This is a genomic window from Streptomyces sp. NPDC006487 (genome assembly GCF_042870555.1).
Lineage (GTDB): Bacteria > Actinomycetota > Actinomycetes > Streptomycetales > Streptomycetaceae > Streptomyces.
Window position 1 is genome coordinate 1 of record NZ_JBIAHN010000001.1, and the last position, 55,064, is coordinate 55,064.

The 55,064-nt window shown below is 71.7% G+C and carries 55 protein-coding genes, 1 rRNA gene and 1 riboswitch; of the genes, 39 read left to right on the plus strand and 17 right to left on the minus strand.

Going from position 1 to position 55,064, the window contains the following annotated elements; translation table 11 throughout:
• Positions 1-137: 137 nt before the first annotated feature.
• From rrf to ACFYM0_RS00055, 11 genes are all read left to right on the plus strand, one after another.
• A 5S ribosomal RNA gene (gene rrf / locus ACFYM0_RS00005) occupies positions 138-255 on the plus strand.
• A gap of 130 nt (positions 256-385) precedes the next feature.
• Positions 386-976: a CDP-alcohol phosphatidyltransferase family protein gene (locus ACFYM0_RS00010; protein WP_388495147.1), complete on the plus strand. Its 591-nt coding sequence runs from the start codon at positions 386-388 to the stop codon at positions 974-976.
• 99 nt (positions 977-1,075) lie between these two features.
• Entirely contained in the window at positions 1,076-3,571 is a 2,496-nt protein-coding gene (locus tag ACFYM0_RS00015) for a sugar phosphate nucleotidyltransferase (protein ID WP_388495148.1), read from the plus strand.
• A gap of 133 nt (positions 3,572-3,704) precedes the next feature.
• Positions 3,705-4,607: a DUF881 domain-containing protein gene (locus ACFYM0_RS00020; RefSeq protein WP_388495149.1), complete on the plus strand. Its 903-nt coding sequence runs from the start codon at positions 3,705-3,707 to the stop codon at positions 4,605-4,607.
• Positions 4,604-4,936: a small basic family protein gene (locus ACFYM0_RS00025; RefSeq protein WP_112452698.1), complete on the plus strand. Its 333-nt coding sequence runs from the start codon at positions 4,604-4,606 to the stop codon at positions 4,934-4,936. Before ACFYM0_RS00020 ends, ACFYM0_RS00025 begins: the two co-directional genes overlap by 4 nt.
• Positions 4,937-4,941: 5 nt before the next feature.
• Positions 4,942-5,850 (plus strand): DUF881 domain-containing protein, encoded by a 909-nt coding sequence (locus ACFYM0_RS00030; RefSeq protein ID WP_388495150.1) that lies wholly within the window; start codon positions 4,942-4,944, stop codon positions 5,848-5,850.
• A 483-nt stretch (positions 5,851-6,333) separates the two neighbouring features.
• Positions 6,334-6,873: an FHA domain-containing protein gene (locus ACFYM0_RS00035; RefSeq protein ID WP_274547808.1), complete on the plus strand. Its 540-nt coding sequence runs from the start codon at positions 6,334-6,336 to the stop codon at positions 6,871-6,873.
• A gap of 19 nt (positions 6,874-6,892) precedes the next feature.
• Positions 6,893-7,666: a MerR family transcriptional regulator gene (locus ACFYM0_RS00040; protein WP_388495151.1), complete on the plus strand. Its 774-nt coding sequence runs from the start codon at positions 6,893-6,895 to the stop codon at positions 7,664-7,666.
• A gap of 107 nt (positions 7,667-7,773) precedes the next feature.
• The gene (locus tag ACFYM0_RS00045; RefSeq protein WP_030009777.1) at positions 7,774-8,247 is read left to right on the plus strand and encodes a bifunctional nuclease family protein; all 474 of its coding nucleotides are present in this window, start codon (positions 7,774-7,776) and stop codon (positions 8,245-8,247) included.
• A 180-nt stretch (positions 8,248-8,427) separates the two neighbouring features.
• The gene (locus tag ACFYM0_RS00050; RefSeq protein ID WP_388495152.1) at positions 8,428-9,084 is read left to right on the plus strand and encodes a MerR family transcriptional regulator; all 657 of its coding nucleotides are present in this window, start codon (positions 8,428-8,430) and stop codon (positions 9,082-9,084) included.
• Between the two features lie 134 nt (positions 9,085-9,218).
• Positions 9,219-11,126 (plus strand): DNA polymerase IV, encoded by a 1,908-nt coding sequence (locus ACFYM0_RS00055; RefSeq protein ID WP_388495153.1) that lies wholly within the window; start codon positions 9,219-9,221, stop codon positions 11,124-11,126.
• Between the two features lie 384 nt (positions 11,127-11,510).
• Here ACFYM0_RS00055 and ACFYM0_RS00060 read toward each other — a convergent pair whose 3' ends face one another.
• Positions 11,511-11,876, minus strand: a complete 366-nt coding sequence (locus tag ACFYM0_RS00060) for a PRC-barrel domain-containing protein (protein ID WP_382979936.1) — start codon at positions 11,874-11,876, stop codon at positions 11,511-11,513.
• A gap of 120 nt (positions 11,877-11,996) precedes the next feature.
• Positions 11,997-12,095, plus strand: a riboswitch (glycine riboswitch).
• A 198-nt stretch (positions 12,096-12,293) separates the two neighbouring features.
• On the opposite strand from ACFYM0_RS00060, the gene gcvP reads away from it, so the two are divergent.
• Positions 12,294-15,179, plus strand: coding sequence for an aminomethyl-transferring glycine dehydrogenase (gene gcvP / locus ACFYM0_RS00065; protein ID WP_388495154.1), 2,886 nt, complete (start codon positions 12,294-12,296; stop codon positions 15,177-15,179).
• Positions 15,180-15,275: 96 nt separating this feature from the next.
• On the opposite strand, the gene ACFYM0_RS00070 is transcribed toward gcvP, so the two are convergent.
• Both ACFYM0_RS00070 and ACFYM0_RS00075 read right to left on the minus strand, forming a co-directional pair.
• Positions 15,276-15,482: a DUF5999 family protein gene (locus ACFYM0_RS00070; protein ID WP_327251645.1), complete on the minus strand. Its 207-nt coding sequence runs from the start codon at positions 15,480-15,482 to the stop codon at positions 15,276-15,278.
• 270 nt (positions 15,483-15,752) lie between these two features.
• Positions 15,753-16,373 (minus strand): hypothetical protein, encoded by a 621-nt coding sequence (locus ACFYM0_RS00075; RefSeq protein WP_388495155.1) that lies wholly within the window; start codon positions 16,371-16,373, stop codon positions 15,753-15,755.
• Between the two features lie 512 nt (positions 16,374-16,885).
• Here ACFYM0_RS00075 and ACFYM0_RS00080 point away from each other — a divergent pair.
• Entirely contained in the window at positions 16,886-18,421 is a 1,536-nt protein-coding gene (locus ACFYM0_RS00080) for a glutamate-cysteine ligase family protein (protein WP_388495156.1), read from the plus strand.
• A gap of 229 nt (positions 18,422-18,650) precedes the next feature.
• Positions 18,651-19,394 carry a CPBP family intramembrane glutamic endopeptidase gene (locus ACFYM0_RS00085; protein ID WP_266913286.1) on the plus strand — a complete coding sequence of 248 codons (744 nt, stop codon included), beginning with the start codon at positions 18,651-18,653 and terminating at the stop codon, positions 19,392-19,394.
• Here ACFYM0_RS00085 and ACFYM0_RS00090 read toward each other — a convergent pair.
• The gene (locus tag ACFYM0_RS00090; RefSeq protein WP_388495157.1) at positions 19,391-20,230 is read right to left on the minus strand and encodes a PhzF family phenazine biosynthesis protein; all 840 of its coding nucleotides are present in this window, start codon (positions 20,228-20,230) and stop codon (positions 19,391-19,393) included. The genes ACFYM0_RS00085 and ACFYM0_RS00090 overlap by 4 nt on opposite strands.
• Before the next feature lie 209 nt (positions 20,231-20,439).
• Between ACFYM0_RS00090 and ACFYM0_RS00095 the strand changes: the two genes are divergently transcribed.
• Positions 20,440-21,060, plus strand: a complete 621-nt coding sequence (locus tag ACFYM0_RS00095) for a PadR family transcriptional regulator (protein WP_388495158.1) — start codon at positions 20,440-20,442, stop codon at positions 21,058-21,060.
• Between the two features lie 122 nt (positions 21,061-21,182).
• Here the strand turns inward: ACFYM0_RS00095 and ACFYM0_RS00100 are convergent, their stop codons facing one another.
• Positions 21,183-21,611, minus strand: a complete 429-nt coding sequence (locus ACFYM0_RS00100; RefSeq protein ID WP_266910679.1) for an SRPBCC family protein — start codon at positions 21,609-21,611, stop codon at positions 21,183-21,185.
• 192 nt (positions 21,612-21,803) lie between these two features.
• Here ACFYM0_RS00100 and ACFYM0_RS00105 point away from each other — a divergent pair, with 192 nt between their 5' ends.
• Complete coding sequence (locus ACFYM0_RS00105; protein ID WP_388495159.1) at positions 21,804-22,763, plus strand: DMT family transporter; 960 nt, start codon at positions 21,804-21,806, stop codon at positions 22,761-22,763.
• Between the two features lie 165 nt (positions 22,764-22,928).
• Positions 22,929-23,951, plus strand: coding sequence for a DMT family transporter (locus ACFYM0_RS00110; protein ID WP_388495160.1), 1,023 nt, complete (start codon positions 22,929-22,931; stop codon positions 23,949-23,951).
• Here the strand turns inward: ACFYM0_RS00110 and ACFYM0_RS00115 are convergent.
• Positions 23,938-24,675 carry a pyridoxamine 5'-phosphate oxidase family protein gene (locus ACFYM0_RS00115; RefSeq protein ID WP_388495161.1) on the minus strand — a complete coding sequence of 246 codons (738 nt, stop codon included), beginning with the start codon at positions 24,673-24,675 and terminating at the stop codon, positions 23,938-23,940. The genes ACFYM0_RS00110 and ACFYM0_RS00115 overlap by 14 nt on opposite strands.
• Positions 24,676-24,712: 37 nt before the next feature.
• Between ACFYM0_RS00115 and ACFYM0_RS00120 the strand changes: the two genes are divergently transcribed.
• Positions 24,713-26,044 (plus strand): aminotransferase class I/II-fold pyridoxal phosphate-dependent enzyme, encoded by a 1,332-nt coding sequence (locus ACFYM0_RS00120; protein ID WP_388495162.1) that lies wholly within the window; start codon positions 24,713-24,715, stop codon positions 26,042-26,044.
• A 45-nt stretch (positions 26,045-26,089) separates the two neighbouring features.
• On the opposite strand, the gene ACFYM0_RS00125 is transcribed toward ACFYM0_RS00120, so the two are convergent.
• Entirely contained in the window at positions 26,090-27,070 is a 981-nt protein-coding gene (locus ACFYM0_RS00125) for a DMT family transporter (protein ID WP_388495163.1), read from the minus strand.
• A gap of 74 nt (positions 27,071-27,144) precedes the next feature.
• Here ACFYM0_RS00125 and ACFYM0_RS00130 point away from each other — a divergent pair, with 74 nt between their 5' ends.
• The gene (locus ACFYM0_RS00130) at positions 27,145-28,098 is read left to right on the plus strand and encodes a LysR substrate-binding domain-containing protein (protein ID WP_388495164.1); all 954 of its coding nucleotides are present in this window, start codon (positions 27,145-27,147) and stop codon (positions 28,096-28,098) included.
• On the opposite strand, the gene ACFYM0_RS00135 is transcribed toward ACFYM0_RS00130, so the two are convergent.
• On the minus strand, positions 28,095-28,520 hold the full coding sequence (locus ACFYM0_RS00135; protein ID WP_388495801.1) for a pyridoxamine 5'-phosphate oxidase family protein: 426 nt from the start codon (positions 28,518-28,520) through the stop codon (positions 28,095-28,097). The two genes, ACFYM0_RS00130 and ACFYM0_RS00135, sit on opposite strands and share 4 nt — an antisense overlap.
• Positions 28,521-28,689: 169 nt before the next feature.
• Here ACFYM0_RS00135 and ACFYM0_RS00140 point away from each other — a divergent pair, with 169 nt between their 5' ends.
• From ACFYM0_RS00140 to ACFYM0_RS00200, 13 genes are all read left to right on the plus strand, one after another.
• Positions 28,690-29,304, plus strand: coding sequence for a cysteine hydrolase (locus ACFYM0_RS00140; RefSeq protein ID WP_388495165.1), 615 nt, complete (start codon positions 28,690-28,692; stop codon positions 29,302-29,304).
• Between the two features lie 213 nt (positions 29,305-29,517).
• Positions 29,518-30,933 (plus strand): cation:proton antiporter, encoded by a 1,416-nt coding sequence (locus ACFYM0_RS00145; RefSeq protein WP_388495166.1) that lies wholly within the window; start codon positions 29,518-29,520, stop codon positions 30,931-30,933.
• Positions 30,934-30,942: 9 nt separating this feature from the next.
• Positions 30,943-31,266, plus strand: coding sequence for a PadR family transcriptional regulator (locus tag ACFYM0_RS00150; RefSeq protein WP_388495167.1), 324 nt, complete (start codon positions 30,943-30,945; stop codon positions 31,264-31,266).
• Positions 31,263-31,943, plus strand: coding sequence for a hypothetical protein (locus tag ACFYM0_RS00155; protein ID WP_388495168.1), 681 nt, complete (start codon positions 31,263-31,265; stop codon positions 31,941-31,943). Before ACFYM0_RS00150 ends, ACFYM0_RS00155 begins: the two co-directional genes overlap by 4 nt.
• A 243-nt stretch (positions 31,944-32,186) precedes the next feature.
• On the plus strand, positions 32,187-34,334 hold the full coding sequence (locus tag ACFYM0_RS00160; protein ID WP_388495803.1) for an MMPL family transporter: 2,148 nt from the start codon (positions 32,187-32,189) through the stop codon (positions 34,332-34,334).
• Positions 34,335-34,496: 162 nt separating this feature from the next.
• On the plus strand, positions 34,497-34,874 hold the full coding sequence (locus ACFYM0_RS00165) for a hypothetical protein (RefSeq protein ID WP_388495169.1): 378 nt from the start codon (positions 34,497-34,499) through the stop codon (positions 34,872-34,874).
• A gap of 27 nt (positions 34,875-34,901) precedes the next feature.
• The gene (locus ACFYM0_RS00170; RefSeq protein ID WP_388495170.1) at positions 34,902-35,741 is read left to right on the plus strand and encodes a HipA family kinase; all 840 of its coding nucleotides are present in this window, start codon (positions 34,902-34,904) and stop codon (positions 35,739-35,741) included.
• Positions 35,738-36,121, plus strand: coding sequence for a DUF3037 domain-containing protein (locus ACFYM0_RS00175; RefSeq protein WP_388495171.1), 384 nt, complete (start codon positions 35,738-35,740; stop codon positions 36,119-36,121). The genes ACFYM0_RS00170 and ACFYM0_RS00175 overlap by 4 nt, the downstream gene beginning before the upstream one ends.
• 142 nt (positions 36,122-36,263) lie before the next feature.
• Complete coding sequence (fabG, locus tag ACFYM0_RS00180) at positions 36,264-37,025, plus strand: 3-oxoacyl-ACP reductase FabG (RefSeq protein WP_243339669.1); 762 nt, start codon at positions 36,264-36,266, stop codon at positions 37,023-37,025.
• Positions 37,026-37,045: 20 nt separating this feature from the next.
• Positions 37,046-37,807 carry an SDR family oxidoreductase gene (locus ACFYM0_RS00185; RefSeq protein WP_267761286.1) on the plus strand — a complete coding sequence of 254 codons (762 nt, stop codon included), beginning with the start codon at positions 37,046-37,048 and terminating at the stop codon, positions 37,805-37,807.
• Positions 37,808-37,959: 152 nt separating this feature from the next.
• Positions 37,960-39,543, plus strand: coding sequence for an ABC transporter substrate-binding protein (locus tag ACFYM0_RS00190; RefSeq protein ID WP_388495172.1), 1,584 nt, complete (start codon positions 37,960-37,962; stop codon positions 39,541-39,543).
• 182 nt (positions 39,544-39,725) lie between these two features.
• Complete coding sequence (locus tag ACFYM0_RS00195) at positions 39,726-40,394, plus strand: uracil-DNA glycosylase (RefSeq protein ID WP_327257387.1); 669 nt, start codon at positions 39,726-39,728, stop codon at positions 40,392-40,394.
• Between the two features lie 96 nt (positions 40,395-40,490).
• Positions 40,491-40,991 (plus strand): hypothetical protein, encoded by a 501-nt coding sequence (locus ACFYM0_RS00200; RefSeq protein WP_388495173.1) that lies wholly within the window; start codon positions 40,491-40,493, stop codon positions 40,989-40,991.
• A 102-nt stretch (positions 40,992-41,093) separates the two neighbouring features.
• Here the strand turns inward: ACFYM0_RS00200 and ACFYM0_RS00205 are convergent, their stop codons facing one another.
• Together ACFYM0_RS00205 and ACFYM0_RS00210 are read right to left on the minus strand one after the other, a co-directional pair.
• Positions 41,094-41,678: a hypothetical protein gene (locus ACFYM0_RS00205; RefSeq protein WP_388495174.1), complete on the minus strand. Its 585-nt coding sequence runs from the start codon at positions 41,676-41,678 to the stop codon at positions 41,094-41,096.
• A gap of 72 nt (positions 41,679-41,750) precedes the next feature.
• Positions 41,751-42,275, minus strand: coding sequence for a DinB family protein (locus ACFYM0_RS00210; protein ID WP_388495175.1), 525 nt, complete (start codon positions 42,273-42,275; stop codon positions 41,751-41,753).
• A gap of 81 nt (positions 42,276-42,356) precedes the next feature.
• On the opposite strand from ACFYM0_RS00210, the gene ACFYM0_RS00215 reads away from it, so the two are divergent.
• Positions 42,357-43,262, plus strand: coding sequence for a Gfo/Idh/MocA family protein (locus ACFYM0_RS00215; protein WP_388495176.1), 906 nt, complete (start codon positions 42,357-42,359; stop codon positions 43,260-43,262).
• On the opposite strand, the gene lnt is transcribed toward ACFYM0_RS00215, so the two are convergent.
• The 5 genes from lnt to ACFYM0_RS00240 all read right to left on the minus strand — a co-directional run bounded on the left by lnt (position 43,186) and on the right by ACFYM0_RS00240 (position 47,458).
• A complete protein-coding gene (gene lnt / locus ACFYM0_RS00220) occupies positions 43,186-44,856 on the minus strand; it encodes an apolipoprotein N-acyltransferase (protein WP_388495177.1) in 1,671 nt (556 codons plus the stop codon). The genes ACFYM0_RS00215 and lnt overlap by 77 nt on opposite strands.
• A 97-nt stretch (positions 44,857-44,953) precedes the next feature.
• On the minus strand, positions 44,954-45,433 hold the full coding sequence (locus ACFYM0_RS00225) for a nuclear transport factor 2 family protein (RefSeq protein ID WP_388495178.1): 480 nt from the start codon (positions 45,431-45,433) through the stop codon (positions 44,954-44,956).
• A 69-nt stretch (positions 45,434-45,502) separates the two neighbouring features.
• A complete protein-coding gene (locus tag ACFYM0_RS00230; RefSeq protein ID WP_243339660.1) occupies positions 45,503-45,679 on the minus strand; it encodes a hypothetical protein in 177 nt (58 codons plus the stop codon).
• 114 nt (positions 45,680-45,793) lie between these two features.
• On the minus strand, positions 45,794-46,672 hold the full coding sequence (locus ACFYM0_RS00235) for an undecaprenyl-diphosphate phosphatase (RefSeq protein WP_388495179.1): 879 nt from the start codon (positions 46,670-46,672) through the stop codon (positions 45,794-45,796).
• Positions 46,673-46,720: 48 nt separating this feature from the next.
• Entirely contained in the window at positions 46,721-47,458 is a 738-nt protein-coding gene (locus ACFYM0_RS00240) for a TVP38/TMEM64 family protein (RefSeq protein WP_388495180.1), read from the minus strand.
• A 49-nt stretch (positions 47,459-47,507) separates the two neighbouring features.
• Between ACFYM0_RS00240 and ACFYM0_RS00245 the strand changes: the two genes are divergently transcribed.
• The 4 genes from ACFYM0_RS00245 (at position 47,508) to ACFYM0_RS00260 (ending at position 51,606) form a co-directional block, all read left to right on the plus strand.
• Entirely contained in the window at positions 47,508-48,242 is a 735-nt protein-coding gene (locus ACFYM0_RS00245; RefSeq protein ID WP_388495181.1) for a DNA alkylation repair protein, read from the plus strand.
• Positions 48,243-48,573: 331 nt separating this feature from the next.
• Complete coding sequence (tuf, locus tag ACFYM0_RS00250) at positions 48,574-49,752, plus strand: elongation factor Tu (protein ID WP_388495182.1); 1,179 nt, start codon at positions 48,574-48,576, stop codon at positions 49,750-49,752.
• Positions 49,753-49,847: 95 nt separating this feature from the next.
• The gene (locus ACFYM0_RS00255) at positions 49,848-50,747 is read left to right on the plus strand and encodes a patatin-like phospholipase family protein (protein ID WP_388495183.1); all 900 of its coding nucleotides are present in this window, start codon (positions 49,848-49,850) and stop codon (positions 50,745-50,747) included.
• Between the two features lie 67 nt (positions 50,748-50,814).
• Positions 50,815-51,606 carry a spermidine synthase gene (locus ACFYM0_RS00260; protein ID WP_388495805.1) on the plus strand — a complete coding sequence of 264 codons (792 nt, stop codon included), beginning with the start codon at positions 50,815-50,817 and terminating at the stop codon, positions 51,604-51,606.
• Between the two features lie 101 nt (positions 51,607-51,707).
• Here ACFYM0_RS00260 and ACFYM0_RS00265 read toward each other — a convergent pair whose 3' ends face one another.
• Together ACFYM0_RS00265 and ACFYM0_RS00270 are read right to left on the minus strand one after the other, a co-directional pair.
• Positions 51,708-53,078, minus strand: a complete 1,371-nt coding sequence (locus ACFYM0_RS00265) for an MFS transporter (RefSeq protein WP_388495184.1) — start codon at positions 53,076-53,078, stop codon at positions 51,708-51,710.
• 70 nt (positions 53,079-53,148) lie between these two features.
• On the minus strand, positions 53,149-54,213 hold the full coding sequence (locus tag ACFYM0_RS00270) for a hypothetical protein (RefSeq protein WP_388495185.1): 1,065 nt from the start codon (positions 54,211-54,213) through the stop codon (positions 53,149-53,151).
• Between the two features lie 110 nt (positions 54,214-54,323).
• Between ACFYM0_RS00270 and ACFYM0_RS00275 the strand changes: the two genes are divergently transcribed.
• Complete coding sequence (locus ACFYM0_RS00275; RefSeq protein WP_388495807.1) at positions 54,324-54,761, plus strand: DUF4442 domain-containing protein; 438 nt, start codon at positions 54,324-54,326, stop codon at positions 54,759-54,761.
• A 148-nt stretch (positions 54,762-54,909) separates the two neighbouring features.
• The gene (locus ACFYM0_RS00280; RefSeq protein ID WP_388495809.1) at positions 54,910-55,062 is read left to right on the plus strand and encodes a DUF2191 domain-containing protein; all 153 of its coding nucleotides are present in this window, start codon (positions 54,910-54,912) and stop codon (positions 55,060-55,062) included.
• Positions 55,063-55,064: the final 2 nt, after the last annotated feature.

Genomic DNA, 55,064 nt, shown 5'->3' on the forward strand with positions numbered 1-55,064 from the left:
CAGATGTGGAAGCCCGGTAACGGGTGGAGCTGACTGGTACTAATAGGCCGAGGGCTTGTCCTCAGTTGCTCGCGTCCACTGTGTTAGTTCTGAAGTAACGAACTGTGTCATATCCGGTTTGGTTAACTTCATAGTGTTTCGGTGGTCATAGCGTTAGGGAAACGCCCGGTTTACATTCCGAACCCGGAAGCTAAGCCTTTCAGCGCCGATGGTACTGCAGGGGGGACCCTGTGGGAGAGTAGGACGCCGCCGAACAATTTTTGAGAAAAGCCCCGTACCGGGTAACCGGTACGGGGCTTTTCTGCGTTTACAGGCCGGTGCACCGGCTCCTGTAGGGTCAGAGGGCATCGTTCGACATTTCTACAGTCACAGTGGAGGCCCCCGGGTGGAGGTCCAGGAGACTCGGGTTCAGACTGACCGAATTTTCACCATTCCGAACATCCTGAGCATGGCTCGCCTCGCAGGCGTACCCTTGTTCCTGTGGCTGATCCTGGCCGAGCACGATGGCTGGGCTCTTGCCGTCCTCATGCTCAGCGGGATCAGCGACTACCTCGACGGGAAGCTGGCCCGGCGCTGGAATCAGATCAGCAGCCTCGGCCGGCTGCTGGATCCCGCCGCGGACCGGCTGTACATCCTGTCCACCCTGTTCGGTCTCACGTACCGCGAAATCCTGCCGCTGTGGCTCACCGGGGCACTGCTCGCGCGCGAGCTGATGCTGCTGGTCATGGTCTGGATCCTGCGCCGGCACGGCTATCCGCCGCCCCAGGTCAACTTCCTCGGCAAGGCCGCGACCTTCAACCTGATGTACGCGTTCCCCTTCCTGCTGGTGAGCACCTGGTCGGGTTGGTTGGCCTGGATGGGGTCAGTTTTCGGATGGGCGTTCGCTGGATGGGGTACAACCCTCTATTGGTGGGCAGGAGTCCTTTACGTGGTACAAGTCCGCCGGATCGTCAAGGCGGACACCACGGCCGATTGAGCTCGCTCGGCGCCTGACTGACGCGGGGGAGTGGTCCAGTCACCGTCCGGGACGGGTGAGGTCGGCGATACGCCGTCTCTCAAGGAGGACTCTTCCGACATGAAGGCCGTCGTGATGGCTGGTGGCGAAGGCACTCGGCTTCGCCCCATGACCTCAAGCATGCCCAAGCCGCTCCTGCCGGTGGCGAACCGGCCGATCATGGAGCACGTGCTCAGGCTGCTCAAGCGGCATGGGCTCAACGAAACCGTGGTCACCGTGCAGTTCCTGGCGTCGCTCGTCAGGAACTACTTCGGTGACGGCGAGGAGCTCGGGATGGAGCTCACCTATGCCAACGAGGAGAAGCCACTCGGGACCGCCGGCAGCGTGAAGAACGCCGAGGAGGCTCTGAAGGACGACACCTTCCTCGTCATTTCCGGCGACGCGCTCACCGACTTCGACCTGACCGACCTGATCCGTTTCCACAAGGAGAAGGGCGGGCTCGTCACGGTGTGCCTGACCCGGGTTCCGAATCCGCTGGAATTCGGCATCACCATCGTGGACGAGGAAGGCAAGGTCGAGCGCTTCCTGGAGAAGCCGACCTGGGGCCAGGTGTTCTCGGACACCATCAACACCGGCATCTACGTCATGGAGCCGGAGATCTTCGACTACGTGGACGCGGACGTCTCCGTGGACTGGTCCGGTGACGTCTTCCCGCAGCTGATGAAGGAAGGCCGGCCCATCTACGGCTACGTCGCCGAGGGCTACTGGGAGGACGTCGGCACCCACGAGAGCTACGTCAAGGCCCAGGCCGACGTGCTCGAGGGCAAGGTCCAGGTCGACATGGACGGCTTCGAGATCTCCCCCGGCGTGTGGATCGCCGAAGGGGCCGAGGTGAGCCCGGACGCGGTGCTGCGCGGCCCGCTGTACATCGGGGACTACGCCAAGGTCGAGGCCGGCGTCGAGATCCGCGAGCACACCGTCATCGGATCGAACGTCGTCGTCAAGAGCGGTGCGTTCCTGCACAAGGCCGTCGTGCACGACAACGTGTACATCGGGCCGCACAGCAACCTCCGCGGCTGTGTCATCGGCAAGAACACCGACATCATGCGCGCGGCCCGGATCGAGGACGGGGCCGTCATCGGCGACGAGTGCCTCGTCGGGGAAGAATCGATCATCCAGGGGAACGTCCGGGTCTACCCCTTCAAGACGATCGAGGCGGGCGCCTTCGTCAACACCTCGGTCATCTGGGAGTCGCGGGGGCAGGCACATCTGTTCGGCGCGCGCGGGGTCACCGGCATCCTGAACGTGGAGATCACCCCCGAGCTCGTGGTCCGGCTGGCCGGTGCCTATGCGACGACCCTGAAGAAGGGGGCGACGGTCACCACGGCCCGCGACCACTCCCGTGGCGCGAGAGCGCTCAAGCGGGCCGTGATCTCGGCGCTCCAGGCGAGCGCCATCAACGTCAGGGACCTGGAGAACGTACCGCTGCCCGTGGCGCGGCAGCAGACCGCGCGCGGCAGTGCCGGCGGGATCGTGCTGCGGACCTCGCCGGGAGTGCCCGACTCGGTCGACATCATGTTCCTCGACGAGCGGGGGGCGGACCTCTCCCTCCAGCAGCAGCGCAAGCTCGACCGGGTCTACGCACGCCAGGAGTACCGGCGGGCGTTCCCCGGCGAGATCGGCGACCTGCAGTTCCCGGGAAGCGTCTTCGACGCCTACACCGGCTCGCTGCTGCGGCGGGTGGACACCACCGGGGTCGCGGACTCCGGGCTCAAGGTGGTCGTGGACGCGTCCAACGGCAGCGCCGGCCTGGTGCTGCCCAGCCTGCTGGGCCGGCTCGGGGTGGACGCCCTCACGGTCAATCCGGGGCTCGACGAGTCCCGGCCCACGGAGACGGCCGAATCCCGCCGGGCGGGACTGGTGCGGCTCGGGGAGATCGTGGCGTCCTCGCGGGCAGCCTTCGGAGTGCGATTCGACCCGGTGGGCGAGCGGATCTCCCTCGTGGACGAGCGCGGCCGGATCATCGAGGACGACCGGGCACTGCTGGTGCTGCTCGACCTGGTGGCCGCCGAGAAGCGCAGCGGCAAGGTGGCGCTGCCGGTGACCACGACCCGGATCGCCGAGCAGGTGGCGGCGTACCACGGGACCCAGGTGGAGTGGACGACGACCTCGCCCGACGATCTGACCCGGGTGGGCCGGGCGGAGAACACCATCTTCGGCGGTGACGGGCGGGGCGGGTTCATCGTCCCCGAGTTCAGCAGTGTCTTCGACGGGTCGGCCGCCTTCGTGCAGTTGATCGGGCTGGTGGCGCGGACGCAGCTCACACTCAGCCAGATCGATGCCCGGATCCCCAGGGCGCACGTGCTGAAGCGGGACGTGCCGACCCCGTGGGCGGTGAAGGGGCTCGTCATGCGGCGGGTCGTGGAGGCGGCCGGGGACCGGCAGGTGGACACCACCGACGGGGTGCGGGTCGTGGAGGCCGACGGGCGGTGGGCCCTGGTGCTGCCGGATCCGGCGGAGGCGGTCACCCACCTGTGGGCCGAGGGACCCGACGACGCGTCCGCGCAGGCCCTGCTGGACGGCTGGGCAGCGGTGGTGGACGGCGCCGGGCACTGAGCACCCCGCCCGGGACGGCGTGGGCCGGAACGCAGCGGCGTAGGGCCGCAAGTCCGGTGGAGCGGGCGGGGCGAAGGTCCCGTCCGGTCCACCGGGCGTCCGCATTCGGTGGGAGCGGCGCCGACATGCGACGATGTGCGGCATGTCGCAGCCGCCCCACAACCGCAGTTCGGCACCTCCGGCGCGGCCGGACGCCTCCATGTCGCTGCTGACGCACGTGATGGACCACTCCCTCGACGAGGGCTACGCGGAGGCTTCGGCCCGGCGCGAGGCCGAGGGCACGTCCGGCCTGCCGCGGACCCTCAAGGCCAAACTGGGTCTCGCCGCCGGGCTCGTGCTCGCCGCGATGGTCGTCACCCTGGGCGCCGCGCAGGCGCGGGCGACCGCGCCGGTGCTGGCCAAGGAGCGTCAGGAACTCATCGACCGGGTCGAGCGGGCCGACGCGCACGCGGACGGTCTGGAGCGGGACATCGAAGGGCTGCGGGACAGCGTCGCCGCCCGGCAGCGCGAGGCGCTCAAGCAGCACGGCGGCGAACAGGGTCAGCTCGTGGCGCTGCTGTCCGGGGCCACCGAGGTGCACGGGCCCGGGATCAAGCTGACGGTGGACGACGCGAAGGGCTCGACGACCGGAAACGGCACCAAGCCGCGCGAGAGCGCCGGATTCTCGGACACCGGACGGCTCCGCGACCGCGATATGCAGAAGATCGTCAACGGGCTGTGGCAGTCGGGGGCCGAAGCGATCTCCATCAACGGGCAGCGGCTGACGTCCCTCTCGGCGATCCGGGCCGCAGGTGACGCGATACTGGTCGACAACAGGCCGCTGGTGCCGCCGTACGAAGTGCTGGCGATCGGCGACAAGAAGCGCCTCGGGACCGAGTTCCAGGACTCCGCGGACGGCCAGTACCTGCACGTGCTGCAGGAGAACTACGGGATCCGCTACTCCTTGTCGTCCGAGGCCGAGATGCGCCTCCCGGCCGCGTCGAGCCTGACCGTACGTACGGCTACAGCAGCAGAGCAGCAGAAGGGTGCATCGTGATCGCGGTACTGGGCCTCGTGGTCGGAGTGGTGGTCGGACTTCTCGTCCGCCCCGAAGTACCGGCCGTGGTGGAGCCTTATCTGCCGATCGCCGTGGTCGCGGCGCTGGACGCGGTGTTCGGAGGCTTGCGCGCGATGCTGGACGGCATCTTCGTGGACAAGGTCTTCGTGGTGTCGTTCCTGTCGAACGTGGTCGTGGCGGCGCTGATCGTCTTCCTCGGAGACAAACTGGGCGTCGGCTCGCAGCTGTCCACGGGTGTGGTCGTCGTCCTCGGCATCCGCATCTTCTCCAACGCCGCGGCCATCCGCCGGCACGTGTTCCGGGCGTGAGGCCGATGAGTACGAACGACACCCCGCCCGAGGAGCCCGGGGCCTCGGCCTCGGCACAGGGGCCGAAGGCACAGCCTCCGCAGGCACAGCCTCCGCAGGAGCCGCCGGCCGGGCCGGTGGGCGACGGGCCCGAGTCCGCGGGTGACGTGCCCGGGCCCGAGCAGGTCCGGCCCGAGCAGACCGGGCCCGAGGAGACCGGCCGGCAGCGGCTGGCGGCCGGGCTGTGGCCGCCGCGGGTGAGCCGTGCCCAACTGATCGTCGCGGTGCTGCTGTTCGTCCTGGGGCTCGGGCTGGCCATCCAGGTGCGGTCGAACAGTGACTCCAGTGCGTTGCGCGGAGCCCGTCAGGAGGACCTCGTACGGATCCTCGACGAGCTGGACGGGCGGACCAAGCGGCTGGAGGACGAGAAGCAGACGCTCGATGACCAGCGCCGGGAGCTCGAGAGCAGTTCCAACCAGGCCGAGGAGGCCCGGAAACAGACCGTGGAGAAGGAGCGCCAACTCGGGATCCTGGCCGGTACGGTGGCCGCGCAGGGGCCGGGGATCGTGCTGAAGATCACGGACCCCAAGGGCCAGGTGCTGTCGGACAAGCTGCTGGACACCCTTCAGGAGCTGCGGGCCGCCGGGGCCGAGGCCATCCAGATCAACGGGGTGCGGATCGTGGCGGACTCGTACTTCTCGGACGAGGAGGACGGGGTCGCGATCGACGGTAAGAAGATCACACAACCCTATGAGTTCAAGGTGATCGGCAAGCCTCAGGACCTGGAGCCGGCGCTCAACATTCCCGGTGGCGTCGTCCAGTCGCTGGAGAAGGAGCAGGCGGTCGTCGGCATCACACGTCCGGCGAAGATCGTTGTGGATGCCTTGCGGGCTGCGAAGCAGCCTGACTACGCTCGGTCGTCGTCGTCGTCGTGATGCGGGAGGTGCGGGAGACCGGCTCAGGCGGGCGAATGCCTGCGGGGGGTCGAGGCACCGAAGTCGCGGTGCGTGGTGGAAACTGTCTGATGGTTACGGACGTTGTAAGTATGTCCGGGTCGGCAGGTGTTGCATTCGGAGTTCGTCCTGCCCCACGGGCGGGTCTGTTTCGGTCAAGGGGAATCGCCCGTGAAGTTGTTTGAGAAGTTGTTCGGCAAGAAGAACCGCGAGGAAAGCGGTGCGGCCAGGCACCGCGCGGGGCACGGAGACGTGGAAGGGCAGGGCGACCGGCCGCTCTTCCGCGACGAGGTCGCCGGAGCGGGTGACATTTCGGGCGCGCACGGCGCGTCGGCTGTTGACCCTGCCGGTACCGGACGCATAGGTTTCGGTGAACCATCAACCTCGAGTACGGGTGGAGGGTTTGCCCCCGACCCGTATGCCACCAATGCCTCCGCGGGGCAGCCGCGGCGCGAGGAGCCGTCCATGTCGGCCGAGCAGATTTGCAGCAGGTGCGGGCACCGCAGCGATGCGGCGAGCCGGTTCTGCTCCAACTGCGGGGCGCCGCTGCGGGCGGGTCTGACGCCGGAGCGTGCCTCGGAGACCACGTCCACCATCTCGATCTCGGGCCTGGAGGCCTACGAGGCCGAGGTGTCGGGACAGACGCACGTGTCGTCCTCGCTGTCCCCCGAGGCCCAGGCCGCGGTGGAAGCGCTGCCCCCGGGTTCCGCCCTGCTGATCGTGCGGCGCGGCCCGAACTCCGGCAGCCGGTTCCTCCTGGACGGTGAGCTGACGACGGCCGGCCGGCACCCGCAGAGCGACATCTTCCTGGACGACGTCACCGTCTCCCGGCGCCATGTCGAGTTCCGCAGGAGCCACGACGGTTTCACCGTCTCCGACGTCGGCAGCCTCAACGGCACGTACGTGAACCGTGAACCGATCGACTCCGTCGCCCTGCACAACGGCGACGAGGTGCAGATCGGCAAGTACCGGCTGGTCTTCTACGCGAGCCTGCGGGGGCACTGACCCTTCAAGGGAAGGTCCCATGCTGCGTATCCCGGCAGGCGGTGCCGCCAAGGGCGGCACCGCCACCGCCGCCTCCTCGGGCGTGCGGCTGGTGAGCATCGGAACAGTGCTCACGATGCTGCGTGACGAGTTCCCCGAAGTCACGATCTCGAAGATCCGTTTCCTGGAGGCGGAGGGGCTCGTCGAGCCCAGGCGCACACCTTCCGGATATCGCAAGTTCAGCACGGACGACGTGGAGCGTCTCGCCCACATCCTGCGGCTCCAGCGCGACCACTACCTTCCGTTGAAGGTCATCCGCGAGCATCTCGACGCGCTCGCGCGGGGCGAGCAGATCCGTATCCCGGCGCCCACGGCGCACGGCGAGTCCGTCGACCCCGCGAGCCCCGTCGCCCTCTACGGCGAGGTGGGCCGGGAGCGGCCGACCGTGGCCCGGGTGGGCCGGGCCGAGCTGATCGCCGCCGCGGAGGTGGACGAGGTCCAGCTCGTGGAGTGGGAGTCCTACGGGCTCATCGCGGAGGCGCCCGGCGGCGGTTTCGACGCCGAGGCCGTCACCGTCGCCCGTCTGGTGGCCGATCTCGGCCGATTCGGTCTGGAGCCGCGCCACCTGCGGGCGATGAAGGCCGCCGCCGACCGGGAGGCCGGTCTGGTGGAACAGGTCGTCTCGCCGCTGCGCCGGCACCGCAATCCGCAGACCAGGGCCCATGCCGAGGCCACCATGAAGGAGCTCGCCGGGCTCTCCGTACGGTTGCACGAGGCCCTCGTACAAACTGCTCTCGGGGTGCGGCTGCACTGATCCTGAGGGGTTTTCGGGCCGACTTCTGGTGACTTGGCAGGGGCTTGGGGGCAGGCTTGGGGGAGCCCGACTACCCAAACCTGCCGAGCAGGTCCTAGGGTTGCTGTGTGAACGAGCTCGACGTTGTGGGTGTCCGGGTGGAAATGCCCTCGAACCAACCGATCGTGCTCCTGCGTGAAGTGGGAGGCGACCGGTACCTCCCCATCTGGATCGGACCAGGGGAGGCGACCGCCATTGCCTTCGCGCAGCAGGGCATGGCCCCTGCCCGCCCGCTGACACACGACCTTTTCAAGGACGTGCTGGAGGCGATCGGCGAGGAGCTCACCGAAGTCCGGATCACGGATCTGCGGGAGGGCGTTTTCTACGCGGAGCTCGTCTTCGCCAGCGGAGTCGAGGTGAGCGCGCGGCCCTCCGACGCCATAGCGCTCGCCCTGCGGACCGGGACGCCGATCTACGGCAGCGACGGTGTGCTCGACGACGCCGGAATCGCGATTCCCGACGAGCAGGAGGACGAGGTGGAGAAGTTCCGCGAGTTCCTCGACCAGATCTCGCCAGAGGACTTCGGTACAGGCCCGCAGTGATGCGCGGGTCGCGCCGTCCTCCCGGATATTTCAGCCCATTCGAGTAGCCTTTCCCCGCAATGGGGTACGGGAAACCACTCTCAGGGTGATTATCACTCGGCGTGCCGAGTGTGGCGATCGTTGACGCACCCCTGGTGACTGCCTACCTTCGAGATGGCAGGTCAAGGACGGAGGGTCGGCGTGAGAGTCACGGGCGACGGTATGACCGGGGGCATCCCCGCACGGAGTGACGGTGGGCCGTACCCGCTGCACGGTGGTGCGGTGAACTCCGCGCGCCGTCAGCCGGAGCCCGCGCCGGTCGGTTCGGTGGGGCCGGTGGGACCCCAGGGCGGCGAGCCCGCACCCGAGCAGGTCGGATACCGAGGGCCGACGGCGTGTGCCGCGGCCGGCATCACGTACCGGCAGCTCGACTACTGGGCGCGGACCGGGCTGGTGGAGCCCACGGTGCGTCCCGCCTACGGGTCGGGGACGCAGCGCCTCTACAGCTTCCGGGACGTGGTCGTCCTCAAGATCGTGAAGCGCTTCCTGGACACCGGGGTGGCGCTGCAGAACATCCGCACTGCCGTGCAGCACTTGCGCGACCGGGGTTTCTCGGACCTGGAGCGGATGACGCTGATGAGCGACGGCGCCACCGTGTACGAGTGCACTTCGCCGGATCAGGTCGTCAGCCTGCTCCAGGGCGGCCAGGGCGTCTTCGGCATCGCCGTGGGCGTGGTCTGGCGCGATGTGGAGAACGCGCTGTCGCAGCTGCACGGGGAGCGCGTGGACACGGGCGAGACGGTGGTCGGGCACAACCCCGCCGATGAGCTGGCCGCCCGGAGGAACCGGGCCGTCTGAGGGCGGTGTGCGGGGCTGGGGACCGGGGCGGGCCGGGTGGTCCGTCCGGGTCCGGTACGGTCCGCGGCGGGCCGCCCGGCCCGCCTGTTGTGGGTTCGGACCGATTGTCAGTGCCGTAGGGCAGCATCGGAGCTGTGAGAGCCGCGCCGACCATCCTGCACCTGGACATGGATGCCTTCTACGCATCCGTGGAGCAGGCGTCGAAGCCCAGCCTGCGCGGCAAGGCCGTCATCGTCGGCGGGCTCGGGCCGCGCGGGGTCGTCGCCACCGCCTCCTACGAAGCCAGGCGGTTCGGGGTGCATTCCGCCATGCCGATGGCCCAGGCGCGGCGGCTCTGCCCCAACGGCGCGTGCCTGATTCCACGCTTCAGCCTGTACCGCGAGGTCAGCGACACGGTCATGGGGATGCTCCGGGAGCTGTCGCCCCTCGTGGAGCCGCTGAGCCTGGACGAGGCCTTCGTGGACCTCGAGGCGGGCGGCGTCGCCTTCGACGCGCAGGCCGCGCGGGCCATTGGCGAGCGGCTGAGGGCGGACATCACCGCCGCGACCGGGCTGAGCGGGTCGGTGGGGCTCGCGGGGTCCAAGATGCTGGCCAAGGTCGCCTCCGAGGAAGCCAAGCCGGCCGGGCTGCTGCTGATCGAGGTCGGCACGGAACGGGCGCACCTGGCACCCATGTCGGTACGGACCCTGCCCGGGGTGGGGCCGGCCACGGGGGAACACCTGCGGCGGGCCGGAATCACCACGGTGGGGGAGCTGGCGGAGGCCGGCGAGGACGAACTGATCCGGATGGTGGGGCGCTCGCACGGCGTCGGGCTGTACCGGATGGCGTTGGGGGTGGACGAGCGGCCGGTGGTCGCCGAGCGCGACGCGAAGTCCGTGTCGGTCGAGGACACCTTCGACGTGGACCTGCACGACCGGGTACGGATCCGCAACGAGGTGCAGCGGCTCGCGGACCGGTGCGTGGAGCGGCTGCGCGGGTCGGGGCACTCGGGGCGGACCATCGTCTTGAAGGTCCGGCGGTACGACTTCTCCACACTGACCCGCTCGGAGACCCTGCGGGGGCCCACGGACGACCCCGCGGTGGTGCGGGAGGCGGCGGCACGGCTGCTGGAGGCCGTGGACACCACGGGCGGGATTCGGCTGCTGGGGGTGGGTGTGACGGGGCTGGCGGACTACACGCAGGAGGATCTGTTCGCCTTCGCCGACGCGATGGCTGCGCGGGCTGGGGCGGGGGCGGGTGACGGCGGCGTCGCGGAGCGGCCTGCGGCCGGCGCTGACGGCGCTGACGGGGGGCAGGAGGCCGAGAGTCCTTCTCGGGGGCTGGGCGCGCTCCCAGGGCCGGAGCCGGAGCCGGAGCGGGACGAGAGGGACGGTCAGGGCCAGGGTGGGGGGCCCTTCACCGCCGGGGCCGTGCCGGGCGAGCACACCGGGCAGGGCCAGGCGGCCGGGGAAGGGCGGGCGGAGGCCGTTGGGTCGGGGCCGTCGGAGGGGCTCGGGCAGGGCCGGGGCACTCAGCGGGGCCTTGGCCGGGGGCATGGGCAGGGGCAGCGTGAGGTCGGTGGGCCGGGGCCGGGTAGCGCGTTGGCTCAGGGGGAGAGCTTCGGGCAGGGCCCGGGTCCGGGGCAGGGGCCGGAGCAGGGGTCGGGGTCGGGGCCGGGTGAGGTTGCCGGGCCACGGGGTGTCGGGTCGGGGCAAACGGACAGCATCGGGCACGGCCAGGACGACCTGCAGGGGCAGGGCGTTGGGCGTGGGCGCGGTGAGGTCGCTGGGCACGTGCAGGGGCCGGGGGAGGCTGCTGGGCAGGGGCTCGGGGGCGCGGGGGGTGTCGAAGGTCTGGTGGAGCGGCGCTGGGCGGCCGGAAGCGATGTGCGGCATGTGGTGTACGGGCCCGGGTGGGTGCAGGGGAGCGGCGTCGGGCGGGTGACCGTACGGTTCGAGCAGCCCGGATCCGAGCCGGGGCGGGTGCGGACGTTCCTGGTGGGCGACCCCGAACTGGAGCCGTCCGACCCGATGCCGCTGGTCGGGGACCGGGCCGCTTGCTAGCGGCCCCGCCGGGGCGCCTGCTGTGGGCTGCTGGGTGTGAGCGGCGGCCGCGAACGTGACGGTGGGTTCCGGCTGCACGTGGTGAGTCGCTGAGTGCCCGCTACCCGCTGAGAGGCGCCGGGTTCCCCGCTGCCGCTGCCGCTGCCGCTGCCGCTGCCGCTGCGGTCAGGTGTAGGGCCGCCGAGCGCTCCGCTGCTTGCTGCCCGCCGTCCACGGCCCGCCGTCGGGGTGGCGGCCCGCTGCCGCGTGCCCGCCGGGTGCGCGCGGGCTGTTGCCGGGGGTTCGTGGCTGGGGTGGGGGGCGTGGGGGAGCCCTTTTGAGGGGCGCGTCCTGGGCGAGGGGGCACCCGCTGCCCCGGGGGCTGGTGGGCAGCGGGTGGTGGGGTCAGGGGGTGTCGGGGGTTTTGTGGCCGAAGTCGTGCTGGAAGTCGGAGGGAAGGGCCAGGTCCAGGCCGTAGTGGTGGTAGAGCTGCAGCTCCTGTTCGGGGGAGAGGTGGCGGCCGACGCCGAAGTCGGGGGCGTCCTTGATGAGGGAGCGCTCGAAGGGCACGCGCAGGGTGTCGCCCACCATCTCGCTGGGCTCCAGCGGGACGAAGGCGTCCCGGCTGAAGAGTCCGGTGCGTACGGCGGCCCATTCCGGGACGCCCGTGGCGTCGTCGAGGTAGACCTCGTCGACGGTGCCGATCTTGGTGCCATTGCGGTCGAACGCCTTGCGGCCGATCAGGCTGCGGGGATCGATGTCGGTCTGCACGGTCCGGTCCCTCCATTTGGGCGCAACTCCTCCGGTAATGACTACAAAAGTGCATTTCCGGAGAGGGGGCCACTCGAGGGAGGGTCCCAGATCCTCGCTGGTAGGCTGGGTGACGGCTGTTGACCCTGTGCGGGAGAGTCCTCCGAGTGAGTGAGACGGAGGCGCCGAAGGAGCAAATCCTCCCCGGAATCTCTCAGGCATACGTACCGCACGTGGTGAGGCCACTCTGGAAAGCAGGTGCGGGAACCGGGCGCGCAGTGCCGGTCCCTCTCCTCACCGACGGTGAAAGCCGGATCTCGTGGGCGATCCCCGCGCGGCCCGGTGAAGCTCTCAGGTTGTGATGACAGAGGGGGAGGCCGTCCGGGTGCCCGCGCCGTGGTGCCCCTCGCAGGTCGTACGACCAGGAGGCCTCCGTACATGACCGCCAACCGCATTTCGCTCTCCCAGCTGGAGCGAGGCATCCCCTTCGAGCAGCGCCACATCGGCCCGGATGCCGAGGCGCAGGCGAAGATGCTCGCTCAGGTGGGCTACGGCTCCCTCGACGAGCTCACCGCCGCCGCGGTGCCGGATGTGATCAAGACCACCGCCGCGCTGAACCTGCCCGAGGCGCGGACCGAAGCCGAGGTGCTCGCCGAGCTGCGTCAGCTCGCCGACCGCAATCAGGTCCTGTCGTCGATGATCGGCCTGGGTTACTACGGCACCTTCACGCCGCCGGTGATCCTGCGCAACGTCATGGAGAACCCGGCCTGGTACACGGCGTACACGCCGTACCAGCCGGAGATCTCCCAGGGCCGTCTCGAAGCCCTCCTGAACTTCCAGACCGTCGTCGCCGAGCTGACCGGCCTGCCGACCTCCGGCGCCTCCCTGCTCGACGAGGGCACGGCGGCCGCCGAGGCCATGACCCTGGCCCGCCGCGTGGGCAAGGCCAAGGGCAACGTCTTCCTCGTCGACGCCGACGCGCTGCCGCAGACCATCGCGGTGATCGAGACCCGCGCCGAGCCGATCGGCATCGAGGTCGTGGTCGCGGACCTGTCGGACGGGATTCCGGCCGAGATCGCCGAGCGCGGCGTCTACGGCGTGCTCCTGCAGTACCCGGGTGCCTCCGGCGCCGTGCGGGAGATCAAGCCGGTCATCGAGCAGGCGCACGCGCTCGGCGCCATCGTCGCCGTCTCCGCCGACCTGCTCGCCCTGACCCTGCTGACCTCCCCGGGTGAGCTGGGCGCGGACATCGCGGTCGGTACCACCCAGCGCTTCGGCGTCCCGATGGGCTTCGGCGGACCGCACGCCGGCTACATGGCCGTCCAGGCCAAGCACGCCCGCTCGCTGCCCGGCCGCCTCGTCGGCGTCTCCGTGGACGCGGACGGCAACAAGGCCTACCGTCTGGCGCTGCAGACCCGTGAGCAGCACATCCGCCGCGAGAAGGCCACCAGCAACATCTGCACCGCGCAGGTGCTCCTCGCCGTCATGGCCGGCATGTACGCCGTCTACCACGGCCCGGACGGCCTGCGGACGATCGCGCGCCGCACCCACCGCTACGCCGCCCTGCTCGCCGCGGGCCTGACGGCCGGCGGGGTCGAGATCGTGCACGGCGCCTACTTCGACACGATCACCGCGCGGGTTCCGGGCCGGGCCGCCGAGGTCGTGGCCGCCGCCCGCGAGGGCGGGGTCAACCTGTACCAGGTCGACGCCGACCTGGTCTCCGCCTCCTGTGACGAGACCACCCTGCGCGCCGACGTCGACGCGGTGTGGGCCGCCTTCGGGGTGACCGCGGACCTGGAGGCGCTCGACGCCACCACGGCCGACACGCTTCCCGAGGGGCTGCTGCGCCAGGACGCGTACCTGACCCACCCGGTCTTCCACCAGCACCGGTCCGAGACGGCGATGCTGCGCTACCTGCGCAAGCTCTCGGACAAGGACTACGCGCTGGACCGCGGCATGATCCCGCTGGGCTCCTGCACGATGAAGCTCAACGCGACCACCGAGATGGAGTCGGTCACCTGGCCCGAATTCGGCCAGGTGCACCCGTTCGCCCCGGTCGAGCAGGCCGAGGGGTACCTCACGCTCATCACCGAGCTGGAGGAACGTCTCTGCGAGGTCACCGGCTACGACAAGGTCTCCATCCAGCCGAATGCCGGCTCCCAGGGTGAGCTCGCCGGCCTGCTGGCCGTCCGCGCGTACCACCGGGCGAACGGCAACGAGCAGCGCACCGTCTGTCTCATCCCGTCCTCCGCGCACGGCACCAACGCCGCGAGCGCCGTGATGGCCGGCATGAAGGTGGTCGTGGTCAAGACCGCCGACGACGGCGAGGTGGACGCGGACGACCTGCGTGCCAAGATCGAGCAGTACCGCGACGAGCTCGCCGTGCTGATGATCACGTACCCCTCCACGCACGGTGTGTTCGAGGAGCACGTCGCCGACATCTGCGCCCAGGTGCACGACGCCGGCGGTCAGGTCTACGTGGACGGCGCCAACCTCAACGCCCTGGTGGGCCTGGCCAAGCCGGGTCACTTCGGCGGCGACGTCTCGCACCTGAACCTGCACAAGACCTTCTGCATCCCGCACGGCGGCGGCGGCCCGGGCGTCGGCCCGGTCGGTGTCCGGGCGCACCTTGCCCCGTACCTGCCCAACCACCCGCTCCAGCCGACCGCCGGTCCCGAGACGGGCGTCGGCCCGATCTCGGCCGCTCCGTGGGGCTCGGCCGGCATCCTGCCGATCTCCTGGTCGTACGTGCGCCTGATGGGCGGCGAGGGCCTCAAGCGCGCCACCCAGGTGGCGGTGCTCGGTGCCAACTACATCGCCAAGCGCCTGGAGCCGCACTACCCGGTGCTCTACACCGGCCCGGGCAACCTGGTCGCGCACGAGTGCATCATCGACATGCGCCCCCTGTCGAAGGCGACGGGCGTGAGCATCGACGACATCGCCAAGCGCCTGATCGACTACGGGTTCCACGCGCCGACCATGTCCTTCCCGGTCGCCGGCACGCTCATGATCGAGCCGACGGAGTCCGAGGACCTCGCCGAGATCGACCGGTTCTGCGACGCGATGATCGCCATCCGCGCCGAGATCGAGCGGGTCGCGGGCGGCGAGTGGCCGGTGGACGACAACCCGCTGGCCAACTCCCCGCACACGGCGGCGGCGCTGGGCGGCGAGTGGAACCACCCGTACACCCGCGACGAGGCCGTCTTCCCGGGCGGGGTGTCGGCCGCGGAGAAGTACTGGCCGCCGGTGCGCCGCATCGACGGTGCCTTCGGCGACCGGAACCTGGTGTGCTCCTGCCCGCCGCTGGACGAGTACGACAACTGATGCGGTGACGTGGCGCCGTGACATGACACGGTGACATGACGAAGGGGCCGGTCCGGGAGTTCTCTCCTGGGCCGGCCCCTTTCGTTGCGTCGGCGGCTAGGCCGCCTTCATCACCTGCGTCGCCGCGAGGGCGCGGTGCGGGGCGATGATCTGGCCGTCCGGCAGCAGCTCACCGGTGTCCTCGAAGAGCAGGACGCCGTTGCACAGCAGGCTCCAGCCCTGTTCCGGGTGAACGGCCACGGGGTGCGCGGCCTCCCGGTCGGCGGAGTCGGCGGACGGGCATGCTGGCTTGTGCTGGCACATGGATGCGTTCTTTCGCTGCGGTGTGGTCTGTGTGCTGCGGCTCGATGCGTTGGTCATGGCCGCCCCCCCGTATCAACGACTTGGCTCGGTCAGAGTCCCCAGTGTTCCCCCACGACCTAGTGTCCGGAGGGATTTCCCGGCAGCTGTCCTCATAGATTGATGACGCATCACCCGTGCGGGCGGTTCAGGTCAACTCCCCTGTCATTTCGGGTGGTTCGTTGGGGGCCCGAGTGGGCTAGGCCGAATGGGCAGAACCGGCCATGGGCCGGATCAGGCGGCCGGCGCGGCCATGGAAGGCGGGACCGGGGGCGCCGTCGGCGTGAGCCGATGGGTCAGTACGGGCAGCAGTTCGGACACGGGGTGCGGCCGGTAGGCCGCGATGCCGGGCGGGGCGGGCGCCAGGGGGACCAGGAGGTCGGCGGCGGCCGGCAGTCCGGCGGAGGCGTCGGCGCCCACCGATCCGTGCAGCCACAGGGTCAGCATGTAGAGCTCCGGCACGGACAGCAGCCGCGGCTGGTAGTTCTTGCCGAGCGATTCGGCCTGGCGCAGCGCGCGTTCGGTGGCGGCGACGTAAGGGCCCTCGAAGAAGTGGGAGAAGACCCACCCGTCCGGGGTCAGCCGGGTGTCGGCCGCCGCGACGTAGCGGTCGCCGCTGCGGATCAGGAACCGCCAACCGGTCAGGCGGGTGCGCGGCGGCCTGCCCCCGGCGGTCAGGCCGGAGACGTGCAGCCGGTCCAGGACGTGGACGGGCAGCGGCAGTTCGGCGGTCATCGGCCCCTGGAGGGCGCGCAGGGCCGGGGTGTGCGCCTCGTGGACGGCGGTGGGGGAGCCGAGAGCCGCGAGGACGCTGCGCAGGGCGGGCGCGGGAGCCGGAGGGACGTGCAGCGGCATGGTGGGTCGCCTCTCGCTTGGGAGACCTGTGGAACGGGGCGGGTGCGGGGTGCGGACGGCGCTGTCGCATTCTGGGGTCAGAGGGGGGCTGAGGGGCAATGGCCGCGCGCCAACTCTCTGCCTCGCATGCGGAGTTTATCTGACATGTGTTCACGCAGTGTTTCGGCTAGCTGTCCCGCCTATTGCCGACAAGGCGCTTACCGGTCCCGCTGACGTGGCATTCATGCCGGGTGCGCGCAAAAGTTCCGCGCTGACCTCGGAGGTTACCGGATGGGGGCTCGGCTGAAAAGCATCGGTTATCGATAACCGGCAAGGTCTACGCTGTATTTGCGCAAGGGTGCTTGCCAGGTGAATGTGCCAAAGCGCCTGTCGGCCAAACCGGCGCGCGCTCCCCGCCAGTCACGCCCCTTCCGCGTTATCGATCACGCCGCCGGGGCATCATCGACCGTAACGTGCGCCTGGGGGCGGATCCATTCCACGCCCGCCAGGCCCAGTCGAGGAGGGACGCTCCGATGGGGGAGAAGGTCGTGGCGGGCGGATTCGACCTGTCCGATCGGCAACGGTACCGGAGGAAGCTTCACGAGTGCCTGGAGGTACTGGAGCGACTTCTGGAGGAGAAGAGGTTCGATCGCCCCAAGAACATGATGGGGCTGGAGATCGAATTGAATCTCGCGGGTGCCGACGGGTTGCCGAGAATGGTGAATGCGCAGGTCCTCGAACGTATTGCGAGCAATGATTTCCAGACCGAGCTGGGAATGTTCAACCTGGAGGTGAACGTCCTCCCGCACCGGCTCGGTGGCCGGGTATTCGACCAGCTCGCCGAGGAACTGAGCGCGGGTCTCGGCTATGCCCACCGGCAGGCGCTGGAGGTCGACGCCGGGGTGGTCATGATCGGAATTCTGCCGACGATCTCCCGCACCGACCTGGTCACCGCCAACCTCTCGGCGGTGGACCGCTACTCCCTGCTCAACGAGCAGATCCTGATGATGCGGGGCGAGGACTTCGTGCTCGACATCGAGGGGGTCGAGCGGCTGACCTGGACTTCCGGGTCGATCGTGCCGGAGGCCGCCTGCACCTCCGTGCAACTGCACCTGCAGGTGACCCCGGCCCGGTTCGCGGACGTGTGGAACGCGGCCCAGGCGGTGGCGGCCGTACAGATAGCCGTCGGCGCCAACTCGCCCTTCCTGTTCGGGCGGGAGCTGTGGCGGGAGTCGCGGCCGCCGCTCTTCCAGCAGGCCACCGACACCCGGCCGCCCGAGCTCCAGGCGCAGGGGGTGCGCCCGCGCACCTGGTTCGGCGAGCGGTGGGTGGACTCGGCGTACGAGCTCTTCGCCGAGAACGTCCGCTACTTCCCGGCCCTGCTGCCGATCTGCGACGAGGAGGAGCCGCTGCGGGTGCTCGCCGAGGGCGGGGTGCCGAGCCTGCAGGAGCTGGTGCTGCACAACGGCACCGTCTACCGCTGGAACCGGCCCGTCTACGGGGTCGCCGACGGGGTGCCGCACCTGCGCGTGGAGAACAGGGTCCTGCCCGCCGGCCCGACGGTGGCCGACGTCGTCGCCAACGCGGCCTTCTACTACGGGCTCGTACGGACGCTCGCGGACGAGCAGCGCCCGGTCTGGAGCCGGCTGCCCTTCGCGGAGGCGGAGGCCAACTTCGACGCGGCCTGCCGCTACGGCATCGACGCCCGGCTGCGCTGGCCGCGCCGGGGCCGGGGCGGGGGACTGGCGAGCGTGCCCGCGATCCGGCTGGTGCTGGAGGAACTGCTGCCGATGGCGGCCGCCGGACTGGACGCGTGGGGCATCGAACCCGCCGACCGGGACCACTACCTCGGCATCATCGAGGAGCGGTGCCGGCGCCGGGTGAACGGAGCCACCTGGCAGGTGGACACGTACCACCGGGCCCTCGCGGGCGGTCTGGAGCGGGACGCGGCGCTGGCCGCGACCACGCGCCGCTACAGCGAGCTGAGTCACCGCGGCGATCCCGTGCACACCTGGCCGGTGGGCCTGGGGGGTGGCGCCGCGGCGGCCGGACCGGCGGCCGCCGGCTGATCCCGGCACCTTCCGGTACGTTCCGTCGGGTTCAGCCGCCCGCACGGTCCCGCCCGGTGATCCCGTTGCCCCGTGGAGGAGGCAGTATGGGGTGATCGGGGCGGGACGCCCCGCGAGATGTCGCAGCCGAGATGTCGCGGCGGTGGCGGGACGGGAGACGGGCGTGCGGACGGAGCCGGAACCGGTGGTCGGGGAGCTCGAACTCGGCGAGGGCCTGAAGGAGCGCAGGATGCTGCGCTCCGAGACGCTGCTCGTGCTCGCGCTGTCCCTGGGCGCGAGCGGCGTCTCGGCGCTGATCAGCTTCATCGGCTCGCTGACCAAGCCTGGTGGGCTCAAGGACCAGGCCGCCACGCTCAACGGCTCGTACGCCCCCGGGCGGCCGTGGCTGGACCTGGCCTGGCAGCTGTTCGGCATCGCGAGCGCCCTCGTCCCCGTCCTGCTCGTCGCGCACCTGCTCACCCGTGAGGGCGCACCCGGGCTCAAGGTGCTGGGCTTCGACCGCACCCGGCCCTGGTGGGACCTGGGCCGGGGCGCGCTCGTCGCCGCCGGCATCGGCAGCGCGGGACTGGCCTTCTACCTGGGGGCCCGGGCGACCGGCTTCAACCTCACGGTGGTGCCGGAGGCGCTGCCCGACGTGTGGTGGAAGTTCCCCGTACTGATCCTCTCCGCGGTGCAGAACTCCGTGGTGGAGGAGGTCATCGTGCTGGCCTACCTTCTGCGCCGGCTCGACCAGCTCGGCTGGTCGCCGATGGCCGCCCTGCTCGCCAGCTCCGTGCTGCGCGGCTCCTACCACCTCTACCAGGGCATCGGCGGATTCATCGGCAACGTGGTGATGGGCGTGGTCTTCGTCCTCGCCTACCGCCGCTGGGGCCGGGTCGGCCCGCTCGTCGTCGCGCACGCGCTGCTCGACATCGTGGCCTTCGGCGGGTACGCCCTGCTGGCGGGCAAGGTGGGCTGGCTGCCCACCCCTTAGGCCGTCCGCGCGGATTCCTGCGGTGCGCTGAGCAGCTCGCCGTCGACGACCGTGACCGCGCGCCCGATCAGCAGCGTACGGTCGCCCAGCAGCCGCACCCGGACGAGGCCGGTGCGGGCTCCGCCCTGGAGGCCGACCAGCTCCGTGCGGCCCAGCCGCCGCGCCCAGAAGGGGGCCAGGGCGGTGTGGGCGCTGCCGGTGACCGGGTCCTCGTCGATGCCGACCGCGGGGAAGAAGCCGCGCGAGACGAAGTCGTAGCCGCGGGAGGGGTCTTCGGCCGCCGCGGTCACGATGATCCCGCGCCGGGAGTAGCCGCGCAGGGCGGCATGGTCCGGCGTGAGCTCCCGTACGGTCCGCTCGTCGGCCAGCTCCACCACGAGGTCCCCGATGTGCTCGGAGGTGTCGTGGACCGACTTCGCCGTGGCGCCCAGCGCGCGCTCCACGGCGGCGTCCGGCTCGACCTCGGTCAGGGAGGAGGTCGGGAAGTCCATGACCAGGGACCCGTCCTCGGCGGCCGTGACCTTCAGGATTCCGCAGCGCGCCGAGAAGCGGACCGTCCCCGTCGTGAGGCCGCCGGCGGCCAGGACGTGGGCGGTGGCCAGGGTCGCGTGGCCGCACATGTCGACCTCGGCGGCCGGGGTGAACCAGCGCAGCGCCCAGTCGGCCTCACCGCCCGGCGGGAGCGGATGGGCGAAGGCGGTCTCGGAGAGGTTGACCTCGGCGGCGACCTGCTGGAGCCAGGCGTCCGGAGGGAATCCGCCGTCGAGGAGCAGGACCCCGGCGGGGTTGCCGCCGAAGGGGCGGTCGGTGAAGGCGTCGACGATTCGGATGCGCATGTCACCGACCGTAGGGACGCGGCGGAGCCGCCTGCAAAGGCCAATTCGGGATGACTGGACTGGCTACTGCCAGTCGGAGCGGACCGGGGCGGTCGCGGGTGTTCGTTGAGAAAGTTTCCGATATATCGTTGACGCATCGCGATGGGTCAGTGATAGTAGAAACATCGCAACAGCGACAACGAGATGCCGATGACGAAAGGAGCGCAGTCATGCGTTCACACGGACAGCACGGACACGACCACGGACATGAGCACGGACGGGGTCACGGCCACTGCGGGCCGGACCGTCGGGAGGAGTTCCAGGGGCGGCGTGCCGCCTTCGGGCCGTTCGGGCCGCCCTTCGGCGGCGGGCCCTTCGGTGGGCGCGGCGGGCGCGGCGGACCGCGCGGCCGGGCCCGGCGGGGTGATGTGCGCGCCTCCATCCTGGCGCTGCTCGCCGACCGGCCGATGCACGGCTACGAGATGATCCAGGAGATCGGCGAGCGCAGCGGCGGGGCGTGGAAGCCCAGCCCGGGGTCGGTCTACCCGACCCTGCAGCTCCTGGAGGACGAGGGCCTCATCACCAGCGCGAGCGAGGGCGGCAAGAAGCTGTTCACGCTCACCGACGCCGGCCGTACCGAGGCCGAGTCCGGCCCGGACGCTCCCTGGGAGCAGGCCGGCCGCGGCTTCGACTTCGAAGCGATGAACGAGGTCCGGACGGCCGGATTCGGCCTGATGGAGGCCTACGGCCAGGTCTTCAAGACCGGCACTCCCGCGCAGCGGGAGAAGGCCCTCGCCGTCATCAACGACGCCCGCAAGAAGCTCTACCTGATCCTGGCCGACGAGCACTGAGTGCGCGTCGGCGGGACCTCCCGCACCACATGACGGCGCGCCCCGCGAGGTTTCTCGCGGGGCGCGCCGTCATGTGTGTGTGGGTGCGTGTGCGTACGGACCTGCCCGACCGGGACCGGTGCTCAGGCGACCAGGCCGGAGAGCTTGCGGAGCGACTCGTTCAGGGCGGCGGTGGCCGAGTCCTTGAGCTTGCCCGCCATGAGGGAGACCGCGGCGCCGGTGAACTCGCCGTCGATGCGGACCGTGGTGGCCCCGCCGTCCGGGATCAGGGTGTAGCGGGTCAGGACGGCCACGCCCATCGGGCCCTTGCCGGTGATCGCGAAGACGCGCTCGTCCTCCAGCTCCGAGACCGTCCAGAGGACCTCGGCGGGGAAGCCCATCATCTTCATGTTCTCGGCGAAGGTGGAGCCCACCGCGAGGGTCTCGGGGCCGCCCTTCGGGAAGTTGGTGTGGGTCATGCTCCACTGGCCGTAAGCGTCCCAGTCGGTCAGCTGGGACCAGAGCTTCGCGGCGGACGCCTCGATGCGTGATTCCGCGGTGACTTCAGCCATGCGACCACCCCTTCTCGTCAGGTACGTGCGGCGGAAGGTAGTCCCGGCGGACGCAACATTCAAGACTGACGACCTGTCAGATATTGGGGAACGGGGCGGAGGAGGAGCCGGCCGGTGTCGGGTCGGTCTCGGGAGTGTCTCAACAGGTGTCACGGTCCCGTCGCTCCTGACCGACCCTGCCATGATGTCCGAATGCAAGCGTCAGGGAGACATGCCGGACTGGGCCTCGCCCTCGTTTCGGCGATCGCGTTCGGTGGTTCGGGTGTGGCGGCGAAGCCGCTGATCGAGGCGGGTCTGGACCCGCTCCACATGGTCTGGCTCAGGGTGGCCGGGGCTGCGCTCGTGCTGTCCCCGCTGGCCTGGCGCCATCGCGATCTCGTACGCCGCAAACCCCTGCTGCTCGCCGGTTTCGGGCTCGTCGCCGTGGCCGGGGTCCAGGCCTTCTACTTCGCCTCGCTGTCCCGGATCCCGGTCGGTGTGGCCCTGCTGCTGGAGTACCTCGGCCCGGCGCTGCTGCTCGGCTGGATCCGCTTCGTGCAGCGCAAGCCCGTGACCCGGGCCGCCGCGGCCGGCGCCGCCGTGGCCGTGGTGGGTCTCGCCTGCGTGGTGCAGATCTGGGCCGGGCTCAGCCTCGACCTGCTCGGCGTGGTGCTCGGTCTCGCGGCCGCCTGCTGCCAGGCCTTCTACTTCGTCTTCGCCGACCAGGGCAGCGACGGGGACGACGTGCCCGACCCGATGGGCATGATCGCGTACGGCATGATCGTCGGCACCCTCGTGATGACCGTGATCGCCCGGCCCTGGCGGATCGACTGGCAGGTGCTGGGCGGCGAAGCGGCGCTCGGGGACCTGATGGTGCCCGCGCCGCTGCTGCTCGGCTGGGTGGTGCTGATCGCGACCGTCTTCGCGTACCTGACCGGTGTGGTCTCCGTACGCAAGCTGTCCCCGCAGGTCGCGGGCGTGGTGGCCTGCCTGGAAGCGGTCGTGGCGACCGTACTGGCCTGGGTCCTGCTCGGTGAGCACCTCTCGACCTGGCAGATCATCGGCGGCGCGCTGGTGCTGGGCGGGGCCTTCATCGCGCAGACCTCCCGGCAGATCCCGCCCGGGGTCGCGGAGCCGGTGGCCGCTCTGGACCGCGATCCGAGCAAGGTCTAGGCTCTCGATCATGCCGTCGACCGTGCTTCCGCCTCCCGCCGCCTAGCGCGGGCGGCTGCCACCACGTAGGAGAACCCGGCCCGGGCCGTGACCCGGGCGGATTCGCGCTGCCCGCGAAGCGATGACCTGCTCCTTTCATCCTTCACGCACGCGCGGAGACCTCTCGTGTCGATCCATTCGGACCCAACGCCCGCCACCGGGCGCAGCCTGCTCTTCCTCGTCATCGCCGGAACCGCCTGGGGTACGGCGGGGGCGGCGGCCTCGCTCCTCTACCTCGCCAGTGACCTCGGCCCGCTCGCCCTGTCCTTCTGGCGGTGCGCGGGCGGGCTGGCGGTGCTCCTCGCGGTGCTCGCCGTACGCCGTCGCCCGCGGGGCGGCGCCGGCAGGGCGGGCGCCGTCCGGAAGCGGGCCTCGGTGGGCTCGCTGATCGGGACCGGGCTGATGTTCACCCTCTTCCAGTCCGCGTACTTCGCCGCCGTGCGCGAGACGGGCCTGGCCGTGGCCACCGTGGTCACCCTGGGGTCGGGGCCCGTGCTCATCGCGCTCGGGGCCCGGTACTGGATGGGGGAGCGTCTCGGCCGGGGCGGGATCCTCGCGGTCGGCGGGGCGCTGGCCGGGCTGGCCGTACTCGTCCTCGGCAGCGGCGGCGGCGAGGTGCGGCCGCTAGGTGTCGGCTGGGCGCTGCTGTCGGCCGCCGGCTACGGGGCCATGACCCTGCGGGCCAGGCTGCTCGGGCGGCGCGGTACCGGCGGGGACCCGCTGGTCACCACCGTCTGGTCGGTCGGGGTGGGCACGGTGTGCCTGTTGCCGTTCGCCCTGCTGGAAGGGCTGATGCCGCACACCGCGGAGCCGGTCCGGGTGCTCTGGCTGCTCGCCTACATGGCCACCGTGCCGACCGCGCTGGCCTACGCGCTCTACTTCAGCGGGGCCGCCGCGGTGCGGGCCGCGACGGTGTCCGTGATCATGCTGATCGAGCCCGTCGGCGCGGCGGCGATCGCCGTCCTGGTGCTCGGGGAGCGGCTGACCGGGCCGGTGGCGCTGGGAACCGTACTCCTGCTCACGGCCGTGGGGGCGCTGATCGCCGCCGAGTCGCGGCGCCCGGCGGACACCGGCAACGCGGACACGCCGAAGGGCGGGCCGGAGGTCCGGCCCGCCCTTGCCGGCGAGGCTGCCGTCAGAGTGCGGTGACGTAGTCCGGGACGGCGATGCCCGCCGCGAGGTTGTCGGCCGGGACGGGGATCCCGTACGCCGGCGCGACCGGGACCACGCCCGACCAGAACGGCAGCCCCAGGTCCTCGGGGTCGTCGTTCGGCCCGCCCGTACGGAGCTTCGCGGACACCTCGTTCAGGTCCAGGCGGATCACGGCCGTGGCCGCGAGCTCCCTGGCGTTCGCAGGCCGCGAGTCGGCCGAGCGGCCCGGGACGACCTGGTCGACGATGGCGTCGAGGGCGATCCCGCGCTCCTGCGGGTCGGTCACCTGGTAGGCGGTGCCCTGCACGACCACCGAGCGGTAGTTGAGCGAGTGGTGGAAGGCGGAGCGGGCCAGGACCAGGCCGTCGACGTGCGTCACGGTGAGACAGACCGCCAGCCCCGGGTCGGCCTTGCCGGCCGCGAGGAGGGGGCGCGAGCCCGTGGAGCCGTGGATGTAGAGGGCCTCGCCGACCCGGCCGTAGAGGGTCGGCAGGACCACCGGGGCGCCGTCGCGGACGAAGCCGAGGTGGCAGAGGTAGGCCTGGTCGAGTATCGAGTGCACGGTCTCGCGGTCGTAGCGCGCGCGGTCGCGGGACCGGGTCGGGACGGTACGTTCGGTGGGCGCGTACCCTGCGGCCTGCTCCTGGAAGGGTGCGGTCGCGTCCGCCGCCGCAGCCGTCGACGTACCCGTGGTGGTCTCGGGGGCAGGTGTGGCGCTCATCGTGCGGACTCCGTTGTATTAGTGCATACTTAGCTTTGTGCTAGGAGAGTATCTGATCATCGGGCGGCGCGCATCGGAAATCGCCGCGAGTGTGGAAGCGGGCGTCGCCTCGGGCGCGCTCGCGCCGGGAGCGCTGTTGCCGCCGATGCGGGAGCTCGCGGGCGTGCTGGGGGTGAACCCCAACACCGTGGCCGCCGCGTACCGCACGCTGCGCGAACGCGGGGTCATCGAGACCGACGGACGGCGCGGCAGCCGGGTGCGGTCCCGCCCGGCGACCGCGCCGCGCGACCAACTGCGGATGGACGTCCCGGCAGGGGTGCGCGACATCGCCTCCGGCAACCCGGACGTGCGGCTGCTGCCCGCGCTGGACGCCGCACTGGCGGGCGCTGCGCGCCGTTACGCCGCGGAGCCGACGCTCTACGGCCACGACCCGGTGGTTCCCGAGCTGGCCCGGCTCGCCAGGGCCGCCTTCGACGCGGACGGGGTGCCCGCCGGGGAGATGGCGGTGACCTCGGGCGCGCTGGACGGCATCGAACGGGTACTGGCCGCGCACCTGCGGCCCGGAGACGCGGTGGCGGTCGAGGACCCGGGGTGGGGGAGCGTGCTCGACCTCGTCCCGGCGCTGGGGCTGCGGGTGCTGCCGGTGGCCGTGGACGACGACGGACCACTGCCCGACTCGGTGGAACGGGCGCTGGCGCAGGGGGTCCGGGCGCTGCTCGTGACGGCCCGGGCGCAGAACCCGACCGGGGCGGTGGTGAGCGCGGAGCGGGCCGCGGAACTGCGGGCGGTGCTCGCCGGGCATCCGGACGTGCTGGTCATCGACGACGACCACGGCCACGGCATCGTGGACCTGCCGCTGAACGCGCTGGCGGGCGCGACCCGCCACTGGGTGCTGATCCGCTCCACCGCGAAGGCGTACGCACCGGACCTCAGGCTCGCCGTGCTGACCGGGGACGGGGTCACGCTCGACCGGGTCCGGGGGCGGCAGCGGCTGGGCCCCGGTTGGGTGAGCAGGCTGCTGCAGTACACGGCGGTGGAGCTGTGGCAGTCGGGAGCGGTCGACCATGCGGCGGTCGCGCGGTCCTACGGCGAGCGCCGGGACGGACTCGTCGCGGCGCTCGCCCGGCGCGGGGTGCACGCGCAGGGGCGGAGCGGGATGAACGTGTGGGTGCCCGTCGCCGAGGAGACGGCGGTGGTGACGCGGCTGCTGGGCTCGGGCTGGGCGGTCGCTCCGGGGGCCCGCTTCCGGGTGGAATCCGGTCCGGCCGTGCGGATGACCATGTCGACGCTCTCCCCGGCGGACGTACCGGGGCTGGCGGAGGCGGTGGCCTCGGCCGTGCGCCCGGCGGCCGGGGGGCGGCTGGACTGACGGCGGGGTGCGGCGGCGGCCCCGCCCTGGTCCGAAGGGCGCGTCTCAGCGGCGCCGGGTCTGGGTGAGGGCCGCGCCGGCCAGGACCACGGCCGCGCCCACCGGGGTGTTCCAGTGGAGCTGTTCGTCCAGGAGGAGGACGCCCGCCGTCGTCGCGATGACCGGGATGAAGTACGTGACCATCTGCGCGGTGGTCGGGCCGATCTCCGTGACCAGGCCGTACTGCATCTGGAGGGCCATGCCCGTGCCCAGGGCGCCCAGGGCGATCACCGACAGGGTCGGCCAGAGCGGGAACGAGGCGGGCGTGGAGGTGAACAAGGCGCTGACCGCCGCCAGCTGGAGGGTCGAGACCAGGAGCTGGGCGCCGGTCAGGGCGACCGGGGAGCCCGGCGTCGAGGCCAGGGTACGGCGTACGTAGATCCAGCCGATCGGGTAGCAGAGCGCGGCCAGCAGGGCGAGCGCGGTGCCCTTGGCGTCGAGACCCGAGAAGCCCTGCCAGGCGCCGAGGACGGTCAGGACGCCGAGGAAGCCCAGGCCCAGGCCGGCGAAGCGGCGGCGCGTCGGGCGGTCCTCGGACAGGGCGACGAGGGACAGGGCCATGCCCCACAGCGGCGAGGTGGCGTTGCAGATGCCCGCCAGGCTGGAGGGGATGCTCAGTTCCGCGTACGCGAAGAGGGAGAACGGGGCCGTGTTGAGCAGCAGCGCGGCCACCGACAGGTGGGCCCAGGTGCGCCGGCCCCGGGGGAGCGGTTCGCGGCGGATCAGCAGCACGGTGAGCAGGGCGAGCGCGCCGAAGAAGACCCGGCCGAGGGCCACCTGGAACGGGGCGTACGCCTCCGTTCCCACCTTGATCAGCAGGAAGCTGAAGCCCCAGATGACCGAGAGGACCGCGAAGCGCAGGCGCCAGTCCAGCCGGGCGGTGGCGGGAGCCTTCGCGGTGGGGACGGGACCCGGGGCGCGGGTGGTGGCCGGGGACAGGGGCGGGGTCGGGGTGCTGGGTGGAACCGGGGTGCTGGGGGCGCTCATGACAGCAACCTTGGCCCTCGCGACCTCGTAGGACAAGCGAAAGTTGTTGAGGGTGACGTCGTAGGATCGCTTACATGTTGAACCTGGAGCGGCTGCGCACCCTCGATGCCCTCGCCCGCCACGGCTCCGTCAGCGGTGCCGCCGACGGGCTCCACGTCACCACCTCCGCCGTTTCCCAGCAGATGGCGAAACTGGAACGGGAGGTCGGCCAGCCGCTCCTGGCCAAGAACGGGCGCGGGGTCCGGCTCACCGATGCCGGCCGGCTCCTCGCCGAGCACGCGGCCCGGATCATCTCCCAGGTCGAGCTCGCCCAGGCGGATGTCGAGGCCCGGCGCGGGTGTGCGGTCGGCGAGCTGCGGATCGGAGCCTTCCCGACCGCCATGCGCGGGCTGCTGCCCCAGGTCCTGGCGGAATTGCGGGCCGAGCACCCCGAACTGCGGCCCCGCGTACGGGAACAGGAGCCGGAGGAGAGCATGACCGCCGTGGTGCGGGGCGATCTCGACTTGGCCCTGGCCATCGACTGGCACAACAAGCGGATGCCCGTACCGGCCGAGCTCACCCGGGCCCACCTCCTGGACGACTCCATGGACATCGCGGTGCCGGCGGGGCATCCGCTGGCCGGCCGCGACGGGGTCCGCCTGGCCGAGTTCGGAGCGGACGACTGGATCTCCTGGACCGAGGGGCAGTTCTGCCACGAGTGGCTCGTCTCCACCCTGCGCGGTACCGGCATCGAGCCCCGGATCGCGCACATCGCCGAGGAGCACCACACCCAACTGGCCTTCGTGGAGGCCGGGCTGGGCGTGTGCGTGGCCCCCCGGCTGGGGCGCGGACCCGTGCCGCCGGGGGTTCGGCTGCTGCCGGTGCGCGACAGCGTCCGGCGCCACGTGTACGTCGTCTGGCGGGCCGACGCCGACCGCAGGCCGTCGATCCGGGCCGCCGTCGAGGCCTTGAAGAGAGCGGCCTCGGCCTCGGCCGCCGCTGCCGCCGCCGGAGGGGAGGGCAGGGCGGCCGGCGGGACGGGAGGCTAGATCTTGCGGAAGTCCCAGGACACGATCGAGTCCGGGGTCAGCCGGATCCAGGCGTGCCGTCCGTCGTGCGGCATCTCCGTGATGCCGAAGTTCTTGACGGGGAACAGGCGCTCCGGCTCCGCGAGTTCCTCGCACGGCTCCCCCGTACGGGGGGCCTCGCCCACGAAGACGGCGGTGCCGGACAGTTCCACCCCGCGCAGTTCGTCGTAGGCCTCGCCCGAGTCCACGACCACCGAGATGCGGGGGTCCTTGCGGAGGTCGGACCAGCGGCGGCTTCGGGTGATCGAGTACAGCCACAGGGAGGTGCCGTCCCAGACGAACCAGAGCGCGCCCACGTGCGGACGCCCGTCGGGGGAGACCGTGGCCACCCGGCAGGTGCGCTGCTCGCGCAGGAAGTCGTCCGCCTCCTCGGCGGTCATCATGATGCGGCGCCCCCGCCGCTGCGCCCGGTCCGCGGTCGTGCCGTCCGCGAGTGTCCTGTCCGTTGGTGTGCCGTCCACCGGTGTCCCGTCCATATGGTCCGCGCCCCTTCACATCTGACTATGTGTCAGGAATCATGCGTGCTCTTCCGTCGCCACGCCAGGGGGAGCCATGGCCGATCTCGATCCCGCCACCACCGCACTGCTCACCGTCGAATGCCAGAACGGCGTCGTCGGCGAGGAGAGCGCCCTGCCGGAGCTGGCGAAGGAGGCGCGGGACTCCGGCATGCTGGACCGGGTCGCCGCGCTGGTCGAGGCCGCGCGGGGGGCCGGGGTGCAGGTGCTGCACGCGGTCGCCGAGCGGCGGCCCGACGGGCTCGGAGCCAACAGCAACGCCAGGCTGTTCCGGGCTGCGGAACGGCTGCCGGTGCGCCAGCTGACCGGCAGCCCGGCCGTGGAGGTCGCCGCGCCCATCACCGTCGCCGAGCAGGACCTCGTGGTCCGCCGTCTGCACGGCCTCTCCCCGATGGCAGGCACCGACCTGGACGCCCTGCTGCGCAATCTCGGCATCCGCACGCTCGTCGTCACCGGGGTCTCCTCCAACATCGCGATCCCGAACACCGTCTTCGACGCGGTGAACCTCGGCTACCGGGTCGTGGTCCCTTCCGACGCCATCGCGGGGGTGCCCGCCGCCTGCACCGCCGAGGTGATCCGCAACTCCCTCTCCCTCGTCGCGGCCATCACCACGGCCGAAGCCCTCCTGGCCCAGTGGGCGCCGGGGCGCTGATCTCCGTAAACCGCGGGAAACAGGCGGTTTCCGGGAAGGTCCGGTAGTCGCGGCGGCGTAGAGCGAGAACCTTGTCGCGGCAGGCGGGACGCGTAGCGTGTTGGGGAGCGGAATCCGCACGCCGTGTGCGTGACGGCCCACGGGGAGGGAGCGGGGCGCTCGTCCGGCGGCCGCCCCTTCCCCCGACGGCGGCGGATCGAGGTCTGTGCGCACATGACCAGTCATCAAGTGCAGTTGCTACTCCTGGACATCGCGCTGATCCTGGTGCTCGCCCGCGGGCTGGGTGCGCTGGCCGTCCGCGTCGGCCAGCCGCCCGTGGTGGGTGAGATCCTCGCCGGGATCCTCCTCGGTCCCACCCTCCTGGGCGACGCGGCCGCGGGCCACCTGTTCCCGGCCGACGTGCGGCCCCTGCTGGCGGGCCTCGCGAACGTCGGGGTCGCGCTGTTCATGTTCGTCGTCGGTCTGGAGCTGGAGCACCGCTTCCTGCGGGGCAGGGTGCGGGCCGCCCTCGGAGCGGCCCTCGGGTCGACCCTCGTGCCGTTCGGCCTCGGCGCCCTCCTCGCCCTCCACCTGCTGCGCAACCACCCCACCGAACAGCGCGCCGCGTTCGTGGTGTTCGTGGGACTGTCGGTATCGGTGACCGCGTTTCCCGTCCTCGCCCGGATCCTCGTCAGCCGGGGGTTGTCCCGTACGGCGATCGGAGGCCTCGCACTGGCGACGGCGGGGGTAGTCGACGTCGTGGCCTGGTCGGCACTCGGCGGCGTGCAAGCGCTGGCCGGCGGCGCCGCGGACTACTGGCTGGTGGCCCTGCTGATCCCGTTCGCGGTACTGCTGCTGGCCGTACGGCCCCTGCTGCGCAGGGTGTTCGCTCCGGGAGGCATCGAAAAGCCCCTCACCCAGACGATCCTGGCCCTCGTGATCGTCGGGGCCCTCCTCTGCGCGGCGGCCACCGAAGCGATGGGGACGCACTACATCTTCGGCGCCTTCCTGTTCGGTGCGCTGATGCCGCGCGAGGGGGTGGGCGTGCTCCGCGAGCAGATCCTGGAACGCACCGGGCAGATCACCTTCGTGCTGCTTCCCGTGTACTTCGTGGTGGCGGGCCTCAAGGTGGATCTGCGGGGCGTGGGGATCGAAGGACTCGCCGAGTTCGGAGCCATCCTGCTCGTCGCCATCGGTGGGAAGCTCGGCGGCACCTACCTGGGTGCGCGCTCGCAGGCCCTGTGCAAGGGGGACTCCGCCACCCTGGCGGCCCTGATGAACACCAGGGGCCTGACCGAGCTGGTCGTCCTCGGCGTGGGGCTGGAACTCGGCTTGCTGGACGGCTCGTTGTATTCCTTGATGGTCGTGATGGCCCTGGTGACGACGGCGATGACGGGGCCGCTGCTGTCACTGATCGGCGCCAAGGGCGCCGCGGAGCCGGACCCGACTCCGACTCCGACTCCGGCCCCGGCTCCGGCCCCGAAGCAGAGGCAGAGGCCGAGTCGGATGCCGACGGCGACCCCGACCCCGACCCCGATCTCGGGTGCGCCGGGCGGAGGGCCCGCGGAGGGTGCCGGCGGCGCGGTCCGGGGGAGCCGTGCGCCTGGCGGGGCCGGGAGCGCCAGGTCCGTTTCCGGCCCCGATGTGTAGTGTGGCGACATGAAGGCGGAGACCTTGCGAGGCAACCTGGAAGGCATGCTGCTGGCGGTTCTGGAGCCCGGAGAGCAGCACGGCTATGCCGTCATCGAAGAGCTCAAGCGGCGCAGCGGTGACGCGATCAACCTGCCCACGGGGACGGTCTATCCGGCCCTGCACCGGCTGGAGGCCGCGGGGCTGGTCGGCAGCGAATGGGCGACCGTCAACGGCCGCCGCCGCCGCAACTACTTCCTCACCAACGCCGGACGCCGCGCCCTGGCCGACAAGCGCACGGCCTGGCGGGAGGTCTCCTCGGTCATCTCGGTGGTGCTCGGGGGCGGGGCGTGACGGAAGCGGCGGTCCTGCGGCGGTACACGGCCCGCATCGCCGAACACCTCGTCGGACCGTCCGCCAGGCGGTCGGCGATCCTCGACGAGGTGCTGGACGGCCTGGAGTGCGCGACCGAGGGCAACCTGGAGCACTGTCCCGACGCCGAGGAGGCCGCGCGGCGCGCCGTCCGGGAGTGGGGTCCGCCCACCGAGGTGGCCCGGGCCTACAACGACGCCACCCTGCGGATCAGTGCCAACCGCCTGTCCGCGCGTGCCGTGTGCGCGCTGCCGCTGCTGGCGGCGACCTGGGCGTCCGCGATGCTCGGGGGCCCGGCCGGCCCCTGGGCGTACCGGCATCCGCCGTTGCTGCTGCTGGGGCTGTCGATCGTCGCGTTCGGCTGTGTGCTCTCCCTGGCGGGCGCCGTCTCCGGGCTCCGCAAGGGCCGCGGCATCGAGGCGGCGGACGTCCGGCGGGACCGGGGGGTCACGACCGGGACGCTCGCGGCCCTCATCGGACTGCTCTGCGTGCTGGGCGCGCTGATCCTGCTGATGCTCAACCGCGGCCTGAGCCATCCCGAGTCCCTGGACTGGCCGATGGTTTCCGTCGCGACGGCCCTGACCCTCCTGGCCGGCGGCTACTTCGGGCTGGCGCTGAACCGTTTCCTCTCGGTCATGCGGGGAGTCGGCCCCTTGTAGCCTCCGCGCTCCACAACGCCGCGCAACACCATGATCGGAGCCCCCGGCGGGGGTGGCATCCACGGACGGATGCCACCCCCGCCGGGGGCTCTTCGCGTTTCCCGGCGGGGGGCGCGGCCCGTGCAACTTCCCTGTGGGGCCGTGGCCTTGTGTTGCGGACGCCATGCCCGGCGACTACGTTGACCACCCATGTGTAGCGTGGCTACACAATAGCGTCGCTACAGGAGGTGTGTCGTGGAGCGCATGACGCGATGGGTGCTCGCCCATCGGCTGCCCGTGGTCCTGGTCTGGGTGGTGCTCACCCTGGTCGGGGGCGCCCTGTCCGGCAGCACGATCGAGAAGCTCTCGTTCGAGTCCCGCCTCCCGGACAAGCCGGCCCAGGAGGCGAACGACACCCTCGCCCAGCGCTTCTCCCGGACCGGCGGCAAGAACGCCCCGCTGCTCCTCGTGGTGACCGTGCCGGACGGCGCGACCGCCGACGGCGAGGACGTCCGCAGGGCCTGGGGCGACCTGATCGCCCGGGTCACCCCACGGGGCGGCCGCAGCGTGTCCTACGCGAACACCGGCGACGACTCCCTTGTCTCCGGAGACAAGCGCACCACCGTCGCGCTGGTCTACCCGCCGGCGAACCGCACCAACATGCCCTACGAGCAGTCGCTCCCGGGGATCAGGCGGACGGTCGAGCAGGCGAAGATCGCGGGCGCCCCCGTCGAGCTGACCGGACAGCCCGTCCTGTCCGGCCGTGACGGCGGAGCCCGGCGCAGCCCCGTCCACGAGACGCTGATCGGCGCCCTGGGGGCCCTGGTCGTGCTCGCCCTCGTCTTCACCAGCGGCCTGGCCGTCGTTCCCCTGCTGATGGCCGCGGTCGCCATCCCCGCCACGTTCCTGCTGGTGCGCGGCATCACGGGGGTCACCGAGGTCTCCTTCATCGTCCAGTACCTGGTGGCGCTCATCGGCCTGGGCATCGCCATCGACTACGCCCTCCTCGTCGTCACCCGCTGGCGGGAGGAACGGCAGAAGCAGGGAGCCGACGGCACCGATCCCGCCGCCCGCCGCGAGGCGGTCGTACGCACCCTGGCCAGTGCGGGCCGCGCCGTCGCGCTGAGCGGCGCCACCGTGGCGATCTCGCTCGCCGCGCTCGTGGTGCTGCCCGTCCCCTTCCTGCGCAGCGTCGGCTACGCGGGACTGCTGATCCCGCTCGTCAGCGTGGCCGTCGCCCTGACCCTGCTGCCCGTCCTGCTGTACTCGTGGGGCGACAAGCTCGACCGGCCCCGCCGGGCGCACCGCCCGGACAGCAGGATGTGGGGCCGGATCGCCGGGGTCACCACACGCCGCCCCGCGCTCACCGCGGTGATCAGCGGCGCGCTGCTGCTGGCCCTGGCCGCGCCCGTACTGGCCCTGCGCCTGGGGCAGCCGGCCACCGTGACCCTCGCTCAGGGCGGACGGCCCGCGGCGGCCTTCCAGCGGATCGTCGACGCGGGCTTCGGCGAGGGCATCGCACGCCCCCTCGAGGTCGTCGTGGACGCCGGCGGCAGTGACGCGATGGACAGCCGGCTCGGAGGTCTCGAAGGAGTCGCGGGCTCCGTGGCACCCGCGGACTGGGAGCACGGCGGACAGCGCGTCGTCGACGTGTGGACCGAGGCGGACCCGTCGGCCGGTGCCGGCCGGGACACGGTGACGGCGGTCATGGACACGGCGGGGGAGACCCCCGGCACGCTCGTGGGCGGCGGACCCGCCCAGGACGCCGACTTCATCGACGCGGTCTACGGATCCCTCGGGCTCATCCTCGTCTTCGTCGCCCTGCTCACCTTCGTGGTGCTGGCCCGGACCCTGCGCTCGGTCGTCCTGCCCCTGAAGGCCCTGATCCTCAACGCGCTGTCCACCTGCGCGGCGTACGGCGTGGTCGTGCTGGTCTGGCAGGAGGGCCACGGCAGCGAGATGCTGTTCGACACCCCGGCGATCGGGGCGGTGACCATCTGGATCCCCATGGCGGTCTTCGCCTTCCTCTTCGGACTGTCCATGGACTACGAGGTGTTCATCCTCCACCGCATCCGCGAAACCCATCTGGAGCTGACCGCCAAGGGGGTGCGCGAAACGGTGGTCCCCTCCGTCGTGGCAGGCATCAGCCGGACCGGCCGGCTCGTGACCTCCGCGGCGCTCATCCTCTTCCTGGCCTTCACCGCGCTGGGCAGCGTCCCCGTCACCGACGTGAAGGTGTTCGCCACCGCGCTGGCGGCGGGCGTCATCATCGACGCCACCATCGTCCGGGGACTCCTCACCCCGGCCCTGATCACCCTCCTCGGGCGGTCCAGCTGGTGGTTCCCGAACGCCTCGGGCCGGTTGCCCGTCACCTCCTCCTCGGCGACGGGCCCGCGCGTCCGCGAACGTTAGGGATCCGGCGCGTGCCGATGTCTGGCAGTCGAAGCCTCCTCGCCCGATCATGTCCGGACGGCCCCGCCCCGGGACGGGCGGACCGGGACGGGCAGGCCGGGACGGGCAGACCGGGACCGCGGGTCACGCGAAGGCCCCGCGCGGGAGAGGAGCGGCACGTTCATGGAGGACGAGGCGGCGGACGCGGTGGCCACGGCCACGGCGATCGTGCATGCGGCGGCGGTCAGGCGGGCGCGGCAGGAACGGGCCGTACGGGCGGGGGGCTGGCTCTGGGCCGGGGCGTTCCTGACCGGCTGCCCGTCCGGCCTGTGGTGGCGGGGGGACCGGGCGAACATCCCGCTCGTCGGAGAGGTGCTCGCCGGCTGGGGGCCGGGCGCGATGCCCTATCCGACCGATCTGATCGGGCTGATGCTCCTGGTGTACGCGGCCCTCTTCGGGGCCGCCGGAGCCGGGGCCCTGTGGTGCGGCGCGGCGGACGTCGCCCGTCGCGTGAACCCGCTCGCGCGGTACGACGGGCCCCGGGAAAACCATGGATCGTGAACCATGATCGCCGGATAGCCTGGATAAATGCTCACAGAAGTGATCGCGACCCGCTATGTGACGCCCCTGCGTGAGGGCGGCTCGCTCCCGGGAATCGTGGAGGCCGACGACCTCGGCACGTACGTCATGAAGTTCACCGGAGCCGGCCAGGGCCGCAAGACCCTGGTCGCCGAGGTCATCTGCGGCCGGCTGGCCCAGCGGCTGGGGCTGCGCGTCCCCCGGCTGGTGCAGATGCAGCTCGACCCGGTCATCGGCCTCGGAGAGCCCGACCAGGAGGTCCAGGAGCTGCTGAAGGCCAGCGGCGGGCTGAACCTGGGGATGGACTACCTCCCGGGCTCGATCGGCTTTGACCCGCTCGCGTACCAGGTGGACCCAGTGGAGGCGGGGCGCGTGGTCTGGTTCGACGCCCTGATCAACAACGTCGACCGGTCCTGGCGCAACCCCAACATGCTGGTCTGGCACGGGGACCTCTGGCTCATCGACCACGGCGCCACCATGATCTGGCACCACAACTGGCCCACCGCCGAGAGCGCCGCCGCCAAGCCGTACAACGCCTCCGACCACGTACTGGCCCCGGTCGGCCCGGACATCGCCGCGGCGGCGGCCGCACTCGCGCCGCTGGTCACCGAGGAGCTGCTCACCGAGGTCGCCGCCGACGTGCCCGACGAGTGGCTGGTCGACGAGCCGGGCTTCGACTCCACCGACGCGCTGCGCCGCGCCTATGTGGAGGCCCTGCTGCCGCGCGCGGCCACGATCCACGAGAGGATCACGATGGAGGCCGAGGTGAAGACCCGGTCGGGTCCGCCCGGCTGGCTCGCCGACCGCCTCGACCCCCGTCCCCGGAAGATGAAGAGCGACAGCGAGTGATCAAGCGGGACGTGTTCGAGTACGCGCTGGTGCGTGTGGTGCCCCGGATGGAGCGCGGCGAGTGTTTCAACGCCGGCGTGATCGTCTACTGCCGGGCGCGCTCCTACGTCGCCGCGCGCACCCATCTCGACGAGGCGAAGCTCCTCGCGCTGGATCCGGAGGCCGACGTGGCCGGGGTGCGGGCCGCGCTGGGCGGGGTCGAGGGAGTGTGCACGGGCGGAGAGTTCGCGGGGCAGGCGGCCGGTGACGACGCCGGGCGGCGGTTCCGGTGGCTGATCGCACCACGGAGCACCGTCGTGCAGCCCGGCCCGGTGCACATCGGCCTGACGGCCGATCCGGCCGTGGAGGTGGAGCGGCTGCTGGACCTGCTGGTCCGGTAGCCCGGTGGCGGGGCTCCCGGGCGGGGCTGGATCTGCTCCCCGTTGACACGGAGTGCCAGGGCTCCTAGCGTCTCCTCAGCTGAAGCTACTAAGCGGTTGCTCACCTTTGGGGGGCCGCTTTCCTAGGGCGAGGAGATCCAGCATGTCCACCACCGAGCAGCGCGTCGCGATCGTGACCGGGGCGGCCCGGGGCATCGGCGCGGCCACCGCCGTACGCCTGGCCGCCGAAGGCCGGGCGGTCGCCGTACTCGACCTGGACGAGGCGGCCTGCAAGGACACCGTGGAGACGATCACGGCAGCCGGCGGCACGGCCGTCGCGATCGGCTGCGACGTCTCCGACAGCGCGCAGGTGGAGGCGGCCGTCGAACGGGTGGTGAGCCTGCTCGGCGCCCCGACCATCCTGGTCAACAATGCGGGTGTGCTGCGGGACAACCTGCTCTTCAAGATGAGCGACACCGACTGGGACACCGTCATGAACGTGCACCTGCGCGGTGCGTTCCTGATGTCGAAGGCCTGTCAGAAGCACATGGTGGCAGCCAAGTTCGGCCGGATCGTGAGTCTCTCCAGCAGCTCGGCGCTCGGCAACCGCGGCCAGGCCAACTACTCGGCGGCCAAGGCCGGTCTGCAGGGCTTCACCAAGACCCTGGCCATCGAACTCGGCAAGTTCGGCATCACCGCGAACGCCGTCGCCCCCGGGTTCATCGTCACCGAGATGACCGCGCACACGGCCGCCCGGGTCGGGATGGACTTCGAGGACTTCCAGGCCGCCGCCGCCACCCAGATCCCGGTCCAGCGCGTCGGGCGCCCGGACGACGTGGCCAACGCCATCGCCTTCTTCACCGGCGAGGCCGCCGGCTTCGTCTCCGGCCAGGTCATGTACGTGGCCGGCGGCCCGCTCAGCTGACGAAAGGCAGGGTGCACGTCATGACGTACGACGGAACGGACAGCGGCAAGGTCGCGCTGATCACCGGGGCGAGCCGGGGCATCGGCTACGGCATCGCCGAGGCCCTGGTGGCGCGCGGTGACCGGCTCTGCATCACCGGCCGGAACGAGGACGCCCTCAAGGAGGCCGTCGAGCGGCTCGGCGCGGACCGGGTGATCGCGGTCGCGGGCAAGGCGCACGACGAGGCCCACCAGGCCGTCGCCGTGGAGCGCACGATGGAGGCCTTCGGCCGCGTCGACTTCCTGATCAACAACGCGGGGACCAATCCGGTCTTCGGGCCGATCGCGGACCTGGACCTCGGGGTCGCCCGCAAGGTCTTCGAGACGAACGTGATCTCGGCGCTCGGCTTCGCCCAGCGGACCTGGCACGCCTGGCAGAAGGAGAACGGCGGCGCGATCGTCAACATCGCCTCGATCGCCGGCGTCTCGGCCTCGCCCTTCATCGGGGCCTACGGGATGAGCAAGGCGGCGATGGTCAACCTGACCCTCCAGCTCGCCCACGAGATGGCGCCGGGGGTCCGGGTCAACGCGATCGCGCCCGCGGTGGTGAAGACCAAGTTCGCGCAGGCGCTCTACGAGGGCCGGGAGCAGGAGGCCGCCGCGGCCTATCCGCTGGGCCGGCTCGGGGTCCCGGAGGACATCGGAGGGGCCGCCGCTTTTCTCACATCTGCACAAGCGGAATGGATCACGGGACAAACTCTCGTCGTTGACGGGGGAATGTTCCTCAATGCCGGAGTGCATTGACCGATAATCGGACGCATTTGCCTCCCAAGGGGAGGTAAATGCGTACCGAATAGGCACGTAATCGGTCAAGTGCCTCATGAAACCTACCCATTGGTTTCGTGATGCTCTGCGGTAGGGTCTGCCGCACCCCTGGCTGATCGAGGAGCGTGCACGTGTTCAACCGGACCAGATGCCTGCAGATCACTGCGGCCGTTGCGTCCATATCCCTGCTCTCCGGATGCGGCCTGTTCTCGGACGACGGCGGCAATGGCGAACAGCGGATTGTCGTCGGAACGACGAGCGCACCCACGACCCTCGATCCGGCCGCGGCCTGGGACGGCTCCTGGGAGCTCTACCGGAACGTCTACCAGACCCTGCTGGCGTTCCCCACGGGTGCCACCAAGCCCCAGCCCGACGCCGCCCAGAGCTGCGAGTTCACCGACTCCGGCAACGAGTCGTACCGCTGCATCGTGCGCAAGGGCCTGAAGTTCTCCGACGGCGAGCCGCTCGACGCGAAGGCCGTCAAGCACTCCCTGGACCGGATCAAGACCATCGACGCCCCGTCCGGCCCCAAGGCCCTCTTCGGCAGCCTCGACAAGATCGAGACGCCGGACGCGCAGACGGTGGTCTTCCACCTGAACACCCCGGACGCCACCTTCCCCTTCGTGCTCGGCTCCCCGGCCGCCTCGCTCGTCTCGCCGAAGCAGTACCCGGCCGACAAGCTGCGCGAGGGCAGCAACGTCACCGGCTCCGGCCCGTACACCCTGGAGTCGTACAAGGAGGGCAGCGAGGCGGTCCTGAACCGCAACGAGTCCTACAACGGCTTCGCCAAGCGCCGCAACGGCGGGGCCACCATCCGCTACTTCGCGGACTCCAAGAAGATGATCTCGGCCCTCAAGGGCAAGGAGATCGACGCGACCTACCGCGGCCTCTCCGCCGAGGAGGTCAAGGACCTCCAGGCCCCCGCCTCGCACGACGCGGGCGTCCAGGTCGTCGAGAACGTCGGGGCGGAGATCCGCTACCTGATCTTCAACCCCAGGGACCCGCAGGTCGCCAAGGTCGAGGTGCGCCGGGCCATCGCGCAGATCATCGACCGCGGGGCGCTCGTCTCGCAGGTCTACCAGGGCACCGCCGAGCCGCTCTACTCGATGGTCCCCAAGGGGGTCGTCGGCCACAAGACGCCGTTCTACGACAAGTACGGCCAGCCGGACGTGGCCAAGGCCAAGAAGACCCTCAAAGACGCCGGCATCCCCACGCCGGTGGACCTGACCTTCTGGTACACCACCGACCGCTACGGCGCCTCCACCGCGGACGAGTTCACCGAGCTCAAGCGCCAGCTCGACGAGAGCGGGCTCTTCAAGATCACCCTGCGCGGGCAGCCCTGGAAGGCCTTCCAGGAGGGCTACAAGAAGGGCGACTACCCGGTCTTCGGCCGTGGCTGGTTCCCCGACTTCCCGGACCCGGACAACTTCATCGCTCCGTTCGTCGGCAAGGAGAACGCGGTCGGCACCCCGTACGAGTCCAACGAGATCCTGAGCGTCATCCTGCCCAAGTCCCGCCGCGAGAGCGACCGGTCGGCCGGCATCCACGAGTTCGAGAAGGCCCAGCAGATCTTCGCCGACGACGTCCGGCTGCTGCCCCTGTGGCAGGGCAAGCTGTACGTCGCCGCCCGCGAGGACATCGCCGGCGCGGAGCGGGCGCTCGACCCGCAGACCGTCATGCAGCTGTGGGAGCTGTACCGCAAGACCAGCTGGTAGCAGGCCCGTACGCCGCCCCGCCCGTCCGCACCGCCCACCCGGGCGGGGTGGGCGGGCGCCGCGTTGTCAGTGGCCACCGGTAAGTTCTTGATCCGTCGCGCGAAGCAGTTGCGCGAGCGCGGAGAACGCGCGGACGTGAAGTCTCGAACAACGTGTAACCGGAGGTTGTCGCCGTGACCCAGATGCTGCCCGAGTCCTGGCTCCCCGTCCTCGGCGGGGAGCTGGACCAGCCCTACTTCAAAGAACTCACCGAGTTCGTCGAGAAGGAGCGGGCGAACGGGCCGGTCTACCCGCCCCGCGAGCAGGTCTTCGCGGCCCTGGAGGCCACTGCGTTCGACCAGGTGAAGGTACTGGTCCTCGGCCAGGACCCGTACCACGGAGCCGGACAGGGCCACGGGCTGTGCTTCTCCGTGCAGCCCGGCGTCAAGACCCCGCCCTCCCTGCGCAACATCTACAAGGAGATGCAGGCCGAGCTGGGCACCCCCATCCCGGACAACGGCTATCTGATGCCGTGGGCCGAGCAGGGCGTCCTGCTGCTCAACGCGGTGCTCACCGTCCGTGAGGCGGAGCCCAACTCGCACAAGGGCAAGGGCTGGGAGAAGTTCACCGACGCGGTGATCCGCGCGGTGGCGGCGCGCCCCGACCCGGCCGTCTTCGTCCTGTGGGGGGCGTACGCGCAGAAGAAGCTCCCGCTGATCGACGAGGAGCGGCACGCGGTCGTCAAGGGTGCCCACCCCTCCCCGCTGTCGGCCAAGAAGTTCTTCGGATCCCGGCCGTTCACCCAGATCAACGAGGCCGTCGCCGCCCAGGGCCATGCGCCGATCGACTGGCGGATCCCGGACCTGGGCTGATGCCCGACCGCGCCTAGGCGGCATTGCCGGTGCCTCCGGCTAGCGTCTTGATGACCAGACCGGAGCAGGTCTGACGGGAACAAGCCGGAGGCCGCGTTGACGGAGCAGCAGGAGGCGTCCGAGGACGCCGTCATGACCAGGATCGGCCAAGCGGCCATCCTGCTGCACGCCGGCGACCGCGAGGAGGCCCGCAACCGGCTCGGCGAGATCTGGTCCGAGATCGGCACGGAGGGCGACTCCCTGCACCGCTGCACGCTGGCGCACTACCTCGCCGACGCGCAGGACGACCCCGCCGAGGAGCTGGCCTGGGACCTGCGGGCCCTGGCCGCCGCGCACGCCGACTCCGACGGGCCCGGTCCCCCCTCGGCCGTCCGGGTCTTCTACCCATCGCTGCACCTGAGCCTGGCCGGCGATTACCTGAAGCTGCGGCGTCCCGAGGCGGCCCGGATCCACCTGGCGCGGGCCCGCGCCGCCACCGGGGAACTGGCCGACGACGGTTACGGGAACGGCGTACGGGCCGCCATCGCCCGCCTGGAGCGCCGGCTCGCGGCGGAACCGGGGGAGGGGCCCAGGCCGTTCCCGGAGCAGAACCAGTAGCGGCGGCCGGGACAGCGGGCCGGGTGTCCTGGGGCCGTGTACGGGGCCATGTCCTGGGCCATGTCCGGGAGACCGGCACGGGGGCCCGGCAGGACGGGTCTGTCAGCCGCCCTGGACACCCGCGCAGATGCGGGCCTCCGGACTGTCCGGGTGCCAGCGCCCGTGCCGGCGGCCCAGCGCGCACACGTCGGCCGGCCGCACCGGCAGCTCCCGCACCAGCTCGCGCGGCACCTCGCCGCCCCCGGAACCGGGCCGCCCGGGGTGCTGTCCGCCCGGACGCCCGTCGGCGTGGTCGCGGTGCCCGCCGGGCTGCCGGGGTTCCGGGATGTCCGGGACCGGCGCAGCGGCCGGGGCTCTGCGGGCTCCGGGCCGGCCCTCCCGCGCCGCCTCTGCGGCCGGGACTCCGGTCCGCGGGACGGCGGCCCGGCCGGAAGTGGAGGGGGCCGGCCCGGCCGGCCGTCCCGGCCCTGCCTCCACGGCCTCCAGCGCCTCCAGGGCGGGTGCCCGGACGACCACCGGCGCGGCCCCCGGCCCGCCGCGGGGCTCGTGCCGGGGCGGCGCGCCCGGGGTTCCTGGGGCGGTCGCCGGCGGCAGGGGGGCCGGTGTCACGTTCACGCAGCCGGAGACCGCCGAGACCGCACAGGCGACGCCGAGCAGCAGCTTTGTCGTGGTTCGGGTTGGATGCACTCACACAACTCTGCTGTGCGAGGACCCCGTTGCGAAAACCCGGAGCCGATATTCACCCCGCACGGGTGACGGCTACTCGCCCGTGGCGCCGTCGATGTGCTCCCGCAGCAGGTCCGCGTGGCCGTTGTGGCGCGCGTACTCCTCGATCATGTGGCTGTAGACCCAGCGCAGGCTGAACACCTCGCCCCGGCGGTGGCTCTCGGGCTTGGAGGCGAGGTCCAGGGAGTGGCCGGCCGCGGCCTGCCGGGCCAGCTCGATCTCGGTCTGCCACACCTGCTCGGCGTCGGCCCAGGTGTCCTCGTCGGCGAAGTGGAAGTCCCCGTCCGGGTTCTCGCCGCTGCTGTACAGCTCGGGCAGCTCCTCGTCCAGCATGATCTCCCGGAACCAGTACCGCTCCACCTCGGCCATGTGCCGCACCAGCCCCAGCAGGCTCAGCTCGGACGGCAGCAACGGGGTGGTGCGCAACTGTGCGTCGGACAGCCCCTCGCACTTCCAAGCCAGGGTGGAACGGTGGTAGTCGAGCCAGCCTTCGAGCATCTCGCGCTCGTCGGCCGTGGTGGAGGGTTCGGAACGGTGGGATCCGTCACTGATCGTCATGGGCCCATCCTGGTCGAACACGGCCGTGGTCACCACCGATTAGGCTGCGTACTCCCACGAGGAACAAACCTGGAGGTCCCGGTGAAGGTCGGCTGTATCGGACTCGGCGATATCGCGCAGAAGGCGTACCTGCCCGTCCTGACCACCCGCCCGGGGCTCGAACTGCACCTGCAGACCCGGACCCCGGCCACCCTCGAACGCGTCGCCGCCCAGCACCGCGTTCCGGCCGAACGCCTGCACACCGACCTCGACTCGCTGCTCGCGCAGAAGCTCGACGCGGCCTTCGTGCACGCCCCGACCGCCGTCCACCCCGAGATCGTGGAACGGCTGCTGGAAGCGGGCGTGCCGACGTACGTCGACAAGCCGATCGCCTACGAGCTCGCCGAATCGCGCCGCCTGGTCGAACTGGCCGAGGAGCGCGGGGTCTCGCTCGCCGTCGGCTTCAACCGCCGCCACGCGCCCGGCTACGCGCAGTGTGCCGACCACGCGCGCGACCTGATCGTCATGCAGAAGAACCGGGTCGGCCTGCCCGAGGACGTACGGACCTTCGTCCTGGACGACTTCATCCACGTCGTCGACACCCTGCGCTTCCTGCTGCCCGGCGAGGCCGACCAAGTCGACGTACGGGCGGTGGTGCGGGACGGACTGATGAGCCAGGTGGTCCTCCAGCTGTCCGGTACGGGCTTCACCGCGCTCGGCATCATGAACCGGCTCTCCGGTTCCACGGAGGAGGTGCTGGAGGTCTCCGGGCAGGACACCAAGCGCCAGGTCGTCAACCTCGCGGAAGTCATCGACCACAAGGGCCAGCCGACGGTCCGGCGGCGCGGGGACTGGGTGTCGGTGGCCCGCCAGCGCGGCATCGAGCAGGTCGTCGACGCCTTCCTGGAGGCCGTCGCCGCGGGCACGACCCTCAGCGCGCGCGACGCCCTGCTGACCCACGAACTGTGCGAGCGGGTGGTGCGCTCGGCTCTGGAGCAGGCGTCCTGAACGCATCCCCGACGGGCGTCCCGGCCGGTTCCCCGGCCGGCGTCCCGAGGGGCCGGTCGAGGAGCCTGCCGGGGGGCTTCCCGCGCCGTACGGAGCGGGCGCCGGCGACCGTGCAGTACGCGGAGAGGATGGCCAGCGCCGTGCCCACCGCCCAGTCCCCGTAGCGGACGTAGAGGGTCGTGCCCCGGGCGAGCGGGACCTCGTACACCCGCGCCGTCCGCGCGGAGGTGGGCAGCGCGGCCCCGATCCGCTCGCCGGAGGGGCCGTGCACCGCGCTGATCCCGGTGAGGGCGGCGTGCACCTCGGGCCGGCCGGTCTCCGCAGCCCGCAGCGCGGACAGCGAGGCGTGCTGGGCCGGGGCCCAGCCGTCCTGGAAGCTGGACGTGGCCGACTGGTCGATCAGCACGGCGGCCCCGTCGCGGACGAGGCGCCGGCTCATGTCGGGGAACGCCGACTCGAAGCAGACCAGCGGGCCGAGCCGGACGTCCGCACGGCCGGGCAGGTCCATCAGGACCGGTGCCCCGCCCGGAACGCGGTTCTCCTGCGCGGCCTTGCCGACCGAGGTGGCCCAGCCCAGCAGCTCGCGGGCCGGCACGTACTCCCCGAAGGGGACCAGGCGCATCTTGTCGTACCGGTCACCGGTCGGGCCCCCGGGACCGACGAGCACCGCCGATTTGCGGATCCCCGGCCGGTCGGCGGCCCGCGCGTCCACGTTCACCAGCAGCGGAGCCCCCACCCGCGCCGACAGTGCGGCGAGCCGCCGGGCCAGGTCCGGGCGGGCCGTCAGGTCCTCGCCGACACTGCTCTCCCCCCACACCACGAGGTCGGGCCGCTGCGCGGCCAGGGTCCCCGTCAGCTGCTCCCCGGCGGCGAAACGCCGCTCCGCGCTGTCCGGGCCGTCCTCGACCGGGCCCGGCTGTACGAGGGCCACGCGCAGCACGCCCGAGACCTCGGGGCGCGGCGCCCACAGCCAGACCACCCCCGTCAGCACCGCGCAGCCCGTCACCCCGGCCAGCGCCGGTGCCCGCGCCCCCGGTGTCGTGATCAGCAGCACCAGCGCGCAGTTCACCGCCACGACCAGCAGGCCGACCAGCCAGACCCCGCCCACCGAAGCCAGCCGAAGCGCGGGCGCCACCTGCCACTGACTGGCACCCAGCAGCCCCCACGGCCCGCCCAGCCCCTGCCACGACCGGGCCAGCTCCGACAGCAGCCAGCCCGCCGGTACGAGGAACAGCGCGGCACCCGCCCGGCCCGCGCCGGGGGCGCCGCGGAGCAACTCCCGTACCAGCAGCGCCCAGGGAATCCAGAGCAGGCCCAGCAGCGCCGCCAGGGCGAACAGGAACACGTGCAGGCTGGGCAGCAGCCAGTGGTGGACCGCGAAGACGAAGCCGGCGCCGCCGAGCCAGCCCTCCAGGGCCGCGCGCCGGCCGGTGGGGGCCGACCTCAGCAGCAGGATCCAGGGCACGAGGGCGACGTAGGCGAACCACCACAGCGCCGGGGCGGGGAAGGCGAGGCACGGCAGCGCTCCCGCCGTGACGGCCGCCACCGCACGCCACCACGGGACCCGCTCACAGACCGTCGAGACCGTCGGCATTACGTAGGGCCTCCGCTTCCCGTGTGGAACAGCCCTGCCCGTCGAACCAGCTGCCCGGCGAACCAGCTGCCTGTCGGACCACCTGCCAGCCGGACCGTCAGAACGACATGTGCCGCCACTTCTCGTGGACGGTGACCCGCGCGAGCCGCCAGCCGGACCGGGCGGTACGGGCCACGGCGAAGGTGTAGCGGCCCGCCGCGACGAAGTTGGGCGCGGTGACGGCGGGGCCACCCTCGTCGGGCTCTTCCCCGGCCAGCCGCATGGGATTGAGGAAATCGGCCCGGACCTCCGCGGTGTCACCGGGGGAGCCGCCCTGTTCCGGGATCCGGATGAGCCGGTTGACGATCAGGTGCTGGCGCACCGGGAACAGCTTCATCGTCTCCGCGAGCCAGTCCGCGACCTCCCCGGCCGGGCCCTCGATCCCGCCGGCCGAGGCGTAGTCGGCCCGCCCGCCCGGGGCGAACAGGGCGCGGTAGGCGTCCCAGTCCCCGTCGTCCACGGCGATGGCGTACCCGGTGACCAGCTCGTCGATCGCCAGTCGGTCCATCACGCCCGCAAGGTCCACACGCTGCGTCATCGGGTCAGTGTGCGGGCGCGGGGCGCGGAGGCCAAGGGGCGTGCGCGGCCCGGATCTTCCGCCCCCCGGTCAGTGACCGGAACGCGCCTCCCGGGGACGGACCACCACGAGGTAGGCGTCGCTCGCCAGATCCATGACCACCTCCGCGGGCACGCCCTCGCGCATCCGCTGCGCCGCGTACTCCTCGGCCGGCCAACTCCCCCTCGGACTTCCGGCCGGAAACCGCTCCAACACCACTCGACCCATGGGACACCCCCTGCTGCTCGTCTTCAGGTCTCTCCCTGCACAACGACGCGAAGGCCGCCCGGGAACGTTCCCGAACGGCCTCCGATTCGCCCGAAGCGGTGAGCGGGAGGTGTACTAGCCGGCCGACTCGCCGGCGTGGGGGCTGAGGACACCCATGCCGATCAGGACGAACAGCAGGATGCCGAGCAGCACCCGGTAGATCACGAACGGCATGAAGCTCTTGCTGGAGATGAACTTCATGAACCAGGCGATGACCGCGTAGCCGACGACGAAGGCGACGACCGTGGCGAAGATCGTCTGAGGCCATTCGATGTGCCCCGGGTCCTCCATCACGTCCTTGATCTCGAACAGGCCGGAGGCCAGCACGGCCGGGATGGCGAGGAGGAAGGAGTAGCGGGCGGCCGCCTCGCGGGTGAAGCCCAGCAGCAGACCGCCGGAGAGCGTCGCACCCGACCGGGACACACCCGGGATCAGGGCCATCGCCTGGCAGAGACCGAAGATGAGGCCGTCCTTGACGCCCAGTTCCTTCAGGGTCTTGCGCTCGCGGATGGCGCGGTGCCGGCCGCCCTCCTCGTCGCGCGCGGCCATCCGGTCGGCGAAGCCGAGCACGAGGCCCATCACGATGAGGGTGGTGGCGATCAGTCGCAGATCGCGGAACGGACCCTCGATCTGGTCCTTGAAGGCGAGGCCGAGGACACCGATCGGAATCGAGCCGACGATCACCAGCCAGCCCATCTTGGCTTCCTGCTCCGAGCGCAGCGCCGGCGTGTACAGCGAGCGGAACCAGGTCGAGATGATCTTCGCGATGTCCTTGCGGAAGTAGATCAGTACGGCCGCTTCGGTGCCGATCTGCGTGATGGCGGTGAAGGCCGCGCCCGGGTCGTGCCAGCCGGCGAACGCCGCGGTCAGCCGGAGGTGGGCGCTGGAGGAGATCGGGAGGAACTCCGTAAGTCCTTGGACGAGACCGAGGATGAGGGATTCGATCCAGTTCATGTCGGGGTGCGCTCGTCCTTGTGATCGTTGGGCAGTTCGGGTCCGATGCTAGGGCCCGTAGGGTGCCGCCGTGACCACAGGGGGGTGTACGGCCGTCAGTTCCCGCGCCGGGGCGGGCCGCTCGGGCTTGCGTGCGGGAGCCAGCCGGTGCCGCTTGCGCCAGGCGACGACCGACGCACCCACCGCGGAGACGGCGATGAAGCCGAACGAGGCGAGGAACGCGGGGGAGGTCGGGGAGGAGGCACTGGCCCCCGCGATCACGTACGCGGCGGTGTTCGGGACCACGCCGATCGCGGTGGCGAGGAGGAAGGGGAGCCAGCCGCAGCGGGACAGCGCGGCGGCGTAGTTGGCCATCGCGAAGGGCAGACCGGGGAAGATGCGGATGGCCAGCATCGAGCGGAAGCCGTGCCGGGCCAGCTGGTCGTCCGCCGCCTGCAGCCAGCGGCCGCGGATCAGCGGACGCAGGGCGTCGCGCCCCATCATCCGGCCCAGGCCGAAGGCGATCCCCGCGCCGATCACCGATCCGGCAACTGCCGCGACCAGGCCGAACTGGGAGCCGAAGAGGGCCCCGGAAGCCAGGTTCAGCAGGGGGCGGGGCACCAGGGCGGCCGTGCACACCCCGTACGCCGCGGCGAAGAGCAGGACCGCGGTGCCCACCGGGAGTCCCGGGGGCCAGCCCTCCGCCAGCAGGCGCTGGGGCTCGTACAGCACGACGCAGACGCCGGCCGCGAGGAGCAGCACGACGAGCAGCGAGAGCCGCGTCCACGGCGCGAGGAGGAGGGACATTCCGGGAGACTAGCCGACCATCCTGGCCGAGCGCCGTAATCTGGGCCTCATGCAGTCGAACGACCGGCGGCCTCCGACCGAAGCCGGGGGCCCGGACAGCGGCCTCGCCGAGCTGTTGGTGGCGCGGCTCACGGAGGCCTACGGCGCCGCCGCCGACGCGGAGCGGGCCGGGCCCATGGCCGCGTACATGAAGGACGTCTCGCCCTTCCTCGGGATCCCCACGCCGCTGCGCCGCGAGCTGTCGCGGGCCGTGACCAAGGACACCCCGAAACCGTCCGAAGCGGACTGCGCGGCCCTCGCGCTGCGCTGCTGGGATCTTCCGGAGCGTGAGTACCGGTACTTCGCCGTCGACTACCTGCGCCGGCACGTCTCCCGCTGCTCCTCCGGCTTCCTGCCCGTGGTCCGGCACCTGATCGTGACCGTCCCCTGGTGGGACACCGTCGACCTGCTCGCCGCGCACACGGTGGGGCCGCTCGTGGCGGCGGACCCGGAGCTCGCCGCCGTCATGGACGACTGGATCGGGGACGAGGACCTGTGGGTGGCCCGCACCGCCCTGCTCCACCAGCTCCGGTTCAAGTCCGCGACCGACACCGAGCGGCTCTTCGCGTACTGCCGCCGCCAGAGCGGCCACCCCGACTTCTTCGTGCGCAAGGCCATCGGCTGGTGCCTTCGCGAGTACGCGAAGACGGACCCCGGCGCCGTGCGCGCCTTCGTCACCGCCGAGCGGGAGTCGCTGTCGCCGCTCTCGGTGCGCGAGGCGCTGAAGAACATCGGCGGGGCATGAAGATCGGCGGGGCGTAGGCCCGTCGCGCGCGGCGGCCGGAGTGCCCCCGCGCCAAGTCGGTTCCGCCACCGCGTAATTCGCTGGCCCCGCCGACCCCGGTCCGGCAGGATCGGGCACATGTCCAGGCACGCCTTCCCCGCAGCGCCGTCCGCAGTCGCGGACGCGCCGAAGGCTGCCGTCCCCGCACAGCTCGCCGCAGGCGCACCCGCATTCGGCGGCGCACGAAGCTGACCCTTCCCGGATCGTCCGGCGGACCCCACAGGGGGAGGGTCGGTTCGCTCAGGGGTCCCGTCATTCGAGTTCCAGCTGCGGAATCACACGGGAAGACATCATGGCCAAGACGGCCTTCGTGCGCACCAAGCCGCACCTCAACATCGGCACCATGGGTCACGTCGACCACGGCAAGACGACGCTGACCGCCGCCATCACCAAGGTCCTCGCCGAGCGCGGCGGCGCCTCCTTCGTGCCGTTCGACCGGATCGACCGGGCCCCCGAGGAGGCCCGGCGCGGCATCACCATCAACCTCACGCACGTCGAGTACGAGACCGACACCCGCCACTACGCCCACGTGGACATGCCCGGCCACGCCGACTACGTCAAGAACATGGTCACCGGCGCGGCCCAGCTCGACGGGGCGATCCTCGTCGTCTCCGCCCTCGACGGGGTCATGCCGCAAACCGCGGAGCACGTGCTCCTCGCCCGTCAGGTCGGCGTCGACCACATCGTCGTCGCGCTGAACAAGGCCGACGCGGGGGACCCCGAGCTCACCGACCTCGTCGAGCTGGAGGTCCGCGAGCTGCTCACCGCCAACGGCTACGGCGGCGACGGCGCCCCGGTCGTACGGGTCTCCGGGCTCGGGGCGCTGGACGGCGACCCGCGCTGGACCTCGTCGATCGAGGCCCTGCTCGACGCCGTGGACACGTACGTGCCCATGCCCGTGCGGTACACCGACGCGCCGTTCCTGATGCCGGTCGAGAACGTCCTGACCATCACCGGGCGCGGCACCGTCGTCACCGGCGCCGTGGAGCGGGGCACCGTGGCCATGGGCGACCGCGTCGCGCTGCTCGGCGGCGACGGCGCGGCCGTGGAGTCCGTGGTCACCGGGCTGGAGACCTTCGGGAAGCCGATGGACTCCGCCGAGGCCGGGGACAACGTCGCGCTGCTGCTGCGCGGGGTGCCCCGCGACGCGGTGCGCCGCGGCGACGTGGTGGCCGCGCCCGGCAGCGTCGTACCGAAGCGCCGCTTCACGGCGCGGGTGTACGTGCTGTCCGCCCGCGAAGGCGGCCGCAGCACGCCGGTGGCGACCGGCTACCGGCCGCAGTTCTACATCCGCACCGCCGACGTGGTGGGGAACGTGGACCTGGGCGGGGCGGGCCCGGCCCGGCCGGGGGACACGGTCACCATGACCGTGGAGCTCGGCCGGGACGTCCCGCTGGAGAGCGGCCTCGGCTTCGCGATCCGCGAGGGCGGCCGCACCGTCGGGGCCGGGACGGTCACCGAGGTCGGGTAGCGGCAGGGCAGTCGTCGGGCGGTACCCGCTGTGGTGGCGGTGGTCGGCTTGCGCCAGACTGCCGTCACCACTGGCATGTGCGGAGGGAACGGTTCGTGGAAGACGGCAGCACGGGCGGCGGCAGCGGAGAAGGCAGCGGGGAAGGCAAGGGCACGGCTCTGGTGCTCGGCGGCGGCGGGCTGACCGGCGTCGGCTGGGAGGCCGGGATGCTCTACGGGCTCGCCCGCGCGGGCGTCGACCTGACCGGAGCGGACCTCGTCGTCGGGACCTCGGCCGGCTCGGTCGTCGGCGCGCAGCTCACCTCCGGACTGCTCACCGCGCAGGAGCTGTACGAGCGCCAGCTCGGCGACCCCGGCGGGGAGCTCCCCGCGAAGCTGGGGGCCACCCTGATCGGGCGGTACGCCGTCGCGATGGTGCGCTCCCGCGACGCGAAGTCCTACCGGCGCCGGATCGGCGCCTTCGCGCTGGCCGCCGACACGGAGCCGGAGGCGGTGCGCCGCAAGGTGCTGGAAGCCCGGCTGGTGTCGCACGACTGGCCCGAGCGGCGCTTCGTCGTCACGGCGGTGGACGCGCTGACCGGCGAGCTCGCCGCCTTCGAGCGCGGGAGCGCGGCCGGGCTGGTCGAGGCCGTCTCGGCGAGCTGCGCCGTACCCGGGGTGTGGCCGCCCGTGACGGTCGCCGGACGCCGGTTCATCGACGGCGGGATCCGCTCCGCGACCAACGCCGACCTCGCCTCCGGCTACGCGCGCGTGGTGATCCTCGCGCCGATGGCCACGGGCGCCGGGCTGATCCCCTCGCCCGCGGCGCAGGCCGCACGGCTGCGGGAAGCCGGGGCGAAGGTGCTGCTGATCACCCCGTCTCCGCAGGCCCGCAAGGTCTTCGGACGCAACGTACTGGACCCCGCGCGCCGCGATCCCGCCGCGCGGGCGGGGCTGGAGCAGGCCGCGGTCCACGTGGAGCAGGCGCGCGAGGTGTGGGCGGCTCCGGGGGCCTGACAATGGTCCGGTGAGTGACGAACAGATCCCGGTGATCCGGGACGTGGCCCAGGGCACCGCCAAACTGATGCCGGACATCGACCGGGAGCGGGCCTGGCTGCTCACCGTGGACGGGGCGCCGCAGTCGTACGTGGACCTCGACGATCCGGAGCACCTGGAGTTCGAGTACGTACGCCGCCTCGCGCACGTCCTGGACTGCGTGGGCGAGCCGGGGGCCGCGCTGGACCTGTTGCACCTGGGCGGCGGCGCGCTGACCCTGCCCCGGTACGCGGCGGCGGGCCGGCCGGGGTCGCGCCAGGACGTGGTCGAGTTCGATGCCGGGCTCGTCGCGCTGGTCGGGGAGTTCCTGCCCGTGAACCCCGGGAGCGGGATCACGGTGCACGTCGCCGACGCGCGGGCCTGGCTGGCCGGGGTGCCGGACGCGAGCGCGGACGTGGTGGTGGGCGACGTCTTCGGTGGATCCCGGGTGCCCGCTTCGCTGGCATCGGTGGAGTACGCGCGCGAGGTGGCGCGGGTGCTGAGGCCCGGCGGGGTCTATGTGGCGAACCTCGCCGACGGGGCGCCGTTCGCGTTCCTGCGCGGGCAGCTCGCGAACTTCGGGGCGGTCTTCGGGGAGTTGGCGCTGATCGCCGAGCCGGGGGTGCTGCGCGGGCGGCGGTTCGGGAACGCGGTGCTGCTGGCTTCGGCGCGGGAGCTGCCGGTGGCGGAGCTTTCGCGGGCGTGCGCGGGTGACGCGTTTCCGGCGCGGGTGGAGGTGGGGGCGGCCCTGGCGCGGCTGATGCGGGGGGCTCTGCCGGTGGCCGACGCCGATGCGGTGGCTTCGCCCGAGCCGCCGGAGGGGGCGTTCAGCCTCGGCTGAGGGACTTGCCGCCGCGCGGGGCGTAGCCCCTCAGCGGCCCTTCGCCCGTTCCCCGAGCCATGCCCCGGACCCTTCCGGGGCTCCGCCCCGGCCCCCGCGCCTCACACGCCGGCGGGGCTGGACGCGGCGGAGCTGGGCTGGACGGGGCCCGGTTCGGTGGGGAGCGACTTGGTGAGGGCGACGGGCGGTTTGCGGGTCATGCGGCGGACGTCCGGGACCAGCAGCACGGCCGCGGTCACCACGATCACCAGGGCCGCGCAGCCCCAGAGGGCCGAAGTGCGGCCGATCGCGGATTCGACCGGGCCGGCCACCGCCGTGGCCAGCGGGAGCATCGAGAGCGAGCCGAACCAGTCGTAGGCGGAGACGCGGGAGAACATCTCCTCCGGGATCTCCTGGTGCATCGTCGTCATCCAGCTCACGCCGAACACCTCGATGGCCGCTCCGCTCACGAACATCACCGCGCACAGGCCCCACACGGGAAGCGGCACCGCCAGTCCGGCCGAGGGGAGCGCCAGCGGGAACACGCACAGGGTGCCGGCCAGCAGCAGGCGGCGCGGTTTCCAGACCATCATCAGGACGGCCCCGCCGATGGTGCCGAGGCCGAAGAAGGCCAGGGCCACGCCCCACGGAGCCGCCCCGCCCAGTTGCTCCAGGGCGACCAGGGGACCGTAGACCGCTTCGGCGGCGCCGACGACGGCCACGACGACGGAGAACTGGAGCACGATGCTCCACAGCCAGGGGCGGCTCCTGAATTCCGTCCAGCCCTCGCGCAGATCGGACAGCAGGCCGCCGCCGGGAGCGCGTTCGGCGATGTGACCGACGTCGAGGAAGGCCCGCAGGGCTCCGGCGACGGCGAAGGCGGCCGCATCCACGGCCAGCACCCAGCCGGGGCCCAGCAGGGCGACCATGGCTCCGCCGAGGGCCGCTCCGCCGACGCCGGCGCCGTTCATCGCCATCCGGAAGAGGGCGAAGGCGCGGTTGGCCTGCGGGCCGGAGACGCTGGCCATGAGCATGCCCTCGGCGGCCGGGTTGAAGAAGGCCGTACCGGTGCCGCACAGCGCCGTGAGCAGCATCATCTGCCACAGCTTCGGATCGCCGGTCAGGACGAGGAAGGCGAAGGCGGCCTGCGAGAGGCAGTTGAGGGTGTTCGCCGCGACCATGACGTGGTGGCGGGGGATCCGGTCGGCGACCGCTCCGCCGATGAGGAGGAAGAGGACGAGCGGCAGCGTTCGGGCGGCGGCCACCAGGCCGACGTCGCCGGCCGAGCCGCCCGCCTGGACGACCGCGAAGGCGGTCGCGATGAGTGCTCCGTGGCTCCCGAGGTTCGTGATGACCGCGGCGCCCGTCAGCAGGGTGTAGTTGCGGCCGGCCCATTCCGGCCTGCGGCGGAGGGTGCCGCGGAGGGAGCCGCGACGGGAGCCGCGGCGGGACGAAGCCGGGCGGGCGGGACCGGGGGAGGAAGGAGAGCTCACCTCCGGACTATCCCCGGCCCGGGCCGGGAATCCAAACGGATTTCCGGCCCGGGCCGCAGGACGGGAGGAGTCAGCCCGCGTTGAGGCGGACGCTGCTCAGGATCTTCTCGTAGGTCTCCTGGCTCACTTCGCCCGGGACGCCCGCGACGCCGTAGAGGACCCAGGTGGAGAGGTCACCGTTGGAGGTGGTGAAGCTGAAGGCGACGGACTTGCCGTCCGTGGAGCACTTGTTCTCCTTGGGCAGGCCGCTGACGGTCGCGGTCGCCATGTGGCCCTTGAGGCCGGAGGCGGTCGTGTACTCCTTCGCCTGGGCGACCTTGGTGGTGCCCTTCGGCGCCTTCTGCGCGTACGCGGCGAAGGCCCAGTTGCCGGCCTCGTTGTACGCGGCCTCGGCGGTGCTCTTCGCGCCCATGCCGCCCTTGGTGGCGGTGCCCGCCAGCTCGGTCGACTCCTCCTTGCCGTCCTTGTCGGAGTCGACCTTGCACCAGTCCTCCTTGAGGAAGGCGGGGGCCGACATCATGACCAGGGGCGAGCCGTCGCTCTTGGAGTCGTCCTCGAAGCCGATGGACAGGCCCGAGGACTTGACCTCCCACTCCGGCGGGACGTCGAAGGCGGTGCCGTACTTCGGGTTGAGGACGACCTTCCAGCCCGGGATCACCGGCTTGGCGTCCGCACCGCCGCGCGGGTTGGCGCTCGGGCTCGCCGGGGCGGAGGCGGCCGGGGCGGAGGAGGCCGGGGCGGAGGGGGAGGAGCTCGGCTTGCCGTCCGCCTGGTCGGAGGTCTTGTCGTCCCGGGTCAGCACGAAGGCCCCGGTCGCGACGGCCGCCACGACGACGGCCGAGGCCGCGACGATGGCGACGGTCTTGGTCGCGAAGGGGCTCCCGCCGCGCGGGGCCTGGGGCGGCGGGGTGCCGCCCCACTGGGGTACGGGAACGGTCTGGGGCTGCTGGCCCCAGGCCTGGGGAGCGGGGGGCTGCTGCGGGTACCCGTAGCCGGGCTGCTGCTCCCCGTACGCCACCGTCGGCGGTTGCTGCTGGTACGGGTTCGGTGTTCCCGGCTGCTGCTGGTACGGGTTCTGATGCGCGTCCTGGGGGTTGGGTTCTCCCCCGGGCGGCTGCTGCTGTCCTGGCCACATGGCCGGTAACGATAGTGGGAGGGCGGGCAGGGAGCCACGGCCGCCCCCGTACGGGTATGGCCAATGCCTACTACTCGCGGGTAACATCGCGTTCCATGAGCGCTGAACAGATGAACGTGGGCGAACTGCTCGCCGCGACCGTGCCGATGGCCAAGACCCTGAACCTCCAGTTCCTGGAGACCACCCCCGAGCGTGCCGTCGTCCGCCTTCCGGACCAGGCCGAGTTCCACAACCACCTCGGCGGCCCGCACGCCGGCGCCATGTTCACCCTCGCCGAGTCCGCGAGCGGCGCGATCGTCCTGGCCGCCTTCGGCGACCAGCTCTCGCGCGCCGTGCCCCTCGCGGTGAGCGCGGAGATCGGCTACAAGAAGCTCGCCAAGGGCGTCGTGACGGCCACCGCCACCCTCGGCCGCCCGGCCGCCGAGGTCGTCGCCGAACTCGACGCGGGCGGCCGCCCCGAGTTCCCCGTCGCCATCGCCATCCAGCGCGAGGACGAGGCCGTGACCGGCGAGATGACGGTCGTCTGGACCCTGCGCCCCAACGCCTGACCCCGCTGGGTCGTCTCGGGCGTCGCGCCCCGTGGACCCTTCCGGTCGCAGCGCTGGAGTCCCTCCTCCGACGACGGACGGAGGGGGTCCCGTGCCGGGCCGAGCCAAGATCGGCATCTGCCTCGGCGCCGAGCTCGTGGTGGAGGTGATGGTCCTCGCCGGGATCGGGTCGCCCCAGGACCCGGTGGAGGCCGTCGTGCGGGACTACGTCGAGCGCGGCCACCGCACCGAGGCGCGGGTCCGGCTCCAGGACGAGCCCCGGCGCGAGCCCGACCCCGGCGGGCAGCCGCCGCAGGGCTGAAC

What these genes read in the sequence shown, in the direction of transcription:
- ACFYM0_RS00195 (WP_327257387.1), top strand. Translation starts at nt 39,726, where the DNA reads ATGCTGCCCGAGTCCTGGCTCCCCGTCCTCGGCGGGGAGCTGGACCAG.
- ACFYM0_RS00125 (WP_388495163.1), bottom strand. Translation starts at nt 27,070, where the DNA reads ATGAGCGCCCCCAGCACCCCGGTTCCACCCAGCACCCCGACCCCGCCC.
- ACFYM0_RS00170 (WP_388495170.1), top strand. Translation starts at nt 34,902, where the DNA reads ATGCTCACAGAAGTGATCGCGACCCGCTATGTGACGCCCCTGCGTGAG.
- ACFYM0_RS00070 (WP_327251645.1), bottom strand. Translation starts at nt 15,482, where the DNA reads ATGTGCCAGCACAAGCCAGCATGCCCGTCCGCCGACTCCGCCGACCGG.
- gcvP (WP_388495154.1), top strand. Translation starts at nt 12,294, where the DNA reads ATGACCGCCAACCGCATTTCGCTCTCCCAGCTGGAGCGAGGCATCCCC.
- ACFYM0_RS00260 (WP_388495805.1), top strand. Translation starts at nt 50,815, where the DNA reads ATGCCGGACATCGACCGGGAGCGGGCCTGGCTGCTCACCGTGGACGGG.
- ACFYM0_RS00020 (WP_388495149.1), top strand. Translation starts at nt 3,705, where the DNA reads ATGTGCGGCATGTCGCAGCCGCCCCACAACCGCAGTTCGGCACCTCCG.
- fabG (WP_243339669.1), top strand. Translation starts at nt 36,264, where the DNA reads ATGTCCACCACCGAGCAGCGCGTCGCGATCGTGACCGGGGCGGCCCGG.
- ACFYM0_RS00105 (WP_388495159.1), top strand. Translation starts at nt 21,804, where the DNA reads ATGCAAGCGTCAGGGAGACATGCCGGACTGGGCCTCGCCCTCGTTTCG.
- ACFYM0_RS00030 (WP_388495150.1), top strand. Translation starts at nt 4,942, where the DNA reads ATGAGTACGAACGACACCCCGCCCGAGGAGCCCGGGGCCTCGGCCTCG.
- ACFYM0_RS00160 (WP_388495803.1), top strand. Translation starts at nt 32,187, where the DNA reads ATGACGCGATGGGTGCTCGCCCATCGGCTGCCCGTGGTCCTGGTCTGG.
- ACFYM0_RS00230 (WP_243339660.1), bottom strand. Translation starts at nt 45,679, where the DNA reads ATGGGTCGAGTGGTGTTGGAGCGGTTTCCGGCCGGAAGTCCGAGGGGG.
- ACFYM0_RS00015 (WP_388495148.1), top strand. Translation starts at nt 1,076, where the DNA reads ATGAAGGCCGTCGTGATGGCTGGTGGCGAAGGCACTCGGCTTCGCCCC.
- ACFYM0_RS00210 (WP_388495175.1), bottom strand. Translation starts at nt 42,275, where the DNA reads ATGACGATCAGTGACGGATCCCACCGTTCCGAACCCTCCACCACGGCC.
- ACFYM0_RS00225 (WP_388495178.1), bottom strand. Translation starts at nt 45,433, where the DNA reads ATGACGCAGCGTGTGGACCTTGCGGGCGTGATGGACCGACTGGCGATC.
- ACFYM0_RS00245 (WP_388495181.1), top strand. Translation starts at nt 47,508, where the DNA reads ATGCAGTCGAACGACCGGCGGCCTCCGACCGAAGCCGGGGGCCCGGAC.
- ACFYM0_RS00165 (WP_388495169.1), top strand. Translation starts at nt 34,497, where the DNA reads ATGGAGGACGAGGCGGCGGACGCGGTGGCCACGGCCACGGCGATCGTG.
- ACFYM0_RS00040 (WP_388495151.1), top strand. Translation starts at nt 6,893, where the DNA reads ATGCTGCGTATCCCGGCAGGCGGTGCCGCCAAGGGCGGCACCGCCACC.
- ACFYM0_RS00115 (WP_388495161.1), bottom strand. Translation starts at nt 24,675, where the DNA reads ATGAGCGCCACACCTGCCCCCGAGACCACCACGGGTACGTCGACGGCT.
- ACFYM0_RS00140 (WP_388495165.1), top strand. Translation starts at nt 28,690, where the DNA reads ATGGCCGATCTCGATCCCGCCACCACCGCACTGCTCACCGTCGAATGC.
- ACFYM0_RS00235 (WP_388495179.1), bottom strand. Translation starts at nt 46,672, where the DNA reads ATGAACTGGATCGAATCCCTCATCCTCGGTCTCGTCCAAGGACTTACG.
- ACFYM0_RS00150 (WP_388495167.1), top strand. Translation starts at nt 30,943, where the DNA reads ATGAAGGCGGAGACCTTGCGAGGCAACCTGGAAGGCATGCTGCTGGCG.
- lnt (WP_388495177.1), bottom strand. Translation starts at nt 44,856, where the DNA reads ATGCCGACGGTCTCGACGGTCTGTGAGCGGGTCCCGTGGTGGCGTGCG.
- ACFYM0_RS00275 (WP_388495807.1), top strand. Translation starts at nt 54,324, where the DNA reads ATGAACGTGGGCGAACTGCTCGCCGCGACCGTGCCGATGGCCAAGACC.
- ACFYM0_RS00100 (WP_266910679.1), bottom strand. Translation starts at nt 21,611, where the DNA reads ATGGCTGAAGTCACCGCGGAATCACGCATCGAGGCGTCCGCCGCGAAG.
- ACFYM0_RS00240 (WP_388495180.1), bottom strand. Translation starts at nt 47,458, where the DNA reads ATGTCCCTCCTCCTCGCGCCGTGGACGCGGCTCTCGCTGCTCGTCGTG.
- ACFYM0_RS00080 (WP_388495156.1), top strand. Translation starts at nt 16,886, where the DNA reads ATGGGGGAGAAGGTCGTGGCGGGCGGATTCGACCTGTCCGATCGGCAA.
- ACFYM0_RS00135 (WP_388495801.1), bottom strand. Translation starts at nt 28,520, where the DNA reads ATGATGACCGCCGAGGAGGCGGACGACTTCCTGCGCGAGCAGCGCACC.
- ACFYM0_RS00085 (WP_266913286.1), top strand. Translation starts at nt 18,651, where the DNA reads ATGCTGCGCTCCGAGACGCTGCTCGTGCTCGCGCTGTCCCTGGGCGCG.
- ACFYM0_RS00095 (WP_388495158.1), top strand. Translation starts at nt 20,440, where the DNA reads ATGCGTTCACACGGACAGCACGGACACGACCACGGACATGAGCACGGA.
- ACFYM0_RS00185 (WP_267761286.1), top strand. Translation starts at nt 37,046, where the DNA reads ATGACGTACGACGGAACGGACAGCGGCAAGGTCGCGCTGATCACCGGG.
- ACFYM0_RS00270 (WP_388495185.1), bottom strand. Translation starts at nt 54,213, where the DNA reads ATGTGGCCAGGACAGCAGCAGCCGCCCGGGGGAGAACCCAACCCCCAG.
- ACFYM0_RS00075 (WP_388495155.1), bottom strand. Translation starts at nt 16,373, where the DNA reads ATGCCGCTGCACGTCCCTCCGGCTCCCGCGCCCGCCCTGCGCAGCGTC.
- ACFYM0_RS00090 (WP_388495157.1), bottom strand. Translation starts at nt 20,230, where the DNA reads ATGCGCATCCGAATCGTCGACGCCTTCACCGACCGCCCCTTCGGCGGC.
- ACFYM0_RS00145 (WP_388495166.1), top strand. Translation starts at nt 29,518, where the DNA reads ATGACCAGTCATCAAGTGCAGTTGCTACTCCTGGACATCGCGCTGATC.
- ACFYM0_RS00280 (WP_388495809.1), top strand. Translation starts at nt 54,910, where the DNA reads ATGGTCCTCGCCGGGATCGGGTCGCCCCAGGACCCGGTGGAGGCCGTC.
- ACFYM0_RS00035 (WP_274547808.1), top strand. Translation starts at nt 6,334, where the DNA reads ATGTCGGCCGAGCAGATTTGCAGCAGGTGCGGGCACCGCAGCGATGCG.
- ACFYM0_RS00130 (WP_388495164.1), top strand. Translation starts at nt 27,145, where the DNA reads ATGTTGAACCTGGAGCGGCTGCGCACCCTCGATGCCCTCGCCCGCCAC.
- tuf (WP_388495182.1), top strand. Translation starts at nt 48,574, where the DNA reads ATGGCCAAGACGGCCTTCGTGCGCACCAAGCCGCACCTCAACATCGGC.